Source organism: Marinoscillum furvescens DSM 4134 (assembly GCF_003386095.1).
Lineage (GTDB): Bacteria > Bacteroidota > Bacteroidia > Cytophagales > Cyclobacteriaceae > Marinoscillum > Marinoscillum furvescens.
The window spans coordinates 146,959-204,629 of the sequence record NZ_QREG01000006.1; the positions used below are offsets into that span (position 1 = coordinate 146,959).

Annotated in this window: 29 protein-coding genes (2 of these 29 only partly in view); 9 read left to right on the forward strand and 20 right to left on the reverse strand. The window is 46.6% G+C overall.

Going from position 1 to position 57,671, the window contains the following annotated elements; all coding sequences use genetic code 11:
• From C7460_RS08640 to C7460_RS08650, 3 genes are all read right to left on the reverse strand, one after another.
• Positions 1 to 1,653 carry the 5' portion of an ELWxxDGT repeat protein gene (locus C7460_RS08640; RefSeq protein WP_115867691.1) on the reverse strand. The gene continues 927 nt to the left of window position 1, outside the view, so 1,653 of the gene's 2,580 nt are visible here — the first part of the coding sequence; it begins with the start codon at positions 1,651 to 1,653; its stop codon lies off the left edge, out of view.
• A gap of 199 nt (positions 1,654 to 1,852) precedes the next feature.
• Complete coding sequence (locus C7460_RS08645; protein ID WP_115867692.1) at positions 1,853 to 5,869, reverse strand: hybrid sensor histidine kinase/response regulator transcription factor; 4,017 nt, start codon at positions 5,867 to 5,869, stop codon at positions 1,853 to 1,855.
• Positions 5,870 to 5,947: 78 nt separating this feature from the next.
• Positions 5,948 to 7,348: an arylsulfatase gene (locus tag C7460_RS08650; protein WP_115867693.1), complete on the reverse strand. Its 1,401-nt coding sequence runs from the start codon at positions 7,346 to 7,348 to the stop codon at positions 5,948 to 5,950.
• 348 nt (positions 7,349 to 7,696) lie between these two features.
• On the opposite strand from C7460_RS08650, the gene C7460_RS08655 reads away from it, so the two are divergent.
• On the forward strand, positions 7,697 to 9,214 hold the full coding sequence (locus C7460_RS08655; protein WP_115867694.1) for a T9SS type A sorting domain-containing protein: 1,518 nt from the start codon (positions 7,697 to 7,699) through the stop codon (positions 9,212 to 9,214).
• Between the two features lie 167 nt (positions 9,215 to 9,381).
• Here C7460_RS08655 and C7460_RS08660 read toward each other — a convergent pair whose 3' ends face one another.
• A complete protein-coding gene (locus C7460_RS08660) occupies positions 9,382 to 10,749 on the reverse strand; it encodes an alpha-L-fucosidase (protein WP_115867695.1) in 1,368 nt (455 codons plus the stop codon).
• A 413-nt stretch (positions 10,750 to 11,162) separates the two neighbouring features.
• Between C7460_RS08660 and C7460_RS08665 the strand changes: the two genes are divergently transcribed.
• The 6 genes from C7460_RS08665 (at position 11,163) to C7460_RS08690 (ending at position 28,597) form a co-directional block, all read left to right on the forward strand.
• Positions 11,163 to 16,343 (forward strand): Ig-like domain-containing protein, encoded by a 5,181-nt coding sequence (locus tag C7460_RS08665; RefSeq protein WP_115867696.1) that lies wholly within the window; start codon positions 11,163 to 11,165, stop codon positions 16,341 to 16,343.
• Positions 16,344 to 16,437: 94 nt separating this feature from the next.
• On the forward strand, positions 16,438 to 19,503 hold the full coding sequence (locus C7460_RS08670) for a sugar-binding domain-containing protein (protein WP_115867697.1): 3,066 nt from the start codon (positions 16,438 to 16,440) through the stop codon (positions 19,501 to 19,503).
• A 283-nt stretch (positions 19,504 to 19,786) separates the two neighbouring features.
• A complete protein-coding gene (locus tag C7460_RS08675) occupies positions 19,787 to 22,678 on the forward strand; it encodes a T9SS type A sorting domain-containing protein (RefSeq protein WP_115867698.1) in 2,892 nt (963 codons plus the stop codon).
• 17 nt (positions 22,679 to 22,695) lie between these two features.
• A complete protein-coding gene (locus tag C7460_RS23720; protein WP_170147942.1) occupies positions 22,696 to 22,863 on the forward strand; it encodes a PID-CTERM protein-sorting domain-containing protein in 168 nt (55 codons plus the stop codon).
• A 243-nt stretch (positions 22,864 to 23,106) separates the two neighbouring features.
• Positions 23,107 to 26,688 carry an Ig-like domain-containing protein gene (locus tag C7460_RS08685; RefSeq protein WP_115867700.1) on the forward strand — a complete coding sequence of 1,194 codons (3,582 nt, stop codon included), beginning with the start codon at positions 23,107 to 23,109 and terminating at the stop codon, positions 26,686 to 26,688.
• 322 nt (positions 26,689 to 27,010) lie between these two features.
• Positions 27,011 to 28,597 (forward strand): T9SS type A sorting domain-containing protein, encoded by a 1,587-nt coding sequence (locus C7460_RS08690; protein ID WP_115867701.1) that lies wholly within the window; start codon positions 27,011 to 27,013, stop codon positions 28,595 to 28,597.
• A 98-nt stretch (positions 28,598 to 28,695) separates the two neighbouring features.
• Here C7460_RS08690 and C7460_RS08695 read toward each other — a convergent pair whose 3' ends face one another.
• A complete protein-coding gene (locus C7460_RS08695; protein WP_221409485.1) occupies positions 28,696 to 33,843 on the reverse strand; it encodes an MBG domain-containing protein in 5,148 nt (1,715 codons plus the stop codon).
• A gap of 156 nt (positions 33,844 to 33,999) precedes the next feature.
• Positions 34,000 to 35,118, reverse strand: a complete 1,119-nt coding sequence (locus C7460_RS08700; protein WP_115867703.1) for an alpha-L-fucosidase — start codon at positions 35,116 to 35,118, stop codon at positions 34,000 to 34,002.
• A gap of 264 nt (positions 35,119 to 35,382) precedes the next feature.
• On the opposite strand from C7460_RS08700, the gene C7460_RS08705 reads away from it, so the two are divergent.
• On the forward strand, positions 35,383 to 36,300 hold the full coding sequence (locus C7460_RS08705; protein ID WP_115867704.1) for an RHS repeat-associated core domain-containing protein: 918 nt from the start codon (positions 35,383 to 35,385) through the stop codon (positions 36,298 to 36,300).
• A 1-nt stretch (position 36,301) separates the two neighbouring features.
• Positions 36,302 to 36,796, forward strand: coding sequence for a hypothetical protein (locus C7460_RS08710; RefSeq protein ID WP_115867705.1), 495 nt, complete (start codon positions 36,302 to 36,304; stop codon positions 36,794 to 36,796).
• Here C7460_RS08710 and C7460_RS24045 read toward each other — a convergent pair.
• The 14 genes from C7460_RS24045 to C7460_RS08785 form a co-directional block, all read right to left on the reverse strand.
• On the reverse strand, positions 36,789 to 36,968 hold the full coding sequence (locus tag C7460_RS24045; protein ID WP_115867706.1) for a hypothetical protein: 180 nt from the start codon (positions 36,966 to 36,968) through the stop codon (positions 36,789 to 36,791). The genes C7460_RS08710 and C7460_RS24045 overlap by 8 nt on opposite strands.
• Before the next feature lie 69 nt (positions 36,969 to 37,037).
• Positions 37,038 to 38,534 (reverse strand): sulfatase-like hydrolase/transferase, encoded by a 1,497-nt coding sequence (locus C7460_RS08720; RefSeq protein ID WP_221409486.1) that lies wholly within the window; start codon positions 38,532 to 38,534, stop codon positions 37,038 to 37,040.
• A gap of 218 nt (positions 38,535 to 38,752) precedes the next feature.
• Positions 38,753 to 40,633: a rhomboid family intramembrane serine protease gene (locus C7460_RS08725; protein ID WP_170147945.1), complete on the reverse strand. Its 1,881-nt coding sequence runs from the start codon at positions 40,631 to 40,633 to the stop codon at positions 38,753 to 38,755.
• A 78-nt stretch (positions 40,634 to 40,711) separates the two neighbouring features.
• Positions 40,712 to 43,339, reverse strand: coding sequence for a DUF4062 domain-containing protein (locus C7460_RS08730; RefSeq protein ID WP_115867708.1), 2,628 nt, complete (start codon positions 43,337 to 43,339; stop codon positions 40,712 to 40,714).
• Between the two features lie 822 nt (positions 43,340 to 44,161).
• A complete protein-coding gene (locus C7460_RS08740) occupies positions 44,162 to 45,604 on the reverse strand; it encodes an alpha-L-fucosidase (protein WP_221409487.1) in 1,443 nt (480 codons plus the stop codon).
• Between the two features lie 130 nt (positions 45,605 to 45,734).
• Entirely contained in the window at positions 45,735 to 46,769 is a 1,035-nt protein-coding gene (locus C7460_RS08745; protein WP_115867710.1) for an SMP-30/gluconolactonase/LRE family protein, read from the reverse strand.
• The gene (locus tag C7460_RS08750; protein ID WP_115867711.1) at positions 46,766 to 48,121 is read right to left on the reverse strand and encodes a GntP family permease; all 1,356 of its coding nucleotides are present in this window, start codon (positions 48,119 to 48,121) and stop codon (positions 46,766 to 46,768) included. Before C7460_RS08750 ends, C7460_RS08745 begins: the two co-directional genes overlap by 4 nt.
• A 72-nt stretch (positions 48,122 to 48,193) precedes the next feature.
• A complete protein-coding gene (gene dgoD / locus C7460_RS08755) occupies positions 48,194 to 49,351 on the reverse strand; it encodes a galactonate dehydratase (protein WP_115867712.1) in 1,158 nt (385 codons plus the stop codon).
• Complete coding sequence (locus C7460_RS08760; RefSeq protein WP_115867713.1) at positions 49,351 to 49,980, reverse strand: bifunctional 4-hydroxy-2-oxoglutarate aldolase/2-dehydro-3-deoxy-phosphogluconate aldolase; 630 nt, start codon at positions 49,978 to 49,980, stop codon at positions 49,351 to 49,353. The genes dgoD and C7460_RS08760 overlap by 1 nt, the downstream gene beginning before the upstream one ends.
• Positions 49,977 to 50,984 carry a sugar kinase gene (locus tag C7460_RS08765; protein ID WP_115867714.1) on the reverse strand — a complete coding sequence of 336 codons (1,008 nt, stop codon included), beginning with the start codon at positions 50,982 to 50,984 and terminating at the stop codon, positions 49,977 to 49,979. The genes C7460_RS08760 and C7460_RS08765 overlap by 4 nt, the downstream gene beginning before the upstream one ends.
• Positions 50,981 to 51,703, reverse strand: coding sequence for a FadR/GntR family transcriptional regulator (locus C7460_RS08770; RefSeq protein WP_115867715.1), 723 nt, complete (start codon positions 51,701 to 51,703; stop codon positions 50,981 to 50,983). Before C7460_RS08770 ends, C7460_RS08765 begins: the two co-directional genes overlap by 4 nt.
• A 228-nt stretch (positions 51,704 to 51,931) precedes the next feature.
• A complete protein-coding gene (locus C7460_RS08775) occupies positions 51,932 to 53,200 on the reverse strand; it encodes a glycoside hydrolase family 117 protein (protein ID WP_245986267.1) in 1,269 nt (422 codons plus the stop codon).
• A 2-nt stretch (positions 53,201 to 53,202) separates the two neighbouring features.
• The gene (locus C7460_RS08780; RefSeq protein ID WP_115867716.1) at positions 53,203 to 55,383 is read right to left on the reverse strand and encodes a T9SS type A sorting domain-containing protein; all 2,181 of its coding nucleotides are present in this window, start codon (positions 55,381 to 55,383) and stop codon (positions 53,203 to 53,205) included.
• Positions 55,384 to 55,586: 203 nt separating this feature from the next.
• Positions 55,587 to 57,671 carry the 3' portion of a T9SS type A sorting domain-containing protein gene (locus C7460_RS08785; protein ID WP_115867717.1) on the reverse strand. It continues 96 nt past the right edge of the window, so only the last 2,085 of its 2,181 coding nucleotides appear in the window; the start codon falls outside the window, past its right edge; it ends in the stop codon at positions 55,587 to 55,589.

Here is a 57,671-nt window from a genome sequence, read left to right on the forward strand (position 1 = left end):
GTCATCAAATACGGCAAGGGTACCTGAAATTGTTCTGAAAATCAGGTTTCCGTTAAGTTCTCTCAAATCGGTAGGCAACACTCTGTTGAACCCATCTACATCGTCAAAAACTTTATAAATCAGGTATTCAGACTTTTTAGACAAGTTGTCCAATTCAGGCACCTGAGGATCTTTACCATCACCTACCACGTCCAATGCCCAGATATCATAGCTACTTTGGTTGTTTCCAGTATTGGCTGTGAAATACATTCTGCCATTTACCACTGTTTTGTTTCTAGGGAATGAGCTGGTACCTGCTCCAGGAAAAACATCTGCAACCAACTCTACACTATCTGTTTCCGGATTGTACATACCCAGTTCTTGTCCAGATCGTGGGTTGGTATTTTCAGCTCTCGAGCCAAAATTCACTTTAAAAAAGAGTTTTCCATCAAAAACGAAAAAGTCATCTGGAAACGACTGACGCTCCTGCGTATCAAATGGAGCAATGTCAAAGGCCATTTCAAGCTCATCGCCAGTGCCTTTCAGGCCATTCATTCGCATCAATTCCGTACCCTTACCTGCATTTCCTCGGTAGTATACCTTACCATCAAATACGATTGGGTTAGCACTTCCCGAATTTGCTGTGGTATTTGCCTCCGACCCAGGGGCATCAGCAGCATCCTGAAGCAGGTAGGTACCTTTCGTAGTACCGTCAGTTACCCAGTACTCGTTATCGAGCGTTGTAAGCTCAGGCTTGCCCGCCCATTTGCCAGGCGTTTTAGCTCTGAAAATTACTTGTTTCTCATTCACCGCCAGTATCCACTGGATGTTGGAGTTGTCAGTAGGAGGGTTGATATCCACGAGCATTTTAGTACCCCATGGCTCAGGAGTACCATTGGTCACCCAAATTTCTTCTCCCACGATGAGCTCTGTCTCTCCATCCATTCCAACTACACGATCAGAAGTTCCTCCAAAAATGGCAAGTGTATCACCAATCACCTGAATTGGGCTGTAGGTTTCTTCTCCGTCGAGACCTGTAGTCTTGGGCTGCACCCCTTCTTTGTTATCCGCAGACATTCTCTTGGTGCCTTCTGGCGTACCATTAGAAAACCACAAGTGCTGTCTGGTCTTACCATCTCCATAATCTGACGAGCTTGCATCCACTGCTGCGAAAAGGAATCCATTTTTAAATGGTGTAATCGCACTAGGTTCAGAACTAGCAGCTCCTTCGTTGAGGTCTATGAGCAGCGATGTACCTGCTTCTGTACCATCGGTTACCCAAAGCTCTGTACCTTCCGCTTCGGTGGTAGCAGTAAAGTATACTGACCCTCCCACTCCTACAAGGTTTGCAGGAAGTGAGCTCGCTGCTCCAGGATTGATGTCTTTTACCATTTTAGTTCCCTCACGTGTACCGTCAGTTACCCAAAGCTCATCGCCAGTAGCGTCATTATGAGCGGTAAAGTAGTACTTACCACCATAAGAAATGGCCTGACGTCCGCTGTAGTTTTTGGCTCCACCACGACGACCATCACTGGTCACCGAATCAGCTGTAGAAGTCAAAGCTGTAAGTGTTCCATACTCAGCAGATATGCTCTGCAGGTTTTCATACTCTTGTGCCACACTCTCAGCCAGCGCCAGGAGTGTAATCAGGCAAAATGTAAATAGGTGTTTCATAATAGGTTTCTGTTACATTCAAATGATAAGATCTTCGTAATTAGATTGGTGTTACGATTAGTCGCCAAAAAGCGAATTCATAACGAGACAAATATGCGAGAATCCAATCCCGAACTAAGGGGGTAGATTGCTAATAGACGGTGCGAGTATTGTTCAAAACCCCATTTAACTCAAGAAAATGGGATTTTATAGTAAGTTTTTATAATAATCTTTTGGGTGCATCCATTTTCACATCCGATGGCAGACGGTTAAACTCCTTCTTGAAAATGCTTCGGAAATATTTCACATCATTGAAGCCTACAAAGAAGGCTGCCTCACTCACATTCATCTTACCACTGGAAATGAGCTCTTCGGCTTTCTTCAACTTCAGCTTTCTGATAAACTCATTGATCGATAGCCCTGTGACGGATTTGAGCTTACGATACAGCGATGCCCGGCTAAAGCCTAGTTCACGAGCCAGCTCATATACACCTATGTCTTTTCCGGTTTCCAGGCGCTCTTTGAAGATGACTTCCTCAATTTTTTGTAGAAATTCCATCTCCACCTGCACGCGAGAGTCTTCTTTCTTTTGGTCTTCGCTGGTCTCAGCTTCCTCACTATCAGCTTGTCCCAAAAAGTAAGACTTGAGCACTACCCGGCTTTTGAGCAAGTTATCAACCCTTGAAAGCAGCAGTTCCTCGTCGAATGGCTTCACCATGTAACTATCTGCCCCTTCTGAATAACCCAATATAGTATCTTCGGTAGAGTGCTTGGCAGTAAGCAGAATAATCGGGATATGACTTGTCCTGGAGTCATTTTTCAATGCCTTGCACAGGTCTATGCCTGTTTTTACCGGCATCATCACATCCGAAACAATAAGGTCTGGAATCTCCTCCATGGCTAGTGCGATACCTTTTTCCCCATTGGTGGCTACATACACTACATATTTGTTTTCCAGCACTTGCTTGAGGTAGCTGACGATATCTTCATTGTCATCTACGATGAGCAGGCGTTCACGCTTATCATTCGGATCTACTACCTGATCAGATAGTTCGTCAGTTTCCTGAGTAGCAGGGTATTCTGGTATTTCCAGCGTAAGCGGGCGCTGCTCCACAAACTCCATCTGCCCGAGATGCTCTTTCCCTTTGGGTAATGAAAAGTAAAAATCAGCGCCTTCATTTTTGAGGTTACGAACCTTGATCACACCTCCATGAAGTTCCACGATTTTTTTCGTGAGTGCCAGACCTATACCTGTTCCTGACACACTTTTGGAATCGTAGGCCTGGTAGTACCACTGAAAAATCGTCTTGATAGAATCCTTTGGTATCCCCGGTCCCGTGTCTTTGACTGAAACGGTCACCTGATCTGATGCTTCGGTAAGTGAAACGGTAATGCGTCCACCAGTGGGGGTGTATTTAAAGGCATTAGAAAACAGGTTATTCATGACGATTTCGAGCTTTTCGGCATCCACCCATAGCGCCAGTTCCTGATCGGGCTTTTCAAATAAGAGGGTGACGTTTCTAAACTTGGCCAAATCACGGTAATTGCTGATAATCGAGTCCAGCACTTCTACAATATCGTACTTACTCACCTGCAACTTGAAATTCCCAACTTCGGCTTTCCTAAACTCCAGCATCTTGTTGATCAGGTTACTCAGTGAAAGTGCATTGCGCTGTATCAGCTTGAGACCTTCTCTCACCTCATCATCCTTAGCCCGGATGATCAGGCTTTTGAGCGGCCCAATAATCAATGTAAGTGGTGTACGCAGCTCATGCGAAAAGTTGGTAAAAAACCTGATGCGCTCCTGATTGAGCTTATGCTCCTGAAAGCGAATTTTCTTTTCATACACCAGCGAACTTCTCAGCTGAATTTGTGAAGTATAATACCAGACAAAGAGCAGCAGCAGACCAAGTCCTACAATTATGTAAAGGATTATGGCCGTTTTGGTTTGCCATATAGGTGGCTCGATAACCAACTCTACACGCTTTACATCTACTTTGGAGCCATCCATGGTCTTAGCGATACGAAAAGTATATTCTCCAGGACTTAGGTTGCCATAAGTGATGGCGTCCGCTCCACGTGCCACGTTCCACTGCTGATCACTGCCCTCTAAAGTGTAATGAAGCATTTGCTTGGCAGCCACGGGATAGTTGAGAGTTTCAAACTCAAACGTAAGTACGTTGTGATCATATGGCAGTACTACAGGCCCCTGAGCAAATAAAGGAGATTTTCGACCTTCCAGGTCGGTAATGGAGTTACCCAATATGAGGATGTCGGTAAGCAGTGGCTTTTGATTGGTGGTATTGGCTTTTAGGTTTTCCGTATCTACAATATTTAGTCCACGCGTACCCCCGAAGGCTAACCGGCCGTTTGGGAGCCTGGCCACAGACCCCACATTAAACTCGCCTTTTTGTACATTATAGGACGAGCCAAAATTTTGAAAAAGCTTATCGGTTACATTAAAAACGCTAATCCCTCTATCCGTAGCTATCCACAGCTCACCCGCTTCATCAAACTCCAATGCTCGAATACTATTATTGATTAGACCTTCATTTTCATCGTAGATCACATAAGTGGAATCGAGGGTATTAAACTTCACCAGCCCATTATACCTTGTGCCGATGTAGAGATGGTCTCCCCATAGCCTGATACTGGATATCTTGTTGCCCTTAAACTCTCGAATGATGTTGGCATCTATTTTAGTAAACTCACGGTTTTCTGGATGGTAATAGAAAAAGGTCTCACTATAGCCAGAAATCCAATAGCCACCGTTCTGATCTTCACATATCGATCGGACATCCATGCCTCTAAACTCATCTATGGAAAAGAAGCGTTCAAAAACTGCATCATAAATCTGCAACCCTCCTCCATTGGTACCAATAAACAATCTTCCTCTGGAGTCTTCAAAAATCAACCTTACGTCATTCCTGTTAATGGTGTTTCGGTGCTCCTTATTTCGCTGATAAACACGTCTGGCACCTGTTTTCAGGTTTAGGCGGATTAAGCCTTCTTTGTATGTACCGACCCAAAGCACATCATCGGCCGTTTGGTGTATAGAGAGCACCGCCAGATCATCCGACATCCCAAACCTGCTTAACACCCCTCGTTGCACCTCGCCAGTTTTGATATTGAGGCTATTGAGACCACCGCCATCTGTGCCTATCCAGAGTATATCATCTGCGTAATCCAGCCCCCAGACACGCTGATGACTAAAGTGAACTTTAGCCCGTGGGTTACCGTCTATGAGTCGAATAGAAGCCCTTTTTGGACCTACGTAATTTATACCTGAACTCCACGTACCCATCCATATAGCTCCCTCTTCATCTTCGAAAAAAGTCTGAATGGTTTTACTAAATACACTGGACCCGTCTGAGCGTGGAGTGTAATAATCAAACTGCAGATCCGGGCCAAAGTCTTCCACAGGGGTTTTACTAATCGCAAGGCCTTCTTCACGAGTACCTATCCACAAGTGTCCCTCTTTGTCCAAATACGAAGCTACTATGTCCGTTTCATTCAGGTAGGCATTGTCAGTTGGTTCAAATTGTCGCTTTTCAGCATCAAAAACATACAAACCAAGATTAGTGCCCAGCGTAAGTCGATTGAGGTAGCAGCTTGGCTTGTTTAACACAATATCGTCTCCGATAAAAATGCGTTCTGTGGTTCTGTCGTTAAGATGGTGTATGAGCAAATGTCCTCCGTGCTGCACCACACAGACCGATGTATCTCCCATGTAGGAGATATACATCGCATTCGAGGAGCCAGTTCGCTCGGGCTTGTAATAATTGTAGGATTCCCCGTCGTAGACCAGAAGTGCACTATTGCTAAATGCTACAGCTACATCTCCTTTACTGTTTTGGGTGATTGCCACGCTGGCATGACTGAGCTTCACTCCTGCTATGGAATCCAGCCGCGAAAACCTCATGGTTTCCAGATCCAAAATTTCCAACCCCAAACTGGTACTTATCCAAATGCGATTGCTATTGGCTTCATACAATACATCGTTGAGGTTGTTGCTGATGATCGAGTTGGGATCATTGATATCATGCCGAAAGACTTTAAACTCATTGCCACCATACCTGCACAGTCCATCTGCTGTAGCCACCCACATAAATCCGATGGAATCCTGAGCAAATCCATATACCAGGTTATTAGAAAGCCCGTCTTCTACATTGATATTGGTGAATGATTTATTAAAAGCATCGAACAACTCCTGTGCTGCACCCAAACGAGGCAGCATTGTGGAGCAAATAAGTATTATCCAAAAACAACGTCTCACTTCTATCAATCTAAACAGCCATTAAACTCTTGCCACACATTATTTCTTGCTTTTTTCCAGTTTCACCAGTGGAAACTCTGGATGCTCGGATCTGGCACGTGCAAGCAACTCCTTCAATTCTTTGGCTCGCTCATGCTGCTCCTGATATACATTTTGCTCCTCGGCAGGATCCTTTTCGATATGATAAAGCTCATAATGTGATCCCACAAAATACAACAATTTCCAGTCACCCTTCATGATCGCCTGTATGGGCCCTTTACGTTCATTAAACTCCCAATACAAATAATCATGATTTTTTTGCCTGAGCCCTCGCAGTGCATTCAAATAGGAAATGCCGTCAGTCGGTGCTGAGGGAGTTACGTTTGCTATGTCACAAGCTGTAGGCAGAAAATCCCAAAACGCCGACGGGTGGTCAGATGTAGTTCCTGGCATTATTATTCCTGGCCACGTAGCTACAAAAGGCACGCGTATGCCTCCTTCATATAAATCACGCTTTCTCCCCCGAAAAGGTCCATTGCTATCGAAAAAGGGATCATTCACCCGGTCATATTCATGACCATTGTCACTAGTAAAAACAACCAAAGTATTCTCACTGACACCCAGTTCGTTCAGTTTAGCCAGCAGTCGCCCTATGTCATCATCCATTCTAGACACCATCGATGCATAAGTGACATGCCCATTGCGGTCATGCCGGTAGTGTCCCATTTTCATTTCACGCATCGGCCAGTCTTGTTGCTGATAATACGTTTTATATTCATCGGGAATGGTCAGCTCATAATGCGGAATGGTATATGCCAGGTATAGGAAAAAGGGCGAATCATGATGCTTTTCGACATATTCCAAAGCTTTATCGGTAAATAAATCCTGAGAATACTTACCTACTTTGTCTTTCATCACATTTCCTGTTAGTTCGATCAGACTGTCATTTTCCCAAAGGCGCTCCGGGTAGTAATGGTGAGCTGGCCCATGCCTGTTAAACCCAAAGAAATAATCAAATCCCTGATGATGTGGTTTGCCCTCATCCAGGTTTTCAGCCAACCCCCACTTTCCGATAACAGCAGTGTGATACCCCGCTTTCTTCAGCTCTTTTGCTACGGTGTTTTGAGTTTGAGACAGATCTACAGGTGCCCCGGATCGTGTCCACCTTGGGTTGCCTCTAACCGGAGAGTGTCCCGTATGCAGACCCGTAATCAATGAAGCGCGAGAAGGCCCACAAACGGTAGACCCGGCATAATGCCGGGTGAACACTATACCCTCTGCTGCCATTCGGTCGAGAACAGGGGTTTTTATTTTGGTTTGCCCGTTAAAGCCAACATCTCCATATCCCAGATCGTCAGCGAGAATAAATATGATATTAGGCTTATTCTTAGTAGTCTCTGGCTGAGAGCATACCACCTGAACCGACAACACTACGCTCAGTACATAAAAAAATAGTTTCATTTCTGAAAACCAGTTTTTGAGATTATGACACTTTCCATATTAGGCAATTCCACCAGGAAGTATTTTTAAAATTTTTAACGCGCACACGAATATGCACGATCTATCAAAAGAACCGAAGACCAGGCGCACGGAGCAGGTGTTTTTTGTTCATTTATGGGTGAAAAACGTTTTAAAGCTCTATCGCAAGCCATTTTTCATACTTTTTCGATATCCTCAATAAAACCCTTAATATCTCTCCGTAATTGCCAAATTCTCAAAATACCCCCAGCTATTGAACAATTATTCCATGCACACTATCTGAAAAAATGGAAATCTTGACCGTCGATTTATTACCTAAACTTTTAAACTATGAAACAAGTACTACAGAAGCTTGCACTCATGACCATTTTCATGAGTGCTGTGATTTTGACTTATGGCCAGGCATTCACTATTGACCCTGCTACCTCCCATCAAACAGTCACGTTTGGAGGAGATGGTAAGCTCACCATCAAAGACTGGGCAGAGAAAAATGTATCTACCACAGCCCAAAAGCTATTCGGTGATATGAACCTGAAAATTTTGCGGGTTCCAATCTTTGCCCTGCAACCAATCACGGACAATATCTACGACAATGTGATCACAGTGATCCAGGAAGTACAAAGCGTAAATCCCAACGTGAAGATTTTTGCGAGCATTGCCAATGGCGATGGATACGGCACACACCTCCACAACGCTGATAAATTTCCCAGCAACTGGAAAGGATGCTGCAGCTACAACGTCTACAGCCTCAACCTCACGGCTTATGCGGCCTATTTGGATAGCTTCATGACGCGCATGAGCGATGCTGGCATCACTATAGACTATCTGGGCCCATGGAACGAAGACCCTGCAGATGATTCTGATCATAGAAAGGTTTTTGATCAAATGAACAACCTGGGCTCCACCCAAAAAGTGGGGCTGGAGCGATGGGCGCTGCAAACCTCCATCAATGATGTGAATGATGTAGAAGACCGCACCGATATCATTGGCTCACACTTTTATGATGACACAACCATCCCGCAATCCAACTGGGAATCTAAATGGAGCGATCTGGTAACTCAATCCGCAGATCCTGTGTGGTACACCGAATCTACACGCTACTCAACCGCCGATCGTCTGGACCTGCTGGTAGCTGGCATGGACAACATCTTCCCGGCCATCAATGCAGGAGCTGAGGCAGTAGTTTTTTACCAGGTAGTGAAGCGATTCGTCTATGCCAATGGCAACGAACTGCCCATTAAATACAGTGGATTCAAGGCACTGGTAAACGGTGCTGACGGTAAACAAGTGATAGAGACGGCCACTACCGACAGTGACATACAAGGTGTGGCATTTTCTGACGGCAGCACAGCAGAAGTGTACCTACTCAACAGAAGCAGCAGTTCCAAAGTAGTGAATTTCCAACTTCAAAATGGCTACAAAGCATCTGGCACCGTAAGCCGGTGGATTTGGGATGCCACCAATACAGAAACTGTAAACACCTACTATCTCGGAAACAACGCTAACTGGAATGTGACCGTGCCTGCCGATGGGTTCGTACGTGTGCAGGTGCCACTTGCCGCTCCGGGCGCACGAAAAAGTGAGCTAGCCGCTAGTTTATCCAGCTCAGCACTTAGTGTACACCCGAACCCCGTGATGGATGGCAAAATAAACATATCCGGAATATCACTCGATGAGGGTTCTCTGCACACCACCATCTATACCCTGGACGGACGCAAAGTGCATGAAGCTACACTGCAAGCTGCAGATCAGATGGAGTTGATAACACCCTCTAATCTCAAGGGACTGTACCTGCTGAAAGTCACTCAAGGCGCACGCTCTTTTGAAAGCAAAATATATTTTAAGTAAACAAAAAACCCGGGGATCTCAACGCATGAGACACCCGGGTTTTATTTAAAACGATGACCTGATAATTTAAAAAACCAACATGAAACAATTTTTCACTAACCTCCTTCTCACTATTCTCGGATTGATCATATTGTACTTAGGGGCGGCTGGCTAAGCGGCCTGCCACCCTATTCTTCTAGAAAGATCTCTATCACAGGGATTTCCACATTGGGCTTAGTCACAGGTAGCAGCAAGTTTACATCCTGAGCCCTGGTTTTTTCTTTGCCCCATGCGCCGTGTGATTTACCTATTTTTATCTCCGAAGCATCATGCAAAAACTGCGCATACTTGATCTTCCCTGCAAAGCCTGGCATTAGGAAGTTTTTCATCGGATAATCCAGTAGGTGCACATACAATCTATTGGTTTCCGGATTGTAGGTCAGTAGTGTATGATCTGGTGCCTCAAACTCCTCAGGGGCTTGCGTACATCCATAGATGGAACGGTCATTGAACTTCATCCAGCTTCCAATTGCTTCCAATGCCTGATCTGCCCGGTAGTCAAACATCCCACGTGCTGTTGGTCCTACATTCAATAGCAAGTTGCCTCCTTTACTCACTGATTCGATCAAAAGAACGAGCAGCTGCTTGGTGTCTTTCCACGTGTGCTCATCACGGTAATAGCCCCAGGATCCTGAAAACGTCTGACACGTTTCCCAAGGAATGCGTACGCCATTTTCTGTTGGCCATTGTTGTACTTTAAACTGCTCCGGAGTGGTAAAATCCCACCCTCCCTCATAATCTTTGAGGTCAAGGCGATCGTTTACAATAACTCCTGGCTGTAGCTCACGCACCATCTTGAGCAGCTCTAAAGAGCCCCAATCTTCTTTACCCTTTCCATATTTACCGGGATATGAAAAATCTAACCATAAAATATCCACCTGACCATAGTTGGTCATTAGTTCGCGCACCTGATTGTGAAGATACTTTCGGTACACCGCCATATCCCTTCCTTTATTGAGTGACTTATACTCATCATCAGTTTTGGGCTTTTGAGGATGACGACTATCTATGGTGAAATCCGGGTGATGCCAGTCTATCAATGAGTAATAAAACCCTATTTTCAATCCTTCGGCTCGAAACGCATCTACCCATTCCTTCAAAATATCTTTTCCATAAGGCGTATTGACAATGTCATAATCCGTGTAATCAGAATCATACATACAAAAGCCTTCGTGATGCTTAGTAGTAATTACTGCGTATTTCATTCCGGCTTCTTTCGCCTTTCTGGCCCACTCAGTAGGGTCAAACAAATCCGGATTGAATAAATCGAAATACTTCTGGTACTCGTCATTTGTCATCTTCTCCCGTTTTTTGACCCACTCATGGCGAGCAGCCTGTGAGTACAGCCCCCAGTGAATAAACATCCCAAACCGGTCGTTGGTCCACCAGGCCAGTCGATCTTTCTTCTGCTCAGGAGTTTCAGACCAAATGACCTTTTGACAAATGGCTGGCAACACGGCCATCGAGAGCATTAAAGAGATTAATAACTTTTTCATTTTACAGATCTTTAAAGAAATTTTGATTTAGCTTAATGTACATACTAACCCCTCTACATCTTCCATAAGTGCAACGCACATCACAAGGAAGCTGCAGACTGTCAATTTTTGACTCCATCAAGCTAGATAGACTAATCCTACCTCACCAAACCCAGTGATAGATTTGATCAATTACTCCCCTTTATTTTGATGAAATGTCTAAGTCGTAATTCACTTTAAAACGTGTTTATACAACGCTCCGAACCAACACCCCCCCTTCTTTGACTCATAAAACCCTATGGATGAAAGTGCCTTCTAAGGATTTTTGAGAAAAAGTTAATCTCATTTATGGACGTATCTCCAATCATCCGTCTCTTGAAAGGCAAATGATCCTCAAGACTGGAAAATACGAGCAAGACCTAAACCACATTTAAATGAAACACCTTTTCACGTTAGCATTACTGATTTGTACCACGGTGCTATTTGCACAAAAAAAACTGGTAGACAACAGTGCTGCCTCCAACTCCCCGAGTAATGGGCCATCTTACCTTATCGTCTCTGAAGATGACAGCAAAATGACCTACCTGGGGAATGGCACGCAATTCTTCTTTATTGACATCCCCAATTACACCACCACTTCCACCACGGCTGCACAGTTTACCGAAGTAGAACGTGTGGGCAATGTAATCTTTGGACGCGGGAAGGTAGCCTCTGCTGATCAGGACGAACTGATCTATGCTACCACTGAGGGGGTAACCTTGCTCGACTATTACACCACGGCCGCAAACTTCCCCAGAATCTGGACGCAGACAGGCAATGGTGCCTATTTTGGTTCTGGAAAATTCATGCCAGACAATGCCGGGCGTGATTTCATAAGGGTTTCTCCAGATCTATCCACTGTTACGAGACCTTTCAACAATGTGTCTGGTGGTGGTGTAGACCTAATCAACAAAAATCTCTATCAGGTACAAATGGTACCATTTGCCGGAGATAAAATCCTGGTTAAAGCCAAGCGTACATCTTCAGACGAAGAATACTTCGTATGGGACGATACCGACCAAACGAGCATCCAAATCACCGATGTGGACCACTCCAACGCAGACGCCACTTCTACAGCACAATGGCCACTGGGAAAAGCTTACGGCGATCGGGTCATTTTCTTTTACTACGACAAAATATACACCAGCGACGGAACCGCAGCAGGGACCACAGAAATAGCAGATGCCAGTGGTATGCATCTCCACGGAATAGGTGGAGGCAGCAACTTCGCCATCTTCGGCAATGCCCCTGATGGTGACCTGGAACCGTACCTCTATACTGATGGAGGCACACCTCAAAAGATAGACCTGAACGCTTCGGGTAGCTCTGATCCACGCGATTTTCGTCAAAATGGAGACTATACCTTTTTCATAGCAAACACAGGTGATGGCTATGAGCCTCACATTTCAGACGGCACCGTGGCAGGCACGAAACTTTTGCTAGACATCAACCCCACCGGAGGCTCACTGGAGCCAGTCAACAGCTACAACAAAAATAATAGCATAGAAGCTGGCAATGGCTTTGCTTTTGGAGCTACTGATGGCACCAACAGCTACATCTATTTCACCGATGGAGTAAACATCGTCACGCTCAATAATGGCGAAGACTACCTCGGACTGTTTACCAGCCAGCCGCATGCCATGGCTGCTACTGAGCAGTACCTTTATTTCACTGACAATGACAAAGACGTCTTCCGTGTAACCATCCCAGACAACATTTACAATGGCGCTGAATGGTCACAAGGTGCTCCTGTAGCGGGTCAGTCGCTGTACTTCAACGCTGACTACACTATTTCTGAAGACCTAACGCTGACTAGCGCCCACATACCCGAGGGAGTCACTCTGACGATCACCAGCGGAGCTACCCTCACCATAGATGGCGAGCTATACAACAAAGGCACAATCAACGAAGATGGAGGGACGCTCGTCTGGAATGCGCCTATTTCCCTGATCAACCTCGCACCGGTGCTGGCTAAGGTCAATACGTTTATGGAAACAGCTGAAGCAGGCTTTGAAGTAGGACAATACCCCTCAGCCATGATGGCCCAACTCTCAGACTCACTGAGCAAAGCCAATGACATCAAAGCCAATCCTGAAAGCCAGGAAGCTGTGGATGCGATGGCTGAAAACCTGAACGCGTACTTCAAAGAGGTACTATGGGCGCAAATACAGCCGGTAAAAAAGTATAGAAACAACCTGCAGATAGTCCTTGGAGACATGAAACAGGCTCAAATCAAAAACTCCATCGCCACTAAAGATGAAATCGACTTCCTGCTGATCGGAATGCGCAACCTGCAAGTGGATGGCATTCGCATCGATATCTTTGGAGAGGCCCCAGGAGACTCTGTCACCCTCAATCCTAACAAGGAGATTTACGACTACCTGTACACACAGGCCAAAGCCCATGGTTTCAAAATCTTCGCCAACCCTGCCGAATTTGGTGGTGGAAGAAGAATTGCTAACAACAATTTGGATGAACTGGGAGATGAAGTCAATGGCGTATTGATCAAGTCCAACAGGTTAAGAGACCGCATCATTGAGTTTGCAGCCGAGTACGAAGTAGACTATATCAGTCCTTTCAATGAAGATTGTGTAGGCGCAGGCGGAGGGTGTTTCAATGCCTCTCAGGTAAAGTCTATCTACAGCGCTTTGGTAGGCAATGTCAATGGTGCCACCATTGTAGGTGGTGACAATCACAATCTACAAGCTGGTATCAATGCATACAAAAACACCGAGATCAGGGATTATATCTCCGTAGCTACCTGTCACAACCTCATGTTTCAGCATGATAAGTGGAGTGAATTTATGACGCTTGCCAGCGAAAAAGGACTGCCAGTGTGGGATTCAGAAGCCACGGACAATCCAAAAGATTATGATAAAAATGGCACCATAGAGGAATCACGAATGGTAGCCGCCATCGATGCGGGTGTAGATGGCCTGGTGTATTACAACAACTGGGCGACCATTGACCTGGAAAATGGTAATATCAATGCCGCTGGGATCGCTGGAAGAGACAAATACATCGAAGACAATGTCACTCTGGTAAGCAGCATCTCCATAACTGGTGCTACACAGGTAGACCTGGAAAATACCACTACCCTCACAGCCTCACTTTTACCTGCAGATGCCCACGACACACGGATACACTGGTCTTCATCAGACGAATCCAAAGCTACCGTAGACCAGGATGGTGTAGTCACGGCTATCGACCATGGCGATATTCAGATAATCGCCTCGGCAATAGATGGCTCTGGCGTAAGCGATACGTTCAACATCCGCATAGGTGATACGTTTGTGACGGCCGTAACACTCAGTGGACAAAGCGAAATGCAAATAGAATCTACTCAGCAGCTGACAGCCACAGTATCACCAGAAGATGCTACCAACCCGGAAGTCACCTGGACGAGCAGCGACACAAATCTTGCCACGGTGGATGCAACTGGTTTGGTCACCGCAGTGGACCTGGGAGAAGTAACCATCACTGCTACTTCCACAGACGGTACCGAGGTGTCTGGCAGTTTCAGTATCACGATAAACCCTATTCTGGCAGAGGAGATCTTTGTAGATGGATCGACGGTAATGGACCTAAACAGCACGGCAACCACTCAAACGCTAACAGCTGTATTTACCCCATCCAACACCACTAACCAATCGGTGGTGTGGTCGTCTGACAATACGGATGTGGCTACAGTAAACGCACAAGGTGAAGTCACAGCGATAGCAAAAGGAACGGCCATCATCAGTGCAACAGCTATAGACGGCTCTACGACTGTAGGCACAATAGAAATCACCGTTACTGACAGTTTTGTACCGGTAACCTCTGTAGCTGTTGAAGGAGCCAGCGAAATGACCGATACCGAGACCCAAAGTCTTGTTGCCACAGTGATGCCAGAAAACGCCACGGACAATTCTGTAGTTTGGCACTCAGCAAACACGGAGATACTTACTGTCAATCCCACTAGCGGAGTGGTAACGGCTGTAGGCGTAGGAACTACTACTGTAACAGCCACGGCGGCAGATGGATCCGAAGTTTCTGATGCTATCGAAATCACTGTTTCGCCTTTGCTGGTAACAGCCATCAGTATCACAGGAAATGCTACCATGGTAGACGAAACTACCCAGATACTGACAGCCGCTGTAACGCCATCAGAGGCTACCAATACAGAAGTAACCTGGTCTTCCAGCAATACTGCTATTGCTACGGTATCTACCGCTGGTGAGGTAACTGCCGTGGCTCCGGGTGAGGTGACCATCACTGCCACAGCCAACGATGGTTCCAATGTAGCAGAGACCTTCGTGATCACTGTTTCACCATTGCTGGTAGCTGAGGTGACCGTAACCGGCGAAACCTCCATGCTCGATGCCTCCACACAAACACTTCAGGCTACCGTGAGCCCTGAAAATGCATCAGATGTGTCTGTCTCCTGGTCGAGTAGCGATAACACTATTGCCACAATAGACGAAACGGGTAAGGTGAGTGCAATGGCTCCTGGAGAGGTTACTCTTACTGCTACTGCTAACGATGGATCAGAAGCATCAGGTGCTATTACGGTTACCGTTTCACCACTTTTAGTATCTGCCATAACAATAGCAGGAGAAACTTCCATGCTGGATGCGGCAAATCAAACGCTGGTAGCTAATGTGTCGCCGGCTGAAGCCACAGACCCTTCAGTCACCTGGTCGAGTAGCAATGAAGCCATCGCCACTGTAGATGCCCAGGGAATGGTCACTGCCAGGGCGGTTGGCGAGGTGACAATCACCGCCACAGCCAATGATGCATCTGGCGTTACTACCGAGATTCAAATCACCATTTCACCTCTACTCGTAGCTGAGATCAGTATCTCAGGAGAAGGTTCCATGCAAAAGGATGATACCCAACAACTGACCGCTACAGTAAGTCCTGAGCAGGCTACTGATGCTTCCGTGACCTGGTCGAGCAGCGACGAGGCAGTAGCTAGTGTAGATGGTACTGGTTTAGCAACGGCACATAGCGTAGGTAGCGTCACCATTACTGCCACTGCCAACGATGGCTCAAACGTAACCGGTTCATTCGAAATAGAAGTAAAACCTATTCTAGTTGCAGAAATCACCATCGCAGGAACCAATGCCATGATGGTAGCAGAAACTCAATCGCTTTCTGCCACGGTAACACCTACTAATGCCACAGATGCCTCCATCACCTGGTCGTCTGGTGATGAGCAAATCGCCACGGTAGATGCAACCGGTCTGGTGACTGCTATATCAGCGGGCACAGTGGACATTACTGCTACGGCAAATGATGACTCTGGAGTGAGTGCAAGTCTGCAAATTGTAATCGCTCCCCTGCCACTTGCCAGCAATGAGCACATTTCAGTGAGCATTTATCCAAACCCTACCATCGGTTTGCTAAACCTGGAGCTACCCAATGGAGTCCATAAGGGAAGCTACCAGCTAATAGATGTACTAGGGCACACACTGCTGGAAGGAACGCTTGCAGCCTCTCAGCAACTGGATATTTCAACATTCGAAAAAGGAGTCTATTTCCTCAAGCTGGAATTGGATGGCTCATCCTCATTGGAGAAGGTAATCCTGAAATAATGGAATGTTAAAGCTAATTAGTTCCTACATGTTTTATAATCTCATAAGGTCTGCACGCGTGCAGACCTTTGATTTATTCCCAAAATCAAACAGAATGAAACTCATACGTTACGCACTTTGCATTGCATGGACTGTTGTATGCTTTCATGCAGCTAATGCTCAAAGGGTTGAAAAATCCATCTTGGATGGCTGGAAATTTTCACTTTCAGATGATTCCCTGGCCGCTACCAATGCTTTTGATGACTCAGAATGGACAGAGGTTAGCATACCTCACGACTGGGCATTTGAACAGGGCATTGCTAAAGACGGAGCCCAGAGAGCCAATGGAGGATATTTCGGTGGAGGTATTGGTTGGTATAGAAAAACCATCTCCTTGCCCGCAGCCTGGCAAAACAAGCGTGTCTACGTTGAATTCGATGGGGTGTACATGAACAGTGAAGTGTGGATCAATGGGCACTATCTTGGCAAACGTCCTTATGGATACATTCGATTCAGGTATGATTTAAGTGAATATTTAACACCGGGAGAAAATACGCTTTCCGTACGTGTAGACAACAGTCTGGAGCCGTCAGCCAGGTGGTATCATCCAGCAGGCATCTACGCCCCGGTACGATTGATTGCAACCGAAAAGCAATTCATCCAACCAAACGGAGTGTACATCACTTCCAGTATACAGGACAATGGAGATGCAGAACTCACCATCACCACTGACTTGTCCAACGAAGAAAAACTCAAAGGAAAGGCAGTACTAGAAACGGCTGTCATGGATGTAGCTGGTAAGTTAATCAGCAGCACTACCCGTACCATCAAATGGAAAAATGGTTCCGAACAGGAGGTCCTTTCCACTTTGACTGTACCCAATCCACAGCTTTGGAGCCCAGACTCCCCATACTTGTACAACGTCCGATCACGCCTGATCCAAAACAACAAAACCATCGATGAAGTGGATACCAACATCGGTATCCGGACCATAGAATGGGACACGGAAACGGGCTTTAGCCTCAATGGGGAGGTAACGAAACTCCTGGGCGTAAGTGAGCACTATGAAGGTGGACCAGTAGGTGGAGCATGGACCAAACCTCTCCTACGGTGGAAACTGCAGCTACTAAAAGACATGGGCGTGAATGCCATCCGCACAGCACACAACCCGGCGCCACCGATGTTTTATGACCTGTGCGACGAGCTAGGACTGATGGTTATGGACGAAATATTTGATGGCTGGAAAAGAAAAGCTCCTCAAGACTATGGTAAACAGGCCTTTGACCAGTGGTGGCAAAAAGACCTTACCGAGTGGATCACTAGCAACAGAAATCACCCATCTATTATTATATACAGTGTTGGAAATGAAACCAAAGGCGCAGTGGGTCAGGAACTCGTAGCGCTATGCCATGAGCTGGACCCTACCAAACCCGTAACCTCCGGACATAGCTCCTCTGAATACATGGATGTATTTGGGGTGAATGGAGGTAGCGAGAAAAAGACCTTTTTTACCAAACCTCGCCCCGACAAGCCCTTTGTTTCTACCGAAGCCCCACACACCTGGCAAACCCGAGGGTACTACCGATCCAAAACCTGGTACCGCGATGGTTTCAATGAGAAAATCGTCTTTGAAATACCAGACCTTACCGAAGACGAAATTTTCGAATATGAATGGAGTGCTCCACATACCTGGAAAAACCGAAAGCAACATTTTAACTCGTCCTATGACAATGCAACGGTGCGAATCAGCGCTCGCAAAAACTGGGAACTCATGCGCGACCTGCCGTGGTTTAGCGGCCACTTCAGATGGACCGGTTTTGATTATTATGGAGAAGCCGGATATGTGCATGGCGGCTGGCCTTTTAGGCTTTTTATGAGTGGAGCAGTAGATGTCGCGGGGTTCGAAAAAGACCTGTTTTACTTTTACCAAAGCCAATGGACCCAAGCGCCCATGGTGCATATGTTTCCACACTGGACACATCCCAAAATGGAATTGGGTACAGAAATTCCAATTTGGGTGTATTCCAATTGCGATGAAGTGGAGCTGTTTTATAATGGTGAGTCATTAGGCAGAGATGTCCCAGGCACACAGGCAGAGGAAATGCAATGCGAATGGATGGTGCCCTGGAAGCCCGGCACACTTACCGCCAAAGGATATATTGATGGAAAAGTAGTCGCCGAAAGCACAGTAAAAACAGCAAACCCTCCTGCTGATATTGCACTGTCAACAGAACAAATTGAGAGTAAGGAAGGCGAAGCAATCAACAAAATAGTGACGGTAGCCATTACTGATGAAGTGGGAACCACCTACCCTTATGGCGAAAATATGCTGTACTACCACCTCAATGGACCTGCAGCAATCATCTCTTTGGAAAATGGTGACCCGGTAGATACCAGTATTTATGCACATGCCAGACAAAAGAAAGCCTTTATGGGGCTCTCCAGAGCTTTCTTAAGACTGCACAACACCACAGATCCGGTTTCCATTACGGTAGGCAGCATTCTGGGCGAGAAAAACCTCATGACTTCAAACAAAGTCTCCATTGCGGTAAAACAAATAGACCTTCAAGGAAAAACACCCGAGCCGGAGTTTCAAATTTATTACACACTGGATGGCAGTACTCCAAACATACAGAGCGCTCGTTATTCCGGGCCGCTATCGATTGAGCCAGGCACCGTGGTAAAGGCCATTGTCAGTTCAAACGGTGAGCAAATCCTCAACCTCGAAGAAAAGTTTGATACCGACCTTGGCCTCTACTGGGGCACAGAACAATACAGCGAAACGATGACAGCTTCGACCGCTACTACACCGGGTACATCAAGTAAGGAGGCATCGCTAAAAGGTGCAAAAATAAAAAGTAGCCAGGGCGTAAGTTTTGCCGACTTTGGCGGGAAAGAAGGCTCCGTATCCTGGTACCAGGAAAACGACGGAGATGCCAGCACCAATCAGTTGACATTTTACTATGCCTCCGCTGATGCGTCTTCTCGGCCTATGGAGCTCTACGTAAACGATCAACTTATAACCACCATCCCTTTCAAAGCCACAGGGTCGTGGAATAGTAAGTGGGGCAAAGTAACTGCTACCTGCACACTCAAAAGTGGAGCGAACTACATCGAGCTTCGAACCACTGGCAAAAGTGGTCCGAACATCTCCTCCATGCAAGTAGAGCTATTGCCTTAAAGAGGCCTGATGAAATATCTTCTCTGAACAGCCGAACTATTTGCTATCATCTCATTTGAAACCCCTCTTATGCATGAGTGCTTAAGAGGGGTTTTTGCTTCATACTTACCTGCCCTACTCCACTCTACCCAAAGGAGTAACTACTATCAAATTCCAAGTAAAAAGCCCTAAAAATGCCGAAATGTTAATTTTCGAACAGTTTACCCCACCCTAATTGAACAGTTTACACCGGAGGTATGAAGGCTAGTGATAGTTACTTTGAGATATCACTAAATCCTTAATTATGAAAAAAATCATTACTTCGATGAAGGTTGTAATGTTGGGAGTACTACTGCTAGGAATCAGCAAGGCAGGGGCACAAACTCAACTCAGCAACACCACACCTTACACCGCACAACTCGTAACTGTCAATGGCAAAATTGCCTGGAGGTACAATGGCGGAGGCGCTGATCAGGGACTGGTCACATACGATCCCGGCACCAAAACACAAACGAACTATCACAGTGACTTAAGAGATTTGGTCAACCTCACCTCATATGGAGATTTTGCCATCTCCAGAGCCAATGATATCGGAGGTGGTACCGGCAATGGCATGATGATGACTGACGGTGAAAACTTCGAGATCTTAATCAACTATTCCAACCAGGGAGAAGCCAATTTTTACCACAATGGCATCATTTACCAAATAGCCAAACGCGATGAGATTGGCACCGCCCGAGGGGGCAATAGCGCCAGAAAACTCTGGGCATATAATACCCTGACCGGAACAGGCGAGCAAATCTCGGATGTAAAAGCCGAAGGCTTTGATCTAGGTAATGGCAATTTCAAAAGGAAAGCACCATTTGGTGAAAAGGTTTTGGTAGGACTTACTACTTCCGGATACAATCACCACCTCTTTACCGTAGATGGCACACTTGCCAATACCACACAGGTGGATGATGACATTAAAACCGAGGATATTGCTTTTATGCCTATCAGTGAGTCACTGGTATTATTCTTTGGACAAAGTATCTCCAACGATCAGGGAATAGAGCTGTACAAATATGATGGCACCAGCGTATCTATTGTAGAGGATTTGCAAACTGGCACCGCAGGCGGAGGCTATAGTGGTGAAGGGTTTGTAATGAACGGATATGCCTATTTTTCCGGGCCCAATGCCGTAGCAAACGACAACCTGTACCGCAGCAATGGCACCAGCATAGAGCTTGTTGAAGACTTTAGTGCGTCTGGCACGTCAGGGGCTAGCGCGATTGGAAGATATGCTGCGGTGTCCGACACCAAATTTGTATTTAGAGCTCAAGATGTAGACTCTGGTGACGGGAATGAGCTATGGGTAAGTGACGGCACCTCAGCGGGCACCTTCATGCTCATGGATATCAACACGGGCACTGGGGGCAGCAACATCAATGCCATGACCCCTATAGACGGAGGAGCTATATTCTTCGCTACTGATGGTACAGAAGAAGGAGTCTATTATACGGATGGCACTGAGGAAGGCACCAAACTCATTTCAGACCTCAGCCTTCACAATGGAGTAAAGGCCCTAACGGCGATTGGCTCCAGAGCCTATTTTGCTGACAAAAGCAACAACTTGTTTGAGCTAAGCATACCTGTAACCGGCACCACCACCTACACCACTAGTTGGGACCTGGGATCTCCTACAGCAGCTACCAACGCAATAGTAGAAGGAGACCTTACCATCAGCACTTCGCTAGAGGTCCAAAACCTCGAGGTAGCCAGCGGAGCTTCTATCACTGTAGAGGCTGGTGCTACACTCACGGTAATCGGTGATATTTTTAATGAAGGAGCCATCACCGTTCAGTCAGGAGGCAGCCTCATCACCAATGACGGAGAATACCTCATCGGCAATGATGTGGAAATCCTTCGCAACACCAGCGGATCTTCTTTAGGATATAGTTTCGTAGGCACACCTATAGAAGCCAATGCCTCAGTAACAGGTGCCAGCATAGGCAACCCGGTATATGCATATGACGAAACACAGGCCTATAGCGCTACAGGAGGTGACAGATGGGTAGATGCTTCAGCCACGGAGCTTGTTCCTGGTGTTGGCTATGCGCAAGCTGGTCAGAGCATGATCTCTTTCACAGGGACTCCAAACAACGGATCCATTACCGTAGAAGGCCTTACCTATAGCACTGGCACAGCCAGCAATCAAGGCTGGAACCTCCTCAGCAACCCCTACCCTGCAGCCATCAATGCACAGGATTTTATAGATGCCAATACCGCACTCGAAGGAGCCATCTACCTGTGGGATGATAAAAACAATGGCACTCAGGGTACGAATGACGACTATCTGACTGTAACATCACTGGGGATGATCGACCAACAAGGTCCCAACAGCTCATCGGAGTTTGATGGCTATATCGGCTCCATGCAAGGATTCTTTGTCAAACTACAGGCAGAAGGAACAGCCAGCGTCACTTTTACGGAAGACATGAGAAGTGCCGGAAACAATTCAGATGGTAACTTCTTCCGCAAAGGCGGTGCAACTGAGCTCAACATTAAATTGGCGATTTCCAATAATGCGGGTCTATACAACGAACTTTTGGTAGGCTTGCGCGAGGATGCCACAGAAGGTGTAGACAGGAGCTACGATGCATCCAAACTCATAGGCAATCCCGACTTTGCTTTTTACAGCTTCATTGATGACAACAAATACGCTATCCAGGGACTACCCGCATCAGGTGGTGTGAGTACCGAACTAGGCTTTGACCTGGCCGCCAGTAGCACACTTACACTATCTGTGGTAGACATGAGTGGCTTGGATGAGGGCATGACATTTATCCTCACAGACCATGTCACAGGCATCACCTACGATCTCAGCGAAGTAGACTCATTTGATTTTGCTGCTGTACAGGGCACTGACCAAAACAGGTTTACGCTCACTTACGCAGCAGCTGCAATACTCTCTTCGGAAGTAACTGCAAACCGTCCTACTTATAGATACAGCAACCAAACTCTGACCGTTGATTTCGCGAGTGCCACCGACATCTCCGCCTATGCGGTATATGACTTTTCTGGAAGATTGCTTTCAGCCAGCGATGTACAGAAGCGACAGGTAAAATCGCTGCAAGTGCCTATTCAGACGTCTGGCATCCACATTGTCCGAATCGTCACTACAGACGGCACATTCACCAGAAAATTCAAGTTTTAATTCAAAATTTCATCAACATGAAAACTTCATATATAAGCTTATCGGTCCTTATGATTTTGGTAGTCGTAGCCCCTGCTTTAGCACAGGGCGCGCCACCTGCCACTCCAATTGATGGCGGCCTCACTGCCCTACTGGCCGCAGGTGGCCTGTATGGCATCAAAAAAATAAGAGACCTAAGAAAATAAACTTCTAGCGATCACACTGAATTCAGGGCTTTCTCCAAAGTATCGTTGCTGTTCCTGGTGACACACTATGTGTCGAATTGAGCTCATCGAAAGGTTCCTCATCATCACGGAAGGGCATTCGATAGCCTGCATTTTGCGCATGCAAAGCCAGAAACCAGCAAGCCTTTGGAGGCAGCCCTGTTTTATTTGATCTGCTTTCGCCTAACCATTTTCTAAACATTCACATCAAAAAGGTTTAGCACTATGAAAAAGTTACTCTTACTTATCACATTACTTTATTCGGGCCTTACCTATGCCCAGCAAAAAATCGTGGACAAATCCACCACATCGGGAAGTGTCTCCTACCTGGTGGCTGAGCCGGACGACTCCAGGATGGTCTTTAAAGGCCCGGGAAATACTTTCAACTTTGTAGACCTTCAAAAACTGTCCATAACCAGCACGAGCTATTCTACCTTCACCGAAGAGGAGCGGGCAGGGAATATCATTTTCGGACGCGGTGAGCTCACCAATGAAGCCAGTGACCTCACATTCGTGACCACCACAGAGGCACACCACCTCGACTACTACAAAACCGGCGCCAACTGGCCACGGATATTCGTTCAAGCCAGTGGCGGAGCCTACTTCGGGTCGGGCAGATTTGACCCGGACAATGCTGGCCGTGACTTCATCAGGCTTTCCAGTGACCTCACTACCGTCACACGCCCTTTCAACAATGTACCTGATGATGGCGTAGACCTCATCAACAAAAACATCTACCAGGTACAAATGGTCCCTTTTGGCAACAACCAAATACTGGTGAAAGCCAAGCGAACCGCCAGCGACGAAGAGTACTTTGCCTGGGACGACACCAATAACACCCTTACGCAGCTCACAGATGTGGACCATACGGACACTGACGAAGCGCATCCTACCAACTGGCCACTTGCCAAAGCCTATGGGCAAAGCGTAATCTTTTACTACAAAGGCCAGCTATACAGCTCAGATGGCACCGCCAATGGAACGGTAGCAATAGACAGTGTAGCACTTACGGATAAACAAGCCATTGGTGGCGCCGACTCCTATGCCCTTTATGGCAGTGAAAAAGACGGAGACAGTGAATTATACCTGTACGCTGAAGGAGTACTTACGAAAATCGACCTAAACGCAAGCGGTAGCTCTTCTCCTACTGATTTCGTATCCAATGGCAACTTGATGATGTTTATCGCTGATGATGGTACCGGCTATGAACCATATCTATCAGACGGCACAACAGCTGGCACCAAAAAACTGGCAGACCTCAACCCTGAAGGAGCCTCCATGACGCCCTCAGGAGCGTACAACCAGCACAACATTATACCGGCAGGCGATGGCTTTGTCTTCGGTGCCAACAATGGCACCAGCTCTCAACTCTACTTTACCGATGGCTCCAACATCGTAAGCCTCAACAACCACGTGGACTACAATGGCTATGCCGCCAATGCACGTGAGGCACTTACAGCCACAGCAGCGTTTGTGTACTTTGCCGACCAGCAGGGAAATATCTACTCAGTAGCCATCCCTGACAATATTTATACAGCCAATGGCTGGACCAATAATGCTCCTGTAGCCGGGCAATCACTGTATTTCAATGCAGATTTCACCTTTACTTCTGACCTGTCCATACACAGTGCACACATACCTGAAGGAGTCACGGTAACCGTACCGGCTGGTGTTACACTAGAGATCACCAGCATTCTGCATAGCAAAGGCACCCTCAACGTGGAAGAAGGCGGCACGCTGTTCTACGAAGAGCCTGTCAATACACTTGAGCTACAAGCACTTGTCAATGACATAGATGTATTTTTGGCTGAAGCCCAAACAGGCACCGAACCCGGACAATATCCGGCAGCTGCACTCACCCAGCTAAGCGACTCACTCAGCAAAGCCAAAACGGTCATAGAAACTGCCGACAATGCAAAGGCCGTAAATACCATGGCAGACAACCTACACACCACCTACATCGATGTTCGCTGGCAGGAAGTACAGCAAGAATACGTCTACAAAAACAATCTAAAAGTAGTGGTAGGCGACGTAAAGCAAGCGCAAATCCGCAATCTACTTACATCCAAAAAACAGGTAGACTACTTGCTGCTGGGAATGCGGGAGGCCCATATGATGGGCATCCGCATCAATATTTTCGCCAATGGATTTAATCCAAACCCTGAAATGTTTGACTACCTCTATGAGCAGGCGGTAGCGCATGGCTTTAAGATTTTTGCCAATCCCGCCGAGTGGGCCGGAGGTCAGCGGATAGCCTGCGACATGTTCGACGGAAAGTTTTGTGACGTAAAAGACGATCCGGCAAAAACCGAAAAACTAATCAACCGTGTAAAGGAATTTGCCAGTCAGTACAAGTGTGACTGGATCAATGCCTTCAATGAAGATGGCGCACCGGGTAAAACCTGGAGCGTTGCTCAATTCAACGAAATCTATTCGTCTTTATACGGCAATGTGAATGGAGCAGAACTCATCGGTGCATGTACCTGGGGCATCCCGGCGGGCATTCAAGCACTAAACAAAACGAATATCAAAGACTATGTCACTGTGGCTACTACGCACAACCTGGGCTTCAACCATGACAAGTGGGACGATTTTATAGCGGCAGCCGGAGACCTTCCGGTATGGGATTCTGAAACCAACGCCCATGACAAATACGGCACAGGGACCCGACTGGAAGTAGCTGTAGCAGCCGGTGTAGACGGCATGGTATTCTACGACAACTGGCGCATGGTAAACTTAACGAACGGTTCACTCGGGGGCCGAGCCTTAGAACTGCGTGACATTTATTCGCAGCCTAAAGTAGAGGTAACGTCCATTACGATCTCTGGCGATGAGCAGGTAGCCATCTCACAAAGCACTACCCTTACTGCTACCATTGCTCCTGAAAACCACACCAATAAATCGCTTACCTGGACCTCCTCTGATGAGGATGTAGCTACAGTAGATGCAAACGGTGTAGTCACCGGCCAGGGACTGGGAGAAGCCACCATCACCGCTACGGCTACAGATGGCTCAGGAGTGTCCGGAACGCATACCATCACCGTAGGTCCTCTGCTGGTGCAAAGCATCGAAGTGGCAGGAGAAGCTACCATGCAGCATGGAGCTAGTCAGACACTCACAGCCTCTGTGTCTCCTGAAAATGCGTCCGATGCATCGGTCACCTGGAGCTCCAGCAGTGAAACTGTAGCCTCGGTAAATGCTGAAGGAGTAGTGACTGCCAACGCCGTGGGCACTGTGACCATAACTGCCACCGCCAATGACGGATCGGGCACTACAGGATCTCTGGACATCACCATAGAACCCATTCTGATCACCGACATCACGCTCTCCGGAGATGCAGAAATGGATGCCAACTCCACGCAAACCCTTACTGCTGAAGTGCTCCCGGCCAATGCCTCCCTCACCACCCTGAGCTGGAGCAGCAGCAGTGAAGTAGTAGCTACAGTCAACGACCAGGGTGAAGTTTCTGCCCTTTCAGGGGGAAATGTAACCATCACAGCCACTGCCACTGATGGATCGGAAGTGAGCGGCACCTTTGACCTTACCGTCCTGGAAGTACTGGCAAGTGCCTACCAGCAGGCTTTCGTGGTATTCCCCAATCCATCCTATGGACAGTTTGAGGTGGGAGCGCCCAATGGCGAAAAGAACCTAAGCTACCACGTATACAATGCCGCCGGCCAACTGGTGCAGGCAGGAAAGGTTCCTGACTCAGGTAAAATCAGATTAGCTGAAAACGCCAAAGGAATCTTCAATCTAGTGATCAGTACTACCCATCAATCGTTTAGTCGCAGGCTGATCGTACACTAACTATTCTTCGGCAGACTGAAGCTTAGATCAGGTGTTTCTCAGGGAACTCTCCCTGGGAAACACCTATTTTTTTGTCCACACCCCCCTATAGCTCAGAAACTTACCCTGCACAATTCACCCCTAATCTCTGACCAAATATCCACCCGAGTCCCAGTCAGAATCAATGAATATTTGATTACAAACCAAGCTAATCTTTACAGCTATACCCCAACCAAAACTGCCTTAAATATTGAAATGAGCTTTTCACACCCCTACCATCTTCTACTTGAGACTATCGTCTTTTCATACTTCACATTATTAAAACCTATAACTAAAATCGATTATGAAAATTTTCTATTCCAATCGAGCTATGCTGTTGCTCTGCTCGATCTTACTATCATTTACGCTTTCGGCGCAAAGCATCTATACCAACAACATGGACTATGTACTGGGTGATGTAAAACAGGCGTTTATCCAGAACAAGATCACCACGCAGGCACAGGCTGACAACCTGATCGTGGGGTTTCAAAACATGCAGGTCAATGGCATACGCATACCTATTTTTGCAGACGGGCACGTGCCCAACAAGCCCATGCTTGATTATTTCTACGATGAGGCAGTGGCTGCGGGATTCAAGATTTTTGCCAATCCTGCCCAGCATGCCGGAGGGCAACGCATAGCCTGTGAAATGCTCAATGGCACGCTATGCACCGTAAAGGGGGACACCTCCAAATCCAACATCCTCATCAACAGGATCAAGGATTTTGCTACCGAATACGCAGTGGATTGGATCAATCCATTTAACGAAGATGGCAAACCGGGTGGAGCATGGACAGCAGATCAAATGAATACCATCTATGCCTCACTTTATAACAATGTAGGAGGGGCTGAGCTCATCGGGCCATGCCCATGGGGCATACCTGCTGCCATTGATGTATTTAACCAAACCAATGTACCTAATTATGTCACGGTAGCTACCACGCATAACCTCGGGTTTAACCACAACGATTGGTCTACGTTTATCGGCCAGGCAGCTACACACAACCTGCCCGTTTGGGACTCAGAGGTCAATCACTATGACAAATACGGAACAGGTACTCGCTTAGAAGTTGCACTAGATGCAGGTGTAGATGGACTGGTCCTATACGACAGCTGGAAATTCATCAGCCTGACCGATGGCTCCATCTCCTCTACCGGGCAGACATTTATGGATCTGTACTTAAAATTTGTACCGGATACCAACAAAACCTACTACATCGAGTGTGTGGGACGCAGTAGACGAATAGCGGCAGATGGCTCCAGTGACCTTCCATATACTACTAATCTGTCAACAACCGGAAGTGACGTAGAATGGAAATTTGTATCTGCAGGTACGGGACTCTGGCACATAGAGCGTGCCGGCGGAGGTAGTAAGCCGCGGCTTAGAGCAGGTGGAGGTTCCGATGCAGACATGGATCCCACTTCATCTTCTGGTGGATGGACGAAGTGGTCCATAGATCGGGTAAACTCCACTTCTACAAACTACTTCCTTACCTTACCCTATGGACCCACCAACGATCGCCTGCACGTGAATGGTGCTAACCAGGTAAAGATGGTAACCACCACCAGCACAGGCTCATGGGTACAGTTCCGATTTGTAGAAGTAAGTAGTGGAGCTCGTACAGCTTCTGTTGTACCACAGAAAAACAATCTGAAAGTATATCCTAACCCCGTGACGGATGGCGTCATTTACCTCTCTTTACCAGAGACTGAAGAACAGTTGGTGACCAGCGCTTCCCTCTTTACGCTGGATGGACGAAAGGTGCTGGATACCAACCTGACAGGCGGTGGACAGCATCAGCTGCATGTAGCTCACCAACTAAAAGGGCTGCATCTGCTCCGCATCCAGACAGGCGCGGAGACACAGGAATTAAAAGTATTTCTAAAGTAATAGCATAATGAAAAGACGGTAGCAACTTAAAAGCGGGCCCAAAAGCCCGCTTTTTTATCTAAACTAAACACACATACAATCTTTACCCGAGCGGCTGATTAATCAGCGACCCGGACTTTTTGCCGGTAACGACCTGTATGCAATACATACACCCCATCAGGCAAATGATTCAAATCATATTGACCTTTGCCAGCCAAACCGGAAACAGAAAACAGCAAATGTCCCGAGATATCATACACATGGATATGCTGATCTTCCAACACCCCAAAATCATAATAAAGACTTTTACCAGCCACGTACAAAGCACGAGGCACCTCGGTCTCTTCTACACCCAACACTCCCGCAGTTAGCAGTGCAAAGCGATCTTCAAACGTGCCCTGCGAAGAAGTAAATGTGTAGGTTTCTTCGGCTATAGCTACAAAAGCGCCCGTTGCTTTGTCATGAAGCATCACGCCCGAGGTAAGTGGCTCCTCTGACGTGCTTGCCAGAGACAGGGTGTACGCTCCGGCAGCATCCACACGATAGCCTAAGGCCACCTCAGACCTATGACTCTCCGGCAGTCCCTGAATAGCCAGCCTGTGGTTTTCCTGCCCTAGCAGAGAATAAAACCTAAAACCACCTGACCCTAATACCGGAGCATCATACGCATCGTCTAAGCCCTCGGTAGCACCCGCCGCATACCCTACGATCGTCGCTACACTTGCTGATTCATTGCTCAACAGCAGCTTGTAAGTGGTTTCCGATCCGCGGTAAAAGCCATCGTCACCATTATGTGTAGGCTGTAGCATGCTGTCCGTAAAAACGATAGATGTGGGTCCTGTGGCTTTCACAAAAAATCCCTGGCAGCTACGAATCATTCCATCCCATTTGGCGTCACCTCCAGCGCGGCTATCCGTATTCCCCAGCGCATTGACGACCAGATAATCGCTGTTTAGCCCTCTCTGCTCATCCGAAGAGTAGTCATCCCAAATGTAAATGGAGCCGCTAATGGCCGCCTCGCTATTTGCCGACATAAAAGCCTCAAAACTTATTGCTGCAGGGTATGGGTTAGCCACCAAATTGAAGCCCTGATAGACAGCTTCGTCAGCCACTCCCTGATCGGTGTAAGCTAGTGTCACATTCACTTCTCCGGAATTTGGCACACCACTAAAAACCACCTTTCCATTAGCATCTCCTGTAAACGAGCTAAAGTACCCACGCCCTGCTTCCATAGATGCCACCGACAATTCCTGAGGAGACTTAAACCGCTTCAAGCCTTCAGTTTGTCCCGCTTCATAGGGTTCTGATTCATCATAGCCATACACTATCACATTGGTGCCCAGTACGTCAAACGCTGCAGACTGCACCGGCGAGCCTACCATGCTGTATTTGCCTGTGGTGGCACCAAAAGTAGTCGTACGCTCTATCTGGTAGTTTTCTCCGGACACACTACCAAAGGTCAATAAGGCCCCTCCAGACTGGACGATTAGCGCCCCGTCATTAGTAATTGCTTCGTTGATGGTAAGGGCAGTACCAGCCGAAACGGTCACTGTAGCTCCTTGCCTGATCTCTACTGATCTAGCCTCCAGACTTTCGGAGGAGGTCCAGTCACCACTAAACACCACGTCTTTGTTTGGCGAAGGTGCGGACTGGCTGTTCCAGCTAGATCCATCCCACTCATACTGCTCCACTACGGTAAGCAGCCGCTCCACAGGTGCTGCGGCTTCATAGTTTGCCGACCCTGCCTGACTGGCCGTAATGGTCACCTCACCTGCAGCGTGCAGCGTCACTGTGTTTCCCGATATCGAAGCTACATCGGTATTGCTACTGGTATACGTGAGGGCATTGCCACTGCCGCCTCCCGTGGCGCCAAGTTCAAACGTGGCATGAGCTATGCGGTTTTGTGTTTCGAGTTCAGGAAAATCAATCTCCTGTGCTGCTTTGTGGATGACCAGCGTACCCGAAGTACTTTCTCCACCAAAATCCGGGTCACTGGCAGCGACAGTAGCCGTCACACCATAGCTACCTGCCGCTATAGGTGCCTCCGAAGCGCCATCATAGGAAATGACCATTCCCAACCCTTCGGGATAGGTGGTGACAGCCACTGCTCGCGGCGTACCGTCGTAGGTTTGAGACAAGTCCGCTAACTCCAGTGAGGCTGTAGCCTCCGACGACTGTACTGCCCCCAGGTCTACGTTTATCCCACGGGCATTTCCGTTGATATCGTGGAGCTTGATGGTGGTACCGGTTTGGCCTGTGCCCAGCACCAGACTTCCCGTGGCTGACACGGTTTCCACTCCATAGCTGTTGACCACTATATTGGGCGTAGCTCCTCCATCTACCAGCACCTCTGCCGCACCCTTGGTATACGCAGGATCTACAGCATTGGAGGCATCTAGCGTTATGCTTTCATCCAGTGTCAGCTTTCCAATCAGATTGGATTTAAAGTAATCGAAGAAGCTACTTTGAGTAGCTGTGACAAGCATGTCCACACCTCCGGTGTTTCCTTCGGCTACATTGTCTACCAGCAGGTTATTGATAAACTTAAAAGAGGAAGCCGGCGCCAGGTGCTTAATGGCCGGTGCCACAGTGGCAGAAGGTGCACCAGTAGCTACATTGTCTATAAACGTACTGTTGGTAATGATCCCATAGGCTCCCGGCTGGCCATTGTTGGCATTGATTACCCGGCCATTGGTAGTATTGCCCGGTTCAGCCAGGTCCAAAGGGTTGTCCAGCGTGCCGTTGTTGTAAAACACACAATTGTAGACTTCAAAAGATCCATTGTTGCTTGCATGAATGACACCACCAGAATAGTTGCCACGCTGAGGGTAGGCTCCATTAGTGATCTGGGGCATGGCGTAGTTATTAGTAAATGAGCAATCCTCAAAAATCACTTTATTAGCTCCACTGCCTGTCACTTGTACGACCCCTCCATACCTGGTGACGCTACGCTCAAACCTGCACCTACGCGCCGTAAACGTGCTCTCGCCTCCTGCACTCTGCGTAATGTTGACAATACCTCCGCCGATATTGCTGCCATACCACCCACAATGCCTCACCGTAATCCCTTCCATGGTCAAACTTTGGTTGGCAGTGGTGAGCAAAGCAAATCGCCCTTGCGTGGTTTTGGATTCATACACAGGCTGAGTTCCATTTTGCAGGATGGTCACATCAGCACCCTCTCCGATCAGGGTAATGGTCTTAGTCACATTCAGTAAAGAGCCTTTTCCGGTGTAGGTATAGGTCCCTGCTTTGATAAAAATCGTATCTCCAGCCACAGCTTCCGCATAGGCTTTGGACAAAGTGGCGTATGGTGATGCCTCTGTACCATCTCCACTGGCATCATCTCCTGTGGGTGAGACATATGCTCGGGCTACGCGAGGCTCAGGCGCCTGTATGGTGCCGTCCAGTACACCTGTCATAAACCTGGCCATTTCATAGAGCACATCCTGATACTCTTGCTGGTTTAGGTTGAAAAAAGCATGAACCTCGCCGGGATAAATGACCGTCTCCGCGATACCTCCCTGATTGTTTATCGCATCTGCAAACAAGACACTTTGCGTATGCGGGATCGTGTTGTCTGCATCTCCGTGCATCATAATGGCAGGAGGTGGAGTGTCACTGAGTTGGAAAATGGCAGAATTGGCCTCCGCACTGGGGTCTTCCTGGCCGTAGCCATTGCCCTGCCCCCAGCTACCACTGTCATTTACAAAGTCATAGATGCCATTGAACCCAATAAACCCTACCGTACCGTCATAGCGCTGAGCAGCCAGTGCCGCAAGTGGAGACCCGGCAGACCCGCCACTGAAAAACACCTTTGACATATCAAAATTATAAGTAGCCGCATTGGCAACAGCCCACTGGTAGGCCGCATCTATGTCTTCCATGGCCAGTGTAAAAGTACCATTAGAGCCTTTGCACCTATAGGAAATCCCCAGAGTAGCCACCCCTAAGTTTTCGGCCAGATAAGTGCCGTGAGGAGAATAGCTCGCCACCGATGAAGCCAGCGACCCTCCTGACCAGCCGCCTCCATGCACCCATATATGTACGGGCACCTTTTCCGTGCGGTCTTCGGGTACCACCAGATACATGGGCAACTTATGACCCGCCTGCGGGTAATCCACAGTGGCCATAGGCGACAGCACCACCGTGTCTACCCCAAAGGTAGTGGCCGAGGATACGATCAGGTTGTACTCCGACCGCTTGGCTACTCCCAGCCCTACACCATCTGTAGACTTAAGGTTTTCGTCGAGCTCTATGGTCACCAGCGCTCCATGCGGCCAGTTCTCTCCGGGGGTATAAGTAAGCTCATTAGAAGCGGTGAGTGTCCAGCTACCAGGCGCTTCGGTAGTGCTTTTATTGATGTATACTTTTGGCAAGGTAGAGTTGAAGTCTACGTTTTGATTAAACGTCATTCGGATACTTTCTGAAACGCCCAGATGTGTCCTGTCTGTAGGAAAGACTTCCGTTACTTCAAAATCTGACCGAATCACCTCAGGATAGTCAGCAGCCAGGCGGGCATGGGCCTGCTCCATCTCAGACGTGCTAAAGGGCTCACCAAACATCATCAGCTCGGCCATCTCTGTATGGAAGTAGGTATAGTTGCCATCTCCCTGTCGCGCCAGGTTGATCAGGTGATCGTCATCGTTTTGATGGATCGTCCCATCGAGAGTCCCTGTTTTGATGATGCTCGACGTATTGTCAAAATATTTATAGTTGCCCGAGGCATCCAGGCTAAACCCAAAAAAGAAAAATGCATTTTCCGGCAGGTTGTTGAGTACAATCTGTTTGTAAGTGGGCCGGCCATACTGAATGGTCATGTCGCCATTTCCCTTTCGGGTAAACCGCACCCCAGAGCACGTACCCCAGTTGTTGTTTTCTACCCGAAAGTTGCCAAACATCACTGCCACGCTACCTACATCTCCTGTTTTGCCTACATAAAAAACGGAAAACGTATTATCAGCCGTGTAAGCGTTGGAGCCTTCGATGGTCATGTGCGAACCATTCTTTGAAAAGCCCACATTCACCTTACCAGGATAGGTTTCCTGCATCTGCTCTCCGGCGAGCGAGGGGTCTGGCTGTACGGCATCTCCCGAGCCCACAGCATTTTCCCAGCGAGTCACCGCACCATTCCCATCTTCAATGATCCCGTGGTTGTTTTTGAGCCACAGCAGGGTATCTGACGATTGGGCTATGAGCACTACCTGCACGCAAAGTATTGCCAGTATAAATAACGAGGTTTTTTTCATCATGTGTTTGATCTTCATGCTATGATTCTGGGTGGTGTAACTTCCCTGATTTGCTACTGAATAGTGATGGTATTGCGGCATTGTGATGAAAGCGAAAATGGGGTGAACAAATGAAGTTCATTGCTCCTGCAACGCCATCCAAAAGCCACCCACATTACGCTTAACACCTACCAATCATGCCAAAATGCCTTCCCATCCTTTGGTTTTGATTTCTTGCCCTACCTGGCGGAGCACCTGTACATCTTCGGGGTGCATTTCTCCGGATGGCAGAGGTCCTGTGTTGAGCAGCAGGTTGGCCGGATAGCTCGCAGCGCGCTTCAGCATGGCGATCACGTCCGCTTTGGTCTTGTGGTTTCCGTCCTCTGTTTTCAGGTATCCCCAGCCTTTTTTCTGTAGGTGATCACAGATTTCGAGGGGTTTTTCGGGCTTGCCTTCACCTTTGTATTTGCGCTCAGGCGCCAAAAAATCCTCTGTACCTATCAGCCCCTGTTTGTAAGACACCAGTACCTGAGGCTGTTTGGAGTGTATCATGTCGTATAGCTCCTGACATCTAAAGACCGAGCGATCTCCTGACGCTGGTGTAGCAAAACCATCGAGCCAGATGCCTGCCACATCGTCGTAATTATCCAGCAGCTCCTCCACCTGATTGTGCATAAACTGCAAGTAGATTTCCAGGTCATGTGCTTCGCCGTATTTGTAGTAGGGCTCCTTTTCTTCAAACTTTGGGCGGGCAGCACCACCCCACTGGTCGTTGTTGGGGGCATGAGGATGCCTCCAGTCTCTGCCGTGCGAATAGTATAGAAAAAGTGCCAGCCCCTTTTGGTTGCACTGCTCCGAAAGCTCCGCTATCAGGTCGCGCTTTGCGGGAGAATTGGTGCTTTTGAAGTCCGTGTACTGGCTATCCCACAAACAAAAGCTGTCATGATGCCTTGTGGTGATGTTGATGTATTTCATGCCTGCCTCCAGCGCCAGGTCCGTAATGAAGTCGGCATCAAACTTTTCGGCAGTAAACTGATCTTTCAATTTGGCATACTCAGCCACATGGATTTTTTCTTTGTACTGCACCCACTCATGCCTCCCAAGGAGGGAGTACAAGCCATAGTGTATAAACAGTCCGTAGCGGGCATCGCGAAACCACGCAGTAGAAGTACCTCTGGGATCTCTTCTGTACATGGCCTCCATGCCTTTGAGGTATGGAGGGAGGCTGCGCTGCCCTTCCAGGCCACATCCCGGTAGTACCATAGCTCCGGCACCCGCCAGCAGAGACAATTCTATAAATGTTCTTCTTTCCATTGTAAAATCATTTTTGCAGGTGGACTTTGATTATTTCATCATGCAAATCGTAGTTCGTACTAAATGCCACCAGTGATTAGAATTTGTCATAATCACCACACAACAAATCTGTCTAAAAACCAACCGAGCAATGGGAACATAAGGAATCAGAAAGGGTGGTGTAATTGCTCAAAAAGCAGGCAAGCACTTGCAAATGAGGCATTCTGAGCATTTGACCATGCAGGATCAGGGTTTGGTGTAGAAGTAGTCCAGGTAGCCGATTATATGCCATTTGGATATATGATGAACAATACCGCCGCAAGCAGCACTAGTTACCTCTTCAACGGCAAGGAGTATCAGGAAGAAACGGGCGCTTATGCTTATGAATATAGACATTATGATCCGGTGATCGGTAGGTTTAACAGTATGGACCCTCTCTCCTATACCTATGCCAATCAAAGTCCCTACCTTTATGCCAGCAATAACCCCGTAACGTTCATTGATTATTTGGGTTTGTATTCTGGAGAACCCGATCCTAATTGCCCTGGAAATGATTGTAATAATGATGGAGGAATCGATTGGGAGGAGAATGGAGAAATAGTAAGCAGTCCTTATTTCTGGAACGAAGATGTACAGGAATGGATCAATGCTTATGAAGTTCTTAATTGGGATCCAACCAATCAAAACAAGGCGTATAGAGCAAGGGCTCAAGCAGTTGTAGATAAATACGAAGATCAATCTTCCGGGGGGAGTGGTGCGAATGATGGGATATGGCCATATGGTTCACCCGTAGCATGGTCAATTGGAGTAGATTTGGATGTGGTTGTTGGAGTTGGAGGGGATATGAATCCAATATCTTATGGAACGATTTTACAAGGCAAAGACAAAGGGACAGGTTTTATATTAAGTGATGGAGGTATAGGAGTTGGCTTAGATGTCTCTGGGTCAGTTGATGGCACAGTATATTTCTACACGGGAGATTTAGATGATTTTTCAGTAAACTCCTTGAATGGGCCACGAGTTGAAGGAAACTTTGGAGCGTCATTCTTTGCTGACTTGGGAGTAGGAGTTGCAGTTTCAGAAGAAGATAGATTTGGAGGGAGAGTAATAGCGGTTAAAGGTTTTATTGGTGCAGGTATTCCTACTTATGTTGGGGGTAATGCCAATTGGGGTGAAACATTTATCCAAAAAATCATTAAGTAAAATGAATCTACTTTATCCAACTCAAAACAAGGAGGTTCCCATTTCAGATAAGGAATCAGTTTTGGAACGAATCAAAGCTTACACGGAAAACGTCAAGAAATTCCGATTTATCTTTTCAGGTCATAAGCCATTTGAAGGGGAAGTGAAACAAAACGGATTTAATATTAAGTATATCGGTAAAACAGCTAGAAACTACAAGGTTGAATTGCAGGGGGATGTAGTAGAAGATAACAATAATACTGTCCTTAGGATACAGTCAAGACCGACAGGATTCGGGAAAATTTACACTTTGATTTGGTTGTTTATTATGACTTTGGTGACAGTACTGACAATATATTTGACTATTTCTCAAGGTCAGTTGATCATTTTAACATTCACATTGGTTTGTGTTCTATTGTTGACTGTAGTCTTAACCGTGTCTTATTACGGTTATAGGAATGAGACCTCAAAAGTTTGGGAATTGATCGAGAATATTGTTTCTGACCAGTCTAAATAAGCCCAGCCTTTTTCAGCAGCTCGATGATCTGATCTTTAGTCAGGTTATCGAGCTGGCTTTTATCGTAGATATGTACCAGGTACCCCGCTAGTTCACGCGTGTCACGTGGACTGAAGAAACTAAAAACCTCATACTTGCACGAAAAAATAAACTGAAGCTTTTTTTGAGGCATCGTCAAGGACGTGTCCGATAAATAAAACAGACACGTCCTTTTGCACGATCGTACACGTTCAGCTTTTGGCTATGACTCTGCCCCTGACACAAAGTGTGTCAAATCCTTGAGATCCAGCGGATCATCATACTGCTGCTGTAGGGCCATTAGAGCGTCCCACAGCTCCTCCAGTTTGGCTGTATAGGCAGGATCAGCCGATATATCATTGATTTCTTCCGGGTCATTTTCCAAGTCAAAAAGCAGTACTTTTTGCGCTTTCGGGTACACGATCAGCTTAAAGCCATCTTTTCGCACCATGCGCTGCACCTGCATATACGCCCCATAGATAGCGGGATAGTTGCCTGCCTGCTGGGCGCCTGTTGCCAGCGGCAGCAAACTGTGAAACTCTACATAGTCAGGCTTTGGAACGCCCGCCAGCTCCAGTGCCGTGGGCATCAGGTCTTGAAGGTATACCTCAGCAGTAATGCGTTTATTCTTCGGGATGTCTGGTCCAGCAATAATCAGTGGCGGCTTCACACTGTGATCATACATACTTTGCTTGCCAATGAGCCCATGTCGCCCCATCGCCAGCCCATGATCTGAAGTGAAAAAGATATAGGTGTTTTCCAGCTGACCAGAGGCTTCCAGTGCATCCAGTATTTTCCCAATCTGGGCATCCAGGTGACTGATAATGGCGTAATACTCTTTTTTGTGCGTTTTCACCGCAAAAGGTGTGCGCGGAAAAGGTGCCAGCGCTTCATCTCTCAGCCCTTTGGGGTTGCCCATTAGCTCCCGATCCGGATAGTCTGGCTGATAGCTGAGCGGCAGGCTTAGTGCGCTGGTATCGTATAGATCCTGATACGCCTGTGGGGCCTGCCGGGGATCATGCGGCGCATTGAAGGCAACATACATCATAAACGGACGATCACTTTGGCCAGCCATATCCAGATAGTCCAGTGCATCATCGCGAGTGACTTCACTCCAGTGCTTGCCACCTTCCCAGTAGCCGCCGTGCTTCGGATCTGTGGGCAACCAACTCGTATCAGTCGGATTTTTCGGACGGTTATAGCCCAAACGTTTTTCGCCTTTCTCTCGACGGTAGTCATTGGGCATACCCTTGCGTACATGCCGCACCGTATCAAACACGAGGTTTGGATCCAGCTCCACGTGCCACTTGCCCGTCATGTAAGTGTCATAGCCCGCCTGCTGCATGAGCTTGCCCCAGGTCTGATCCACACCCTGGCCTTTTTTCCAGGATTGGCGAAAGGCATTGGCATGCCAAAGCGACCTCCCGGTGATGAGCATCGAGCGTGAGGCCGTACAGATGGCACCATTCCATCCGCCCATATTAAACGCATTGGTTAAAGAGGTACCTCGGCGAACAAGCCGATCCAGATTGGGCGTATAGATCTCTTCATTGCCCAGCGCATGGATGGACGAATAAATCTGATCATCAGAAAACAGAAAAAGGATATTGGGCGGGCGCTCAGAGGTTGATGTATCTGAGCAGCCAGTAAAAAACACGCTCATTAGGACAGCACCCCATAGGATGATGCCAGATCTCAACACAGTGGTAATTTTTTGCATTTTGTTGAAGGTAATACGGTAGTAAATCTGTGGAATCGGCTACTACTCCGCCAGACGGGTTTGTACAGACTCCACCCAACAAAAATGCTAGCCAAATGATAAGAACAGGTGGTGTATACTGCTCAACTAAGGGAGGATGCATTGCTCAGCATCCGCTAAAAACCAAAAAATTACAGGTTTACAAGCTTTGGTGATGGGGGAGCTTCAGTATTGCCACTTCAAAAACGAACCTCTACTCTAGCCTGAGTAGTGATAGGCGTCACGCCATGGGCTTTGGCTGGCAGCCATTTCGGCCCTTCCATGATCAAGCGCTTTGCATACGCATTGTACTCAGGATCCATCCGCTCCAGATAGCGAAAGTAATGCAAATCGCCATTTGCAAATACTTCGAATCTCACAACCACCTTTCCGTCTGTAGTATCAGATTTCAGCTCATTGGCAGCATCCAGATATTCATAAAACGCATCAAATCCACCTTCTGGATAAGCCCTGTACACGCTCCCGTCATAGAGGTGTTCGGAAGAGTCGGTTTTTAAATACCCAGACACCAGCCTACCATGATCATATTCTTCCCGGTATAGTTGATTTCCCAGACTGTCAAACCCTTCTACCACTCCATCTATTAAGCCATCCACCACCTGTCTTTTATACTCCAGCTGCCCATTATCATGAAAACTATATTCTGTCCCGTTACCATCTCGCACCGTCTGCTCTCCGTCATCCGTCCACATGTTCTCCCAGTAAGCGTAACCGTTTCGAGCGTAACGAATTTGACTTACTAGTTGCCCGTTTTCACTGTAGGCCTCCCAGCGCCCCACCGGATCATCTTTATGATACCTACCCATAGACTGGTAAGTACTGTCATCGTAATAGTATATAAATACCCCCTCACGCAATCCCTTGTCAAACTCCCCTTTCATCTGCACCGTGCCATCTGCAAAATAATCTACTACCCTACCGTGCCATTCATCTTGCTTGTTTTTGGTGCCAATCCTATAATAGGAATGCATATAGCGATCAGTTTCTACCCAGGATGAATCAAAATAAATCCTGTGCTCAACCAACTCCTCTTGAGGCCCTGAACTCTCCACTGCTACTTCCGCTGATCCCGACTGAAAACTTAAAGGATACATCAGCGGAGGCATGCTAGTCAGCTGCCGACCCAGTATGCTTAGACTATCCCTAAAAGCATGAGTCTGGCCCGATATAGCTTTCATTACATAGTCCATGCGTTGTTTTTCTATATGCATCACCTCCACCATCACAGTGGTATCTGCAGACAGCTCTGCTGGCAAACCTTCTATACGTCTCAGAGTGGCTATCACAGTATCTGGCCGGGGATACAGCACTTTCAATGAATCATAAATACGTTCGCCCGGATAGTTGGAGGTCAAAGTTTTTATGAATTTGTTGCTGATGGTGCTAAACTCCTGATATAGCTGAAAATACTTTACCTGATACCGGGGCAAGACACTAAATACCGTCACCCCAGCCAGCAGGACCACCGCAAAAGCCCAGCGATGGTACCGAAACTTATAGGCAACACCTACCAACAGCCCGGTAAAAACACCCCCAAAATGAGCGGCATTATCAAAATTGAATTTTTTACCTATGGCCGTCAATACCAACAAGTAAATAACAAACTGAGCTAGAATAAAAGACCTGGGGCTGTCTTTAGCGGTGATTTGCATCACAATCAGAAAAGCATAAACACCCAATACCGCACCACTGGCACCAACACTGACTACAAATAAGTTGAAATGCAAACTGGCTATACCTCCCACAAAGCCAGACAGCAGGTATAAGAGCAGAAAGTCTCGCCATCCAAGCTGTCGCTCCACCTGCAAACCCACATAGACCAGACTGTAGACATTCACAATTAGGTGAAGTAAGTTGCCATGCAAAAACTGTGAGGTAATCAAACGGTAGGTCTCTCCGTTGAGGGTAAGCGCCGCAAAATTGGCACCAGCATCTATTAGCGCACTTGTGCTTCTACCGTCTACACCTACTACAAAATGAATGACTACATTGGCTAAGGCTAAGGCAATAGTAACCCAGGGAAGCACCCGTTTATTCGATGAAAACTGTAAACTAAACAATTGGCTGATGGCTGTTCTATCTGATAGAGCTAAAACCCAAGTGGTAAATTGGCTTGATTTTTTTAGCACAAAACAATACTAAAGTTTGCGCGCACGATTTATTAATCCTGGATCAGGATTATTTTTCTTAAAAATATGCTTAGCCCTACATTTCTGAGCCAATAGTTCTATTGCCCTCCTCTCATTTTCTTCCGTTGCCTTAAAGTCTTTGTTGAATTTCAAGGTTGTTAGCACGTCGGACAAAAAAAACGAATTCTTATCAAGTCCAACGATATAATCATCTATTGTTTTATACCAAGAATTCGGTCTCTCGGCTATTATGAGTAACATTAGTTCGTGTTTAATTAAACTATTAGTTTCGTTGATTGCTCTATCAATTAGGAGCGGCCCCATCTTCGTTGAGAAAAGGTCATCCTTAAAAAATTTCACAACATTGGTCGGAATCGACAACAAAACAGCATTCCTTTTTTCGATTGGGGTGTCAAATTTAAAATCTCCTTCATCAAGTTCAAACCTCGCACCCTCAAATGCTACATTTCCCCTATCCGCTAATAGGGGATGCAATACTATCAACAATTTATTCAATTCACTCCACGCTTGTGTAATCTTATCTAGTACTTCCTTTTTTAAACCAATCGAAACAAAATCACTATTACGCAAGGCTCTTGCTGTTGCAGAAATCTGCCTCATTAACACTAAAAATGAATAATCTCGGAATACCGAATTAATTACTTGATTATATGGTTTAATTTGATCGTAGTGCTTGTCTGCATATTTATCTTTCACTTCATCTGGTAGGCCTGAAGTAATTACATTATCCTTTATTTTTTCTTGCTCTTTTTCTAATGAGGGAACATCCGGATTCCATGATATGGATTTATATGGATTAATTAAATCTGGAATATTCATTTTTTCACGTACTACCAATAATGTCTCATCCAAATCCTGACTTAACACTGATAAGGCATCATCTTTGTTCCTATCAATTCCTGTGTAAAATTCAATTATTTCAGGAAAATCCACATAACGCTTATTCTCATAAACCTGCTCAAGGAATGCCTTATTCAAATTCATTCTCTGAGCAATAAAAAAGAAAACCCAATAAGTATTCTTGAAATACAGATGATTGGAAGTAGTTTGACCTAATATCGAATTATCTTTTAAGACTGTAAGAAGGTAGGTAAGGTCGAGATCAATTAAGTTAGCGTTACAAAAACCCTTAAGTTCAGATTTAAAGTAATTCTCAGTGAAATAAAAATCATTTTTAACTATCAATAACTCACAGAGATAACCAAGTACAAAAGAGCAATCCTTTACATCGGGCTTTTTATCATGGAAAGTAGGAATTTCATATTCTTCAAAAATTGTATTAAGCATTGTTTCCAATAATTTAGTTCGATTAATTGGATTATACTCTGAACCAATTTTAAATGAAGCTCTTAAAATTGACATACAGTTTTTAGCGGTCCTATGCATATTCAAGGTTTGTAAATCTTTAGCGACCTTTTCAAGCATAACATTATGATCCTCAGGAATTTCTTTTTGCTTCGTATATGAAGTAACAATCTTCCTCAGTTCTGTTTGAGGTAAAGGAAGTAAGTAATAAGTAAGAAATTTACGAGTTATTTCAACCCGATCATCCTCCTCAGATTTCAGGAAAAAATTATTATCGAGTGTATTAAATAATATAATTGGTGTACCTAGAAATTCATCACAAACATTTTTCACCATTTGCATAACACCCTGTTCGTCAAAACAGATTGAATCTATCAAAATACAGTCTATTTTTTCTGGATTTGCGAAGTAGTAATTCCCGACTTCCCTTTTAATATCCTTAACAATCTTATGTTTCTTAGTTTTTTTAGAATCAATATAGAGAAATACTTTTCCTAATTTCCAAGCTTCGAGCTTTAAGTAATGAGCCAATGAAGTTAAACCAAATTCAGATGGAGCCTTTATAATGATATTCTTTGGCTCTGTAATTAGCGATACAAGATCAACTTTATGTTCAAAGTTTTTGGTAGGATCACTTGGCACAACCTGTTTAGAGCTAATAATTGGATCTATCCAAATGGGAGATTTTTCATTATAAGTTTTTAAAGATTCTGATAGGTCATTTTCCAAATACTTTAAGGTGACGTCAATTTCCTTCACCCTATCCTCAGCGTTTTCAATCTGAGAATTTTCTTGAATAAACAATTCAAGCTTTTGAGTTAGTGAACCTCTAAATTCATCCATCCCGCTAAATGGAATATACAACCCCAAAGAGGAAATACGCTCCTTGAAATCCTTAACCTTACTATATTGATCAAAATCGAGCATATCAGGATCTACTTTTTCCTTACCGAAGAAAAACAGAATCTTAGGATGGGAATTACGCATTTTAATTTTACGCCGAATCGCATCATTAAACTCATGCTCTGTTCCGCTTCCAGCTTTTTTAGTGGGATGTCCAAATCTATTTTTCATTATCCCAATAAAGACATCATAATTTGACTTTTTTACATACTCGTCTATGATATCTTGTCCATTTTTCCCCATATCTGGTAGGACATCATATTCCCACATAAATGTTTCTAGTCCAATCCCAAAATGTTTACCAAACCTCACGGTAATTTCATTGACTACCCTAACACAAACGTCCCGTTCCTCTTGACAATCTCCCGGCGAAGAAATAAAACACTTAAAAATTTTTCGAGTTACCATACATTATTCGAGTTTAGATTAATTTGTGTTGCACAATTATATTCACCTAAATCATGAACATAAAAAAACATTTTAATCACCGAAGTTATCAATTCTACTCAAAAATCCCACCTACCTAAACCCAACCTGTGCCATTCCATAAGTTGCCCCTACGCCTTTGTATCAACAGCCCATGTTGTACATAGAGCGGTACTTGCTATGCGTTGAGAGGTCCTTGTTGTGCATTGAGGGGTCCTTGCTGTACATTAAGCACAGCTTGTTGCCCATTGAGCATCGCTTGTTGGACATTGAGAGGTCCTTGCTAAGCGTTGAGCACTACTTGTTGCTCATTAGGCAATCCATGTTGTGCATTGAGCAGTGCTTGTTGCTCATTGAGCGGTCCATGCTAAACATTGAGGGGTTCATGTTGCGCATTGAGTGGTCCTTGTTGGGCATTGAGCACTACTTGTTGCTCATTAGGCAATCCATGTTGCGCATTGAGCAGTGCTTGTTGCTCATTGAGCGGTCCATGCTAAACATTGAGGGGTTCATGTTGCGCATTGAGTGGTCCTTGTTGTACATTGAGCACCGCTTGTTAGGCATTGAGCGCCCCATGTTGGGCATTGAGCGGGGCTTGTTAGGCATTGAGTGGTCCTTGCTAAGCATTGAGCAGTCCTTGCTAAGCATTGAGCAGTCCTTGCTAAGCATTGAGCGGTCCTTGTTAGACGTTGAGTGGTCCTTGCTAAACGTTGAGTATTGTGTAGTAAGCCTAACCTATCAGCAATGCCATCCCCCCTTCTTAATATCGCTTCGCCACCTATCGTCTTCATATTACTACTGAGCTCATTCGAGCACCAACTTAAAAACCGTGGCGATCTCGTCCATAGGCGCATCAGGGATGGTTAACTCAAAGGCATCGTGACCATGAATAAATTCAGCCTCCTGATTGGTCCCTAACAACTCGATGCGTTGAATTTCAGAATGGGGAGTATACCTATGCCTTCCCAAAAGTCTTAGTTTGATCTTGTCGCCTACTTTCGGTTTGCCTAGAAATATCATATACAGACTTTTTTCGTCCTTAGACTGAGTAAACCTGATGTCGTTGGCCGTATAGTGCACTTTAGACGATTGCCCACCGTGCGTTCCTTCTCCAGCTTTGGCATCCCCGAACCCAAATAGGTCCCATGGTTTGGTAGCATAAATCGCTTCTCCATATTTATCAAACCACGCTCCCATTTCTAACAATATTTCTCTTTGCTCGGCCGGTATGCTTCCATCGGCCTTTGGTGAGATATTGAGGAGTACCACTCCATTTTTACTTACCACATCTATGAGATTTCGCATGACCATAGAGGTGGGGCGATACGTTTGGCCTTCTATATAACACCACGACTTATTACTGAGGGTGATGTCGGTCATCCAGGGCCTCTCGGTGATATCACGTCTTCCCCCCTGCTCAATGTCCTGAATGCCCACTTCTTTGGGCAGGTCCGATTGTTTATAGCCGATGGTCACCTCCTGCCCCGCTTTAGCTGCTGCATTGAAGTAGTCTGCACACATTTGCTTTACTCTGTCTTCAGGGATGAAGTTCAGCCACGAATCGAACCAAATCATATCCGGTTGGTATTGATTGACCACTTCATTTATCTGTCCAGACCAGTTTTCATAAAATTGATCCTCGGGGATGTTGCCATAAAACTGCGCTAATTCCGGATCATTGCTGGAAGTATGATAATCTGGGTGGTATGGGAAATGGCTGTCATAACCGTCCCAGGTTTCTGGTTTATCAGCATTTCTCTGGAGATTTCGAGCATGATGAAAAGTGGTAATGAGCTTCAGACCTCTTTTCTTTAAGGCCTTACTGAGCTCACCGGTAATATCTTTTTTTGGGCCCTTACTTGCTGCATTCCATGGGTTTACCTTACTGTCCCACATCGCAAAACCATCGTGATGCTGCGCTACAGGCCCTCCAAACTTTGCCCCTGCTTTTTCGAAAAGTACGGCCCATTCTTCAGCATCAAAGTGCTCAGCAGTAAACTGTGGGATGAAATGATGGTACCCAAACTCCTTTTGCGAGCCAAAAGTGGCCTGGTGGTGCTTGTATTCTGACGAACCAGGAATATACATATTGCGTGCATACCACTCGCTACCGTAAGCTGGCACCGAGTATACCCCCCAATGAAAGTAGATGCCAAGCTTGGCATCCTGGAGCCACTGAGGAGCTTCTTCATGCTGAGCTAGCGACTCCCAGCTGGGTTCGTAGGATATCGGTTCTACAGCGTTCATCTCATCTTTCTTCGTCTTATGATTGCACCCTAAGGAAAAGAAAAGCAGCAATAAAACAGGGATCGAAAAGCTTCTGCTAAGAATGCTTGATTGTGGTTGGTTCATGATAGTTTCCATAGTATTGATGTCATCATTTTAAAGTCACTGACAGTATGTAGTCATCAGCTGTCATAAATAGTTTTTTGCCTCCATAGCCTAGCGTGCAGTTGGAGGTCAGCTGTCCGGTATATATTCTGGCTATTGGAGATCCCTCCGGGGAAAATATCCATACCCCGCCAGCGCCTGTGGCGAATATGTAGCCATCACTATTGATTTCCAGACCGTCTGGCAAGCCCTGCTGCCCTTTTTTACCCACCAACTCAGTTAAGTCTTTCAGGATTCTTTTGTTAGTCACTTTTCCGGGCTCGATAAGGTCATACTGGTACCATACTGCGTGGGTAGAATCGGAAACTGCCACTATCAATTCCTTATTATCCGGAGTGACGGCAATTCCATTAGGCCTTGTTAGCGAATCCAACAACACTAATTCACCACCCGCCAGCAAGCAATAGACCCCTTGAAAGCTGAGTTCTTTACTCGGATCATGCATTTGTTTGGGCAGTCCATAAGCTGGATCTGTAAAGTACAAATTCCCATTTTGATCAAATGCACCATCGTTGGGACTGTTGAGTCTTTTCCCCTCAAACCGGTCCACAATAGCGGTGAACTCCTCTCTAGGTGCAGCAATCGGCGCATTCATTTTAGCTACCCTTCGGTCTCCGTGCTGCATTAGAATCAGCTCACCATCCTCATTCAAAATAAGGCCATTTGAACCTGGTTCTGCCCCTGAGAAATCCGTCGGTGCGACTCCTGATGGATACAAGTAAGTAGTAGTGTCTCCATTTGCGTCAAGCTTATAGACCTTATTTTCGGGAATATCGGAAAACAGTAGATACTGCCCTTCTTCTACCCAAAGCGGACCCTCCGTCCAGGTGAATCCACTTGCCTCTATTTTGATCGTTGCTTCTGGGTCAATGATGCGCTCCCCTTCTTCATTTAGTATTTCGATGGCAAAATGGGTCTCGACCTCCAATGACAGGGTTTTATCATCCGCTTGCTGGACAGCTTGCTGACAAGCAAACGCTGCGGCTATTAGTAGACATATAACGATGAATGTGTATCTCATGGAAACAATAGTTGAGTAATGATTAGTATGATGGTCATGGCAGAAACTCCAAAAATGAACGTTCCTGCTGTCTGCACTTGATACCCTTGCTTGACTTTCATGCCTGTAAGCTGAGTAAGCACCCAAAAAAAGCTATCGTTTACATGCGAGGCTACCGAAGAGCCCGCCCCAATAGACAATACGGTCATGACCTGCAGAAAAGGAGTATCTAATGCCAAAGGGGTCATCACTGGTGCTACAATAGAAGCCGTGGTGACCAACGCCACTGTAGACGATCCCTGAGTGGTTTTTAGACATGCAGCGAGTAGAAAAGGAAATAACAACCCCATTTCCAGACTTACAAATCCACCTGAAACCGTTTCGGCCAGATCTGAGTTTTGTAACATCTTTCCGAAAATCCCGCCAGCTCCTGTGATCAAAAGGATGGGTGCTGCTATTTTTAGTGACTCTCCAATCCAACCAGAGGACGAAAAGATCTTTTCGTCCAGTTTCTCTGGCAGCAGTAGTGCAAGCAATACCCCGATCAGCAAAGCAATCATCGGTGTTCCTAAAAAGGATATAATCACGGGCAGTTTTAGTGCATGGATAATCGTGAAAAGAAAAGACGATGCGTCAAGTTTCAATTCGGGATATTCCAATACAGCCTTCAATAGTATTAGTATCAATGGAATGACGATTGCCAACAATGATTTCCAAAGCTTTGGCTTTTGGCCTGGGTTGCTGACGGGCTCTATCTTGATTGGTAAGTTGATTTTTGAAGCCACTTTGGTGGCATAGAAATAGCACGGTATAAGCGAAAGGCTACTCACGAGCAAACCCCACAAGATCACATTTCCCAAATTAGCTCCCAATATCCCCGCTGCAGCGATAGGCCCCGGTGTGGGCGGAACCATCACATGAGAGGCCGTAAGCCCCATAGCCAGAGCCGCTGTAGTTCCGGCATAGGATACGTTCGCTTTTTTAGACATTACCTTGTTTAAGGAATTCATCATGAGCAGTGCGCTATCCGCAAATACAGGGATCGAAAGAATGTACCCGGTAAGGAGCATGGCAAGATGAATGGATTTTTCACCTATCGCTTGCAGTACCCTGGTAGCAATAACCATAGCCCCACCTGACTTTTCGAGGATCGTACCGATCACCACCCCAAAAAGAATGATCAATCCGATTTTCCCTAATATGCCGCCAAAGCCTGTGTTGATCGATGCTACGATCAATGACGGGTCCATTCCAGCTATGAAACCATAGATCAATGAGGCAGCGAGTAAAACAAAAAATGGATGTATTTTGAATCTGACAATACCGACAATCAAGAAGGTGAGTGCGATAAGTAGTGCAATTAGGTAAGTCATTTCAATTCAGGTTTGTAAGGTCAGTTTACTCGTGGTTCGGTTTGTCGGATTGGTTGTGGACGTGGTTTTCGTTTACCATTCTGCAAAATTTCCATCCGGAAGCCGCCATATAGGATTCGCCCATTGATGCCCGATTTTGGCAGCTTCTTTCAGCTTTGCCTCATCCATTTCCACACCTAGCCCCGGTTTCGAAAAAAGATCGATATACCCATCTTTGAGATCAAAGACTTCAGGGTTGTCAACATAGTCCAATAGATCAAACCCTTTGTTATAATGGATTCCCAGGCTACTTTCTTGAATTACCGCATTAGGAGAAACAAAGTCTACATGCAGCGACGAAGCGAGCGCTATAGGTCCCAATGGACAGTGCGGTGCCAACGTGATGTCATAAGCTTCAGTCATAGCGGCGATGCGCCTTACTTCAGAGATGCCTCCTGCATGGCTGAGGTCTGGTTGTATGATATCCGTAATCCCCTCATGCAAAATTTCCTTAAAATCCCACCGCGAAAACATCCTTTCGCCTGTAGCAATAGGAATCCCAGAATACTGATAGATATGCTTTAATGCCTCATTATTTTCACTCAATACCGGCTCCTCAATAAACATCGGTTCATAAGGTGCTACCTCGTCGATGAGTCGCTTGACCATTGGCTTATGTACTCTCCCATGAAAATCGAGCCCCACATCCAGGCCATCTCCAAACTCCTCTCTCAGTATCTTGATATTATCAGCTACCTTTTTGATTTCCTTTAAAGAAGCTACCCATTCCAATGGGCCGGTCGCATTCATTTTTACTGCTTTATAGCCCGCATCCACCTTTTGCTGGGCTTGATCCAAAACTACTTCGGGGTGATCCCCCCCTATCCAGCAGTACATTTTCATTTTTTGCCTTACCGGTCCACCCAATAGCTGATGGACGGGTACATTGAGCGTCTTACCCTTGATATCCCACAGAGCCTGATCGATCCCTGCAATGGCACTCATTAATATAGGTCCGCCGCGATAAAACCCTCCTCTATAGAGAGTTTGCCAGGTGTCTTCTATGAGATGGGCAGGCTTACCGATGATATATTGTTTGAGCTCATGAATGCAAGCAGCTACCGTATCAGCTTTTCCTTCTACCACTGGCTCGCCCCACCCGACAACACCCGATTTGGTGGTGATTTTTAGAAACAGCCACCTTGGAGGCACTTTATACAGTTCGATGTTTTCGATAATATCTGGTACCATTAGTATTTTTTAAGAATTGAAGTAAATGATCGTGCTATTGCTGTAGTATCGGAGATTGAGTAGTTGCCCTTGTCTCCTGTTAGAACACTACCAACACCAATGCCGTGTGCCCCTGCTTGCATCCAGTCATCGGTATTTTCCAGATTGATTCCTCCCACCACAAAGAATTTGACATGATCCAATGGCGCCTTGATCGCTTTGAAATAGCCGATTCCCATACTATTCGCAGGGAAGAGTTTGATAATGTCTGCACCATTTTCATGAGCCTCACTTACTTCTGTAGGTGTGAGCGCTCCCATCAGCACAGGTACGTCATGCTTATGCGCAATCTTGATGACCTCCATGTTCACATTGGGGCTTACCAGAAACTGAGCGCCTGCATCGAGAGAAGCTTGAGCAGTTTGGACATTGGTCACTGTTCCTGCTCCTACTAGCACCTCTGTATGAGCACCGCTGATCCTTCGAATCTCTTCTAAGTATCCCGGTGTATTGCTAGTGATTTCCAGTACTTTTACTCCCGCATCGATTAGGTGCCCCAAAGTCCTGGCTGCGTTGTTTTGGTCTGCTACCCGCACAATGGCCACCATTTTTTCTTTTAGAATAATGTCCAGTTTTTCTTTCCTTGTCATCTGAGTACGTGTCCTGATGTATGTCCTTCCATGATCGCCCTGATTTCCTGCTCGCTACTGGTGTGCTGATCTCCTTTGATGGTATGCTTTAAAGCAAAGGCGGCGGTAGCAAAATTGATGACCTCATTAGGGTTCCAACCGCTATTGTACCCGTGTAGAAATGCAGCTACGAATGCGTCTCCGGTTCCGAATCGATCGGTAACATTGACTAGATAGGTATTGGATGAAAATATGGTTTTATCCTGATACAGCAAGCCTGACAATTGGTTTTCACTCGCCGAGAGATGTTCTCTTACGGTCATCACCACTTTATCTACTGAAAACAGGTTAGCAATCTCTGGTATTGCCTTGCTTGTTTGTTCCAAGGCATCTGCGCCTTCATACTCCAGTTGGTAGATATCATTAAGCACTCCGGTATTGCAGAAAAGAATGTCAGTAGAAGCTAAAAGCTCATCAAAAATTTTTCTTGCATCGTCTGGAGAATTCCAAAGAGACCTGCGAAAATTCATATCAAAGCCCACGTGAAGCCCTAACCTCTTTGCTGTCTGGGCTGCCAGGATGGTTTCTTTGGCACATTGATCAGAAAGGGCCGGGGTGATGCCGGTAATAAAGAGAAATTTGAAGTCTTTAAGCAGCTCCTCCCAGTTCACCTCTCCTGCGATGACCTGACTGATGGCCGAGTTTTTCCGATCATAAATAACACTCGATGGCCTTATAGATGATCCCAGTTCAATGAAATAAGTACCCATTCGCTCACCTCCACGCCATATCCGGTCAGTATTGATCCCATAGCTTCTGAGCGATCGAATCGCTGCCTCTCCGAGCTTATTAGGCGGAAGCTTGGTTATGAAACTCACCTGATTTCCTAAGATTCCCAGCGAGCTGGCCACGTTAGCTTCGGCACCGGCATAATCAACGTTGAATGCAGCACTGGAGTCTAGTTGTACTCCTATATCGCTTGGTGTGAGTCTTAGCATGATTTCGCCGAATGTTACAAAACTCATGGTTGGAAAGTAAGGTAATTGTGATAGGTTGTCTCCAGGTGTTCTTTCATTGCGGTGTATGCAGCATTCGAATCTTGATTGCTTACTGCGCTCAATATATTTTCATGGTGCTTGATCATGATGTTTTTTTCATTGATCAGATCACCATCATTGGGCTTGGCAAAAACACTACTCTTGAATTTCGGCATCAGATTAAAAATCGGTGAAATCAACAATTGCAGCACGCTGTTTTCTGTAGTAGAAAGCAATATTTGATGGAAGTCATTGTCCAGGTCTGCCTCCTTTTTCTTGTCTTCCAGATCACATCGGATCATTGCTTCCATGTTTTTAGTGAGTAAAACGATGTGCTTATCACTCCTTACTTTGGCGGCTTCTTTAGCTATTAGGGGCTCAATAAGCTGACGGGTTTTGATCGTTTGCCGTACCAGGTCTTTGTCTGACGAGAGTTCAAAGAACATGTTAAGCGTCTCGGAGGCGTTTTGCACGCTTATTTCAGACACATACGCTCCACTCCCCTTTCTTACGTCTAGTATGCCTCTGGCATTCATCTTTTTGATTGCTTCTCTGATGGCTGTCCTGCTGACATTGAAGATTTCGCACAGCTCATTTTCGGTAGGAATCTTTTGCCCCGGCGAAAATTTACCACTGCGTATGGCCTCTGTGAGACTTTCTTCTACTTGCAGTGAAAGCGACTTTTTATTTCCTAGTTGTTGAAACATAAATACTAAAGTAATTATAATTTGTAATACATCATACAAATTACAACATCAAATTGCACGCTTATTATCGACTTGGTCACCAGCTTATAATTAATGCGTAGAAAAATACGTCATCGGTAGCTTGCCTGCCTGCCGAAGGCATGGTAGAAGTGAAAAACCTCCCAAGTTGCCCTGGGAGGTTATAAACACGAACTCTAGTACGCTTCAAGGATTCAGGTCACCAAGCCCTTACTTACCCTTAGCCTCTTGTCCTTTTTTGATCCGCTCCCGCTGTTTTTTGCTTAGTCCATGTTGGTAGTAGAAATTCGGGTCGGCATGGTAGTATCCATGGGCTTTCATCTCTGGATCGTCTACCTCAAGACTCAGATCACAGTCAAACCGCATCAGGATGCTCACCAGTGGGTCCCACCCAAACGCCGGAGCCAAATGTGACAGCCCCCAGGTGATGCCTTTGCCATAGTCGGTGTTCGTAAATGCATCCGGCACATACGGCCCTGCCGCTATCGGCATCAGCTCGGTGATGGCCGCAATCTCAAAGTTTACCCCATCGGGAGCATACTGAATGGTAAAGTGCTCGTTTCCATCTTTGATCACCAGTGCAGCTACGCCCTCCCGAAAAGGAAAAAGAGTGGTTTCATGACCAGAATTGATCACCGGATTTAGTGGGTGCTTGGTAAAAGGCCCTAGTGGATCTTCTGCTATGGCCAGTCCCTGCATACGCACAAGACGTGGATCTCCATCAGCATCCGACTTGTAGTACAGGTAGATTTTGCCATCACGCACGATTGGGTACGGATCATGTATGCTGTACTGATCCCACTCTCCCGGAGCCCCATTGGGAATTACAATTTCTCCATGGGCTGTCCAGGGACCATCTGGCGAGTCTGCATAGGAAACCGCCACCGGGCAGTCATCACCACGCAAGCCACTGGCCTCCATAAAGCCCTGATAGTACAGGTAATATTTGCCTTTCCACTTGAGGATATCCGTAGTGGTCACCGACCTCCAGCCTACTTCAGGCTTAGGCGGACGTGGCACCGCTACTCCCTGTTCCTCCCAGGTGAAGCCGTCTTCACTGGTAGCATACCAGATTTCGGACAGGTCCCAGTCAGACGAGGGAATGGTGTCGTTGGCCTCCGCAGCACGTCGCAGCCCTACAGGTTTTACCTTCGTATTTCGGTAGGTGTACCATACATAGTACTTACCATTTTCATAGATCACCTTTGAGGGATCTCTGCGGGTAATCGTACCATCGTAGTTGTTATAATCAAATCCCTTGAGCTCAGTATACCGAAACTGTGTGTAAAGCTCATTGTCCTCCGGCCGTGGCGCATCGTAGGCTTCATAGTTGCGATTCATCGCCGCACTCAGCTCTCGGTCAGGCTTTTCTTTGGGCAGCCAAAAAGGAAAGGCTTCAGTATCCTGAGCTACGGCTGCAGGCAAGCTCAGCGCTATCAGCACTACCAGCGCTATCGTTTGTTTCTTAGATTTCATCATATTCATTGTTTTATAAACCGAATGTTTTCTACTGCGGTAGCCGAGTGTACCTGTAGGCAATATACACCTTGTGGCAGGTGTGCCACATCTAGTTTCCCATTGGTGGCAAACTGCCCCTGACCGTAAGTCTTTCCAGACATGTCTAGTATCCTGAAGGTCCCCTCAGATCGGTTGATCACAAAGGAGTCGTGTACAGGATTAGGAGCAACCTGCAGCTTCCCCATTCCAGCAGGAGCATTCAGCACCTCGGCGGTAGCCACCTTTTTGGAACGCGCTATTTCTGTACTGAAGTTAAATACCTGCAGTGCCAGAGAAGTCAGGTGACCACCATTGTCAGGAAAAGTCAGCTCTACGGTATTCTCTGCCTTTAAAACATCATGAGGCACCGGCACTTCGATCACTCCAAAGAAACGATCGCGTGTTTTTTGATCAAACCCTCTCCAGTCATCTGGCACCTCCACTTTAGCGCCATTGATCAACAACGTAGGCTTCAGGCTCTGCCCATGGTCACGCCCCAGCCCCAGCCGAAGGATTGCTTCACCATGTTCGGTCAGCTGTACATTGCTAAACACATAGGTTTGCTTTGCATTGGCGCTAATCGGCTGAAAGTACTGATCGGCAAAGTAGGTCGTTTCGTTGTTCTCCTCAGTCAGGGTAACCTCTTCGGCAAACTCGTATTTGAGCAGCGCTGTAGCCTGATTTTTAATGGTAAGCTGATCTATGGCCTCTGTATAGTAGGTGGTGTCCAGCACAGGCACTTCGTTGGCATCTGCATACAGGTGTTTTACGGTGAGTTTTTGCAGGGTTTTGTCTGAAATCCCCTGTAGGTTGAGCACTACATCTGTATCTGCATGCTCCAGCGTATTGATGAGCACAAACAGGTTTTTTCCGTCCACATAGCCATCCACCTGCACATCGGGATCGGTGGCATAGGTATCTATGCGTGTACCATTTAGCTCTACCCAAAACTGAAAAAACTTGAGCAGGTGTGTGTAGATATAGCCTCCATGTGCAGGCTCTCCGGGCAGCTCTCCCAGTTCGCGCATCAGGCGTGCCTGGTAGCCATTATACTCGGCACCGGCAGGTTTGGCCCAGTTGGCTTTTAGCAAAAAGAAAGGAATGGAATGTACAATCTGATCCTGACGCTCCAGTATTTGCATAAACATGGAGTTGAACGAACGCAGGTTGTACCAATCTTCACGCTCCAGGTATGGACTATTGTCTTCACACCCACTACACAAAAATCCGTACTCACTAACCGACCAGGGCTTGGTCTCCCCCAGCCTGAGGTAGCTGTAGTGATTGATCATGTCCATGATCGCCTGCATGTTGCTACCACTCCGGTAGGTCATCGCCTCCATCTGATCTACCCCTTCTGGCGCATTGTCATACAGGTGAAAGGAAAAGAAGTCCATGTTTTCGCCAGCCACATCTATAAACATCTTCCAGTTGTTGCGCCAGTGGTTAAAGTCGGACGCTTCAAACATTGGGTGTGCAGCAGAGTAGCCACCCACCATTACCTCAGGGTTCAGTTCTTTCACACGCTGCGCCACCACATTATGAAACCTGGCAATTTCGGTTCGAGTGGTATTTAGTTTATTGGCCTTTACAAAAGGCTCATTCAGGACCTCAAGAAACCTGGGCTTCACCTTACCAGTGCTCCCTCCAGTGCCAAAAAACTTATCGAGATAGTGGGTATAAAACTCAGCCGTAGCCTCATGTCCCGCATAGACCAGGTCATTTCTGGTAGCCTGTCCATGTGGATACATGTGCTCCTGCCCTCCGATCATCATGTTGCTGTAGCGGTGCTCCAGTGAATGTATTTTTGTTTTGTTTGCGTACCCATTTTTGGTATTTACGGCGCGCTCCGACATATAATCCACCGAAGGCCACCCTGCTTTATTCGGATCTTCTTTGGTGTTGTTCCACTCCCACACGATGCCTCCATTGTTTCTGCCGGCATATACGTCGTAGCCTTCGTACAAGTCTATCTTTTGCTGATCGCTCTCCCACTCATTGCCATCTATGTCTTCATGAAAGATGATGTGCCTGGAGCGGTCAAAGTCCGCATAGCCATTGACAGCATGTTTGACATGCACATTCACGTCTACGGTATCTTGCGCCTGAGTCTGTAGCCCCAGGCACACACTCCCGAGCAGCATCAGGGTATATCGTTTCTGCATCGTTTCTGGTTTTAATTCTGTGATTAATAAGCTTTAATCAACATTAACCAATCCAGTCTCCAACATAAGGAGTAACAACTAGACAGGAACTCAACAACGAAATAACACCCCCTTTCTAAAGGCATATGACCACTTTTGGTTGGCTACCTCCCGGCTATTTCCAGTCACGAAGCTTAAAGTAGTTTAGCGGGTTGTTGAGTTGCTTACTTCACCACCATACGAGTACGCGCCTGTCCTGCAGCGCTCGTTATCTGCACAACGTAGACACCACCTGGCAAAGGTGACACACCCAGTTGGACGGTATGCTTGGCAGCATCCAATTTTACCGGTACGGCCAGTGCATTGCCAGCCAGATCATACACCCTTACCTCCTGCATGGAAGCAAACATTGGCTCGAGCAACCTGACATTTACCTGATCATGTGCAGGAGTAGGATATACACTGAGTGCCTGGCTTTTGGGCACCGCCAATACATCTGTAGGCTGGTTTGGATTCACGATAGAGATGTCGGATAGTGTATCCGCATACACCTCCTGTGATTGTTGGCTGGTCATCTTCACAATCACCTGGTAGTTTTCTCCTGTCGCGAGTGCCGAATCAGCAAAAATGCTTCTGGTGAGCGTACGAGCACCCAATCGCTCTTCACGCAGCTTCTCTGCCTTTGGCTCATAGTTTTCGTCGGTAAGGGTCAAACTTATATCCACATCTTCTTCTGAACCATATTCAAAAGTCACCGACACCACTGGTATGTCTTCCACCAGCTCTACTTCGGCATTGGTCACCAACATGTGCGGTTTAATGGGTTCAGCTACGGTAAATGGCGCATTACTAATGGCATGAACGGCCTGCTGCCAGTTAGAGCCTACCGGTCGGATGTGGGCTTTGAAATAGTATCCAGCTCCCGGAGTGGTCGGACTATTTACCGGAAGGTTTAGGGTCACTACTCCGCGTCCAGAAACAGGCTCGGAGGTAGCTGCTCCCAGCCACTTATTGTTGGGGTCTCTGATTTCCCCACTGATCTCCATAGGTCCATCTGCTTCATAGCGTACTTGCACGGCGTAGCCCGTAGAGGTGGGTTCTAGCCGTGTGGGCAGCATATCGCCAAAGACTTTGTTTTCCAGGGGCTCTTCCTCTGGAGTAAACCGTAGCGTATCAGTTGAAAGCACCTCCCCTTCATCTTCGAGCCGTGCAATCATCACGTAGGTCTTACCTGCCTCGAAAGACTCATAAAAAGTCTCATTAACGTGGTAGGAATGTACCCCTGCAGGTACCTTGGCTGACGAACGAAAGAAGCTCTTCCCTGATTCACGTAACAGCTCTGTAGTAACCCTGGCTTCCTTTGCCAGTGAGTAGATGAGGGTTTTGTCCAATTGGTCTCCGGCATAAGTCGGTGCCTCTGGCTGGTGAAAGGCTATGGCATTGTTTTGATCATTGAACACGCTGGCATCCACGTCTACCAACTGCCAACTTCGCACCCAGTCGTAGGTCACAGCGCGCTGCTCTTTGGTACGAAATTCATCCTCAAACATGTAAGCCTCAGGCTTAGGGTTTCCGGCATTGTTTTCATCGCTACCCCATGTGTAAGTTTCCATCACAATGATCACCGGCATGGGTAGGTTAAAATTCCGTGTGGGCGTGATCGTTCCAAAAGCTCTTCCATTGAGGTAAAACTCGGCTTCATTGGCATTTTTCCACCACATGCCTACGGTATTGAAGTCCAGCGGCCCTTCCAGCGGCTGAGACTTCACCCCACTCTTGGTGGACTCGTAGGGCAGGCTCACGCAGTTTCCACCTTCAGATTTGAAAGGTTTGGCGTGTGAGTTTACATTCTGATGGAAGTTAAAGCCTGTAGTATTGGCACCAGGACCATCATAGCTCATGTTTTCGATGATATCCAGCTCCGTGTGGTACTTTTCGTCGCAAATGTCTGAGCTGGTCTTTCGGGAGTTCATAAACACCCCGCTGCCCATCGGGAAGTTACTAGCCTTGAGTCGCACCTCGAAATAGCCGTAAGTTGCCAAAGCTCGGGTATCCATACCCCCACCAGCAAAAAGATAAGTCCGATCGCCTTTGGTAAACTGCTCATCTTCATAATACCACATAGGGTTCATGGTGAGAAAGTAATTATTGGTTTTTGGGTCGTGAACCACCTCATGGATCCGCTTGTCAAAGGCAGAGGTACGGTCCCAGGAGTCCCCTTTGTCAAACACGCGCCATTTCTCCGTATCAGGACTATTGGCGTCAAACTCATCTGACATGGCGGGTATTTTGATCCAAACCTTCCCCGC

What these genes read in the sequence shown, in the direction of transcription:
- C7460_RS08775 (WP_245986267.1), bottom strand. Translation starts at nt 53,200, where the DNA reads ATGATGAAATCTAAGAAACAAACGATAGCGCTGGTAGTGCTGATAGCG.
- C7460_RS08690 (WP_115867701.1), top strand. Translation starts at nt 27,011, where the DNA reads ATGAAAATTTTCTATTCCAATCGAGCTATGCTGTTGCTCTGCTCGATC.
- C7460_RS08675 (WP_115867698.1), top strand. Translation starts at nt 19,787, where the DNA reads ATGAAAAAAATCATTACTTCGATGAAGGTTGTAATGTTGGGAGTACTA.
- C7460_RS08670 (WP_115867697.1), top strand. Translation starts at nt 16,438, where the DNA reads ATGAAACTCATACGTTACGCACTTTGCATTGCATGGACTGTTGTATGC.
- C7460_RS08685 (WP_115867700.1), top strand. Translation starts at nt 23,107, where the DNA reads ATGAAAAAGTTACTCTTACTTATCACATTACTTTATTCGGGCCTTACC.
- C7460_RS08750 (WP_115867711.1), bottom strand. Translation starts at nt 48,121, where the DNA reads ATGACTTACCTAATTGCACTACTTATCGCACTCACCTTCTTGATTGTC.
- C7460_RS08695 (WP_221409485.1), bottom strand. Translation starts at nt 33,843, where the DNA reads ATGAAGATCAAACACATGATGAAAAAAACCTCGTTATTTATACTGGCA.
- C7460_RS08730 (WP_115867708.1), bottom strand. Translation starts at nt 43,339, where the DNA reads ATGGTAACTCGAAAAATTTTTAAGTGTTTTATTTCTTCGCCGGGAGAT.
- C7460_RS08780 (WP_115867716.1), bottom strand. Translation starts at nt 55,383, where the DNA reads ATGCAGAAACGATATACCCTGATGCTGCTCGGGAGTGTGTGCCTGGGG.
- C7460_RS08710 (WP_115867705.1), top strand. Translation starts at nt 36,302, where the DNA reads ATGAATCTACTTTATCCAACTCAAAACAAGGAGGTTCCCATTTCAGAT.
- C7460_RS08765 (WP_115867714.1), bottom strand. Translation starts at nt 50,984, where the DNA reads ATGAGTTTTGTAACATTCGGCGAAATCATGCTAAGACTCACACCAAGC.
- C7460_RS08665 (WP_115867696.1), top strand. Translation starts at nt 11,163, where the DNA reads ATGAAACACCTTTTCACGTTAGCATTACTGATTTGTACCACGGTGCTA.
- C7460_RS08760 (WP_115867713.1), bottom strand. Translation starts at nt 49,980, where the DNA reads ATGACAAGGAAAGAAAAACTGGACATTATTCTAAAAGAAAAAATGGTG.
- C7460_RS08655 (WP_115867694.1), top strand. Translation starts at nt 7,697, where the DNA reads ATGAAACAAGTACTACAGAAGCTTGCACTCATGACCATTTTCATGAGT.
- C7460_RS08740 (WP_221409487.1), bottom strand. Translation starts at nt 45,604, where the DNA reads ATGAACGCTGTAGAACCGATATCCTACGAACCCAGCTGGGAGTCGCTA.
- C7460_RS08700 (WP_115867703.1), bottom strand. Translation starts at nt 35,118, where the DNA reads ATGGAAAGAAGAACATTTATAGAATTGTCTCTGCTGGCGGGTGCCGGA.
- C7460_RS08770 (WP_115867715.1), bottom strand. Translation starts at nt 51,703, where the DNA reads ATGTTTCAACAACTAGGAAATAAAAAGTCGCTTTCACTGCAAGTAGAA.
- C7460_RS08745 (WP_115867710.1), bottom strand. Translation starts at nt 46,769, where the DNA reads ATGAGATACACATTCATCGTTATATGTCTACTAATAGCCGCAGCGTTT.
- C7460_RS08650 (WP_115867693.1), bottom strand. Translation starts at nt 7,348, where the DNA reads ATGAAACTATTTTTTTATGTACTGAGCGTAGTGTTGTCGGTTCAGGTG.
- C7460_RS08705 (WP_115867704.1), top strand. Translation starts at nt 35,383, where the DNA reads ATGCCATTTGGATATATGATGAACAATACCGCCGCAAGCAGCACTAGT.
- dgoD (WP_115867712.1), bottom strand. Translation starts at nt 49,351, where the DNA reads ATGGTACCAGATATTATCGAAAACATCGAACTGTATAAAGTGCCTCCA.
- C7460_RS08660 (WP_115867695.1), bottom strand. Translation starts at nt 10,749, where the DNA reads ATGAAAAAGTTATTAATCTCTTTAATGCTCTCGATGGCCGTGTTGCCA.
- C7460_RS08645 (WP_115867692.1), bottom strand. Translation starts at nt 5,869, where the DNA reads ATGCTGCCTCGTTTGGGTGCAGCACAGGAGTTGTTCGATGCTTTTAAT.
- C7460_RS08720 (WP_221409486.1), bottom strand. Translation starts at nt 38,534, where the DNA reads ATGCAAAAAATTACCACTGTGTTGAGATCTGGCATCATCCTATGGGGT.
- C7460_RS24045 (WP_115867706.1), bottom strand. Translation starts at nt 36,968, where the DNA reads ATGCCTCAAAAAAAGCTTCAGTTTATTTTTTCGTGCAAGTATGAGGTT.
- C7460_RS23720 (WP_170147942.1), top strand. Translation starts at nt 22,696, where the DNA reads ATGAAAACTTCATATATAAGCTTATCGGTCCTTATGATTTTGGTAGTC.